Source organism: Nocardiopsis metallicus (genome assembly GCF_014201115.1).
Taxonomy (GTDB): Bacteria; Actinomycetota; Actinomycetes; order Streptosporangiales; family Streptosporangiaceae; genus Nocardiopsis; species Nocardiopsis metallicus.
This window is the reverse complement of sequence record NZ_JACHDO010000001.1, coordinates 5152183-5209190: the sequence shown is the minus strand read 5'-3', so window position 1 is coordinate 5209190 and position 57008 is coordinate 5152183. Positions and strand designations below refer to the sequence as shown.

Below are 57008 nucleotides of genomic sequence, written 5' to 3'. Positions count from 1 at the left end.
GCAGCGGGCGAGGCTCCGAAGAAGGAGAACGCGGCGATGGCGGCGGCAGCGGTGAGGGCCAGGCGGGGGATGTTCATCTCTGCTCCTGCGGTCTGTTCAGCCTGTCGTTCTCTGATGTCTCCAAGGTAGGAAGAGAGCCGTTCCCCGCCTTATCTCCGGGCTATTTTCTTCTTGTTCCAGCAGTTCAGGGGTGTTTTTTCAGAACTGGGCCGACCCCGAGGAGACGGATCTCCCCGGGGCCCCGCGGTGTTCGCGGTCCTCAGGGAAGCGGGTGCGGCCGCTCCGGTGAAGCCCCCGCGTACCGGGCGGTCAGGCCGGTGCGCTCCGGGGCCGACTCCAGGCGCGGACGGTTCCAGCTCCACGTGGGACGTTCGTCCATCCGGAGGTGCTGATAGCCCACCGGTATCACCTTCGTCGCGTGCCAGCCCATGTTCTGGAGCTGCTCGGGCAGCCTCGGCGTCAGGTTCACGGACACCGGGTCCCCGCCGTCAGCCAGGATGCCGGTGAGTAGGTCCTCACTGGTCACAGGGGTGGGAGGGGCAGGCCGTTCCCCGGGGACGAACCCTTCCACCCAGTCCCGGGTCGAATCGAAACCCTCGGGCGTTAGCATGTGTCGGATGCGGTCGTCCTCGTCGGTGATGGCGCCCTCCAGAGGTGTCGCGCCCAGCCCCTCACGGGAGAGCTCCAACGCGGTCCGCACCTGCCACGCCTCCTGGAAGGCACCCAACAGGGCCTCCCACGGACGGTCCGAGGCCTTCAGGCCCACCGAGGCCAGTGCACCCGGGCGCACGGGGTCCACGAGAGCGGCCACGAAGCACCACACCTGCGGGACCGCGGTGGGCAGCCTCGCCAGCTTCGGAGCCAGGCCCTCGCCTCGCGCCAGGGACCACAGTGACTTCAGCGCGGAGCGTACCGCCCCCGCCCCGGCCGTCTCGGGTGCCACCTGCCCGGGGTCGGTGTAGGAGGGGAGCCGCAGTCCGCGCTCCCAGGCCACGATGACCGCGTCGCGCTCCAGGACCTCCAGGAGCGCGGACCTCAGGGCCATCTCCGCCGAGTTCCCAGCCGCGGCCCCGGACGGCCCGGGGTCGAAGTAACGGGATTCCACGGGGTCAGCGGGCCAGTCCACCAACGGAGCCGGGATCATGACCGGTGCGGAGTCACGCAGGCGCCGACCTTCGTACCAGTGCAGTTCCGCGTTGGCGGCGGCCGGGTCGCCCAGGGCCACATCCGGATCGCGGAACCCCAGCGCGGGGTGGGGGAGGTCGGCGGCCCGGCCCCGCACGGCGCGCACACCCGGCAAGGGGTGTAGGGCGAAGCGTTCCACCGCCTCACCGCTCCCGCGTAGGAGGGCGTCGGAACGGGAGTGGCCGTGCGCGCCCACCATACGGGCGGACAGCGGGGTCTCCTCGGCGGACAGCCCAGGCGGGGCGTTGAGTTCCACCCCCGCGCACCACAGCGGGTTGTGCGGCCGGCGGGGCGGCGCTAGCGACAGCACTCGTGAGATTCCGCCGTCCGGGCTGAGCGTGCGTGTCACGTCGATCATGCCGGGTGCCCGTTCCGCTCCGGAACCAGGACGCGGTGCGCGGTCCGGTCCGCCCGCTCGACTGAGGTCGCGGACACAGCCGGGCCCGGTTGGAGGAAGGGGAGCGGATTCAGCCGTCCGCGCGCCGTCGCGTCCAGAGCCAGTAGGACCCCGGCCGACCCCGTGGCGAGGTCGGTGGAGAGGCGGTGGCTGTGGTCACCGATGAAGTCCACCCGGCCCTCCTCGACGGAGACCGCCTCCCAACCGAAGGCGGAGAGGTGGTCGTGCAACCGCGTCACTGGGACGCCGCCGAGGTTCAGGTGGTTCAGCGCCACGACCGCCCCGGAACGGCCGTTGAACAGCCCGTTCGAGATGACGAGTTGGGACTCCGTGCTGCTGCGCAGTGAGTTGAGCGCTGATTCCAGCCGCGGGTCCGCGCGGTGTCGGAGGAGCTCGTGGGCGACGATCGCCATACCGGCACCGCCCGCCAGACCGTTGGGGAAGGTGGTTCGGGGACCGCTGTCCGGGTTGGCCTTGACCAGGGTGTCGAAGTCGGCCTGGAACTCGTGGACGGCCGCCTCCAGCAGAGCCGCGTCCGCTGTGCGCTCGTACAGGCGGAGCAGGAACAGCGCGTGGCCCGAGCGACCGTGGAGGAGCCCGGGACGTTTGACTCCGGAGCCGTTCCGGCTGGTGATCACGTCGGCGATGTCCAGCGCCCTGGCCAGGCCGCTCGCGGCTCCGCCCGCTTCGGCGAAGTGGGTCAGGGTCAGACCGAGCCCGGACAGGCCCTCCAGGAGGTTGCCGCTGACACCGTCGTAGGGACCGGTCAGGGCCGATTCCAGGAACTCCTCGCCTTCGGGGCGGAAGCCGATCCGCTCCAGCGTGTACGCCACACCACTGAGCCCGGTGTAGAAACCCGGACCGACTTCGGCCAGCTGCCGTGCCCGCTCCATCAGCCAGGAGACGTGTTCCACGGGTACGGCCTGGCCGGTTTCGGAGAGGGCCCACAGGACGCCCGCGGCCCCGTAGGCGAAGGTGACCCCACCGTCCTGGTTGAGGAACTGGAAGGCGTCACCGGGGTAGAGGCGGTCCTGCCGGTCCGGGGTGGCCGCGTCCACGACGCTGGAGGCGATCCGCGCGCGCAGGCCGGGGTCGAACGGGTCGTCGGGCCACACCGGGGTGTACTCACCCGCGGGGAGGACGTGCTCTCCCATGCCGCTCTCGACGCTCCCGACGAAGTCGTCGGGGAGATCGAAGTGTCCCACCGCGAGGTCGAGGAGCTCACGGATCTTACCGGTTCCCCACGGGATGACCTGCGGTACCGGAGCGAACATCGAGAGCCTCAGGCAGGCCAGCCCGAACAGGTCCACCTCCGGACCCCGCAGATGGTCGGGCGCGTAGAAGCCCAACGCCCCCATCGACTGCCGGTAGCCCGCCTCGACGGGGGTGGCCGTCTCCATGTCGATGAAGGCGATGCTGCCGTCCTCCTTCACCAGCACGTTGCCCGGGTGGACGTCGCCGAAGACGACCCCTCGCGCGTGCATCGCGGCGATACCCGCCTCGACCTGGTCGATGATCCCCAGGGCCCATTCGGTGTAGGCGGTGCGCTCCTCGGCGGTGTTATCCCCGCCCATGAAGGGGTGCCGGGGGAAGATCGCCTGGTTGAGCGGTACCCCCTCGACGAACTCCCGGGTGAGGAAGTGGTGTTCGTGCCCGACCCGATAGTCGTACAGGGTGGGGACGCTGTCCAGGTCGGCCAGCTGTTCCAGGGCCCAGCGCTCCTGCTGCATCCGCTGCGTGGCGTCGGTGCCGGAGGTGTCCAGCCCGGCGAGCGGGCGCGCCTCCTTGAGCAGTACCTCCTCGCCGTTGCGGTTGTCACGTGCCAGGTAGACGCCGCCGCCGTTGGAGAAGTGCAGGGCCTTGTGAGCCCGGTACGGGAAGTCGCGGAGGGTTCCGGAGCTGCGCGCGGCCACGGCCTCCGCCAGGAACTCCGGCAGCTTCACCCAGGACGGCGGCCGGAACCCGGGGCGGCGCTCGTCAGGGACCAGTTTTCCCTCGGGGTCCTCGATCCCCGGAACCAGGGCACCGTGCTTGTCCCGGGCCATGCGCAGGGCGAAGCCGCCGTAGCGCACGTACAGCGGGCCGGAGCGCCAGCGCAGGTCGCTCAGGATGTACGGGCCCGCGCTACCGCCGATCCTGTCGTCCAGGTCGAGGAGTGTGCGGTGGAGCTGGTCCTCGTCGGACGGGTAGATGGTGATGAACTTCCCGCTCGCCGTCCGGTCGCCGTACTTGCTGCTGCGTCGGGAGAGCACGGCGGGCCCGTTCAGGTACTTGAACGACAGCCGGTGCTCGACGCAGTACGGCAGGACGGCGTCCAGCAGTTCGGCGGCGTTCTCCGGGGTGGCCGACACGTGGATCTTCCACCCCTGGAGGGGGAGGTCGGCGTCCGGTGGAGTGCACATGGTCCACTCGCGTCCGCGTTCAGCGGACCAGTTCGCCGCGGGCGGGGTCTCCGGAGGGCGAAAGTCGTCGGTGGTGCTCTCGGGCGCGGGCTTGTCGTAGAAGTGTGTTCCCTCGGGGCAGAAGTTGAGGTACCGGAAGTCCTGCACGGTGTTGGTCCTTGTCAGCTCGGGGTGGCAGGGGGCAGCGGAGCCGGGGCGGGGGCGACCGCGCTTCCTGCGGACGGGACGCTCAGACCGGCCGGCTAGGGCGGGGAGGGGCGTTCAGGGAAGGAAGGGTGCGAGGTAGTTGACGTAGGCGTACTCCCAGAGGGGGATGGTGCCCGCGTCCACCCGTGCGGCGCCGACCGGCTGCTCAGGGGTGCCGTCGACCGTGATGGGGTACCCCTCGGCGGGGAGCTCGGGATCCTCGGCGAAGACGACGGGGGCGAAAGCGGACAGGGGCGCCTGGACCTCCTCCGGGGCGGCGGTGTCCACCGTCGCCGAACCCGTCCGGGGCTGGAGTACGAGGCCGCCGCTGACGAGTTCCACGTCCTGGCCGGGCTCGACGGACGAGGTGTCGCTCCCCGGGAGGAAGACCAGGAGGACCTGGTCGCCGTGGGTGACATATCCACCCGAGAGACTGTGGGAGACCGGGGTGAAGAGCGCGGCCGCGCAGGCACCGGTGAAGAGCGCCGTGGCGGTGACGACCCGCAGACGGGAGGCGCCGGAGCGGCGGACTTCGCCGGCCAGTCTGTGGACCCCGCGCAACAGCAGGTACAGCATGTACACGACGGCGAGCGCCATCAGGACGAACCCGAAGAGGCCGCTGCGCTGGAGCAGATCCGTCCACAGTGCCAGGGCCGTGATGATCAGGTACACCGGGAATCCGATGCAGGCGAGGCCGAACGGTACCGACCACGGACGCGGGATCTCCCGCTCGTAGCGGCCTCCGAAGAGCGTCCTGGCGAACCAGCGCCTGGCATCGCTCATCGCGCGGTCGCGCAGGAAGGGCCGGTCCAGGTGGCTCATCAGCGCGATGTAGCCGTCCAGCTTGACGAAGGGCAGGAAGTTCAGGATCCCGGCGACGTAGCTGACCAACGCGAAGACCAGGACGCCGTTCTGGACGCCGGGCGAGGTGACGAACAGCGCCGCGATGGAGGCGCCGCCCGCGATGATCATCTGGGTCGCCACTCCGGCCATCGCCACCCGTACCCGTTGGTACCTGTGGTTGAGCCGCCAGCCGTCGGACACGTCGCAGAAGAAGGCGGGCGTCAGGTAGAAGAGCATGACCCCCATACGGCTGGGGCGACCGCCGTAATAGTTCAGGGTGGCGGCGTGCCCCATCTCGTGGAGCGAGGTCGAGATGAGGAACGCCGCGATGACACTGGCGTAGACGGCCGGGGGGAGCGGGGAGCTCAGCGCCCGGCCCAGGTCGGCTGACTGGGCGGCCAGGGCGAGCAGGCCGCCCACCGAGACCAGGAGTGCCAGGGCCGCGGTATAGCGGTTGGCCGACACCCGGATCAGCGGGTGGAGCCGGTCCATCAGGGCCGCCGGCCGAACCAGGGTGAACTGGATGGTGAGGGGCGGCACGAAGTTGATCAGGGGGGCGGCGGAGGGGGCCGCGGCGGTGCCGTCGTCGATCAGGTTCAACTTGTCGAACCGGGAGACCCCCTCGGTCACGGCGACCTCGGGCCAGCCCAGGTGGGAGGCGAGCGCGGTACTGTCACGGCTTCCGTCGAGGGCCTTGGCGAGTCGGGCGGCGTCCGCTCCCACCCGGTAGTAGTGCTTGCCCCGCTGGAGCACCCACTGGCCGCCTTCCTCAGCGGGTTCGTGGACGGTGACCCCGGGAGAGACGCGCGGCTTCTCGAGGTGGTGGGCGGACGCCGGCTCGGGGGCGATGGCCGTCATGCCACGTCCCGGGCGGCCAGGAGGCGGTTGCTCGCCAGACCGGTGACGGCCAGCCAACCGGCGATCACGGCCAGGGCGGCGGGCACAGCCAGGAGTTCGGGCTTGCCGTCGAGGTAGACCGAGCTCATCGCGATGGACATCGTGTACTTCGCCACCTCGGGGATGGCTCTGAGCAGGTAGGGCTCCAGGCCTACGGTGACCAGTGCCAACACCAGAACGGCGGCGACCTGGTTGCGGATCAGCAGCCCGAGGAAGACACCGAAGGGGGCGGCCAGTGCGGTCACTGCGAAGACGCCGAGGGCGGTCTGGTAGGCGGCGGTGGTCATCTCCGGGGTCATGCCGTTCAGCGGCATGAACAGGAAGGGCGAGGCCAGGGCCACACCTGCGGTGGCGGCACCGAGCACGACGCCCGCACCCGTTCCGACGATGGCCTTGGCCGCGAAGAGGCGGTTGCGGCCTCCGCTGAGCAGGACCGAACGGCTGATGGTTCCGCTGTTGTACTCCCGGGTGATCATCACGGCGCCCAGGATGGAGGCGAACAGATGCATCATCATCCAGGCGCGGATGACGGACTCGGTGACGGTGGCGGTCGCCTCGGCCGGCAGCGCCGAGCCGTTCTCGACCTCGGCGGAGAAGCCGTAGCTCGCACTCACCCCGAGCGCCAGGCCGCCCAGGATCACGTAGATCCAGGTCGGAGTACCGGTGAGTTTGCGCGCCTCGGCGGCGATCACGTTAAGCACTGACCTTCTCCTTCGCGTTCTCGGAACCGACGAGGGAGAAGAACTGCTCTTCCAGCCGTTCGCCCTCACCGCTGACCAGCTCGTCCAGCGGCCCCGCGTACCGGAGTGACTTCTGGATGACCACGACGTCGTCGACGGTCTGCTCGACCTCGGCCAGCAGGTGGCTGGAGATCAGGATGGTTCTGCCCTCGCCGGCCAGGCCGCGCAGGAAGTTGCGCAGCCAGAGGATGCCGTCGGGGTCCAGGCCGTTGACGGGTTCGTCCAGGACCAGGAACTCGGGGTCGGCTAGCAGGGCGCCCGCGATCGTGTGGCGCTGACGCATGCCCGTGGAGTAGTCCTTGACCCTGCGGTCGGAACGGTCGGCCAGACCCACCAGCTCCAGCACCTCGTCCACACGCCGCTTGGGCAGTCCGAGCATCTTCGCCCAGACCAGGAGCTCCTTGCGGCCGCGCATCTCGGGGATGGAGTTCACTCCGTCCATGCCCACACCCACGCGGTGCGCGGCCCGGGGGAGCTGGTCGTAGGGAAGGCCGAAGACGGTGGCGGCGCCCTCGGTCGGCTTCGCCAGACCGAGCAGCATCTTCAGGGAGGTGGTCTTGCCGGCGCCGTTGCGCCCCAGGAGACCGGTGATTTTCCCCGGGCGTACGTCGAAGCTGATGTCGTCGACGGCCGTGTTGGAGCCGAACCGTTTGCTCACGGATCGGAAACTGGCCGGGAGCGTGTTGCTCATCGGTTCACCGCCTGGTGGTCGAAGTGGACGGTCATCGTGTCTCCTTTGGAGGGGGAGGGTCGGCCCGACCGGCCCCTCGGGCCCCGGCTGAGCCGGGGGTGCGAGGGGACCGGGCGGGCGGAATCACATGCTGGGCATGGGGGACGGCTGTGACCGTCCTTGGTGTGCTGTCGGGGTCAGGTGATGGCGACGGAGGTGGCCACGCTGGCGCTGATGGCGACGCCGACGGACACGCCGGTCCAGAAGCCGGGGGCCTCCATGGCCTCCAGTTCCTGCATCTCCAGCTCCAGCTCGGGGTTGACGGCCGACTGCGCGGTGGTGCTCTGCTCGTTCGTCATGCGCTTCCTCTTTCTGTGTGGGGTTGTTTCTGCGTGCGGACTCTGCGCGGTCGGGGTCAGGTGATGGCGACGGAGGTGGCCACGCTGGCGCTGATGGCGACGCCGACGGACACGCCGGTCCAGAAGCCGGGGGCCTCCATGGCTTCCAGTTCCTGCATCTCCAGCTCCAGCTCGGGGTTGACGGCCGACTGCGCGGTGGTGCTCTGCTCGTTCGTCATGCGCTTCCTCTTTCCTGTTTCCTGCCGAGTGGTGAAGTGGGGGGTGAGGGGGTGCGGGATCAGGTGATGCTCCAGGCGACGGAGACGATGCTGATGCCGACGCTGACACCGCTGACCGTGGCCCAACCGGGGGCCTCCATGGCCTCCAGCTCCTGCATCTCCAGCTCCAGGGCCGGGGCCAGTTCGGTGGACTTGGTCTCGTTCTCGAAGGACTCGCTCATGGTGTTCTCGTTTCTCTTGGGTGATCGGTTGTTTTCCCTACCGCTTCGCCAGGCTCGGGGCCGGGGAAGCGGAAGTCATGGGGGGGCACGGGCCGACCGGGCGGGGACTTTTCGTCCGAGACCGCCTCGGTGAGCAGTTCGCGCACCTCGTGGGTGTACAGGCCGCCGAGCATCGGGAGCCCGGCTCCCCAGGCGCGCATCACACGGGTGACGGTGGCGTCCACCTGGGCGGGTGTGGCGTTGATCCGCCGGTCGACCCGCCAGGAGTCGACCAGCTCCGCGATCCCGCGCACCGGGTCGGAGGGCAGCCGGGGGGCCTGGCCGCGCATGTACCCCCAGATCCGGTCCAACCGCCGGGCATCGCCCAGTCGGCTGTCACCGTCGGCGATCCGGCGCCACAAAGCGGGCCAGATCGCCGCGATTGAGTGCATCTTGGACAGGCCGAGCTCTGACGAGAGCTCGTTGCCGAGCAGCCAACCCTTGACGGAGTAGGGGTCGCGCCCCAGGTTGGTCGGACCGGCCTGGGACTGCCCGCTCAGTTCGGCCACCCGTATCCGGGTGGAGGGGTCGATAGGCAGGCCGTCGGCGCGCATCCGGCTGATTCGGTCGCCCGCGCGGACCAGCCTGGCGGCCAGGTCCTCCGTGAGGGCGTCCGGCCCGGGCCGGACGGTGAGGTCCCCTACGTAGGGGCTCACCGTGCGGAAGAGCGCTTCGAGCACGCCTTCCGATACCAGGCGCGGGGGCAGCGTCCGTGTGGCTTCGGGGTCCAGGATCGCGGCCACCGGGCGGAGGCACGGACCGGTGACGAGCCGCTTCCCCCCCGCGTGGGCCACACAGGCCACCGTGCTCAGCTCGCTTCCGGTTCCCAGCGTGGTCGGTACGGCGATGACCCGTACGGACGCGCCCATGTGTGGAGGCAGGGCCACCATGCCGCTGCGTTGGGGAGCCGATACCCGGGCCAGGGCCTCGGGAGAGGACCTGAACAGCACCGCCAGCTTGGCCTGGTCCAGGACCGAACCGCCGCCTACGCCGACGATCAGTTCTTCCTCGTCCAGCCCTTCGGCCAGGGCCAGGATCGAGTCCCGGCTTCCCGGGCCGGACAGGGACAGAGCCTTCTGCCTCTTGCCCGCGGCTTCGATCTGGGCGAGTACGGCGGCCAGGATCGGCTGGCCGGACACGGCCGGGTCGTGGAGCACGGTCACTCGGTGCGCGGCGTCGCGGCGCAACCAGGCGGCTAGGTGGCCGACACCGGGCATCGGGGCCGGCGGGGCCGTGAACTCGGCGCTCATACCGTCACCGACTCGAAGGCGTTGGAGACCAGGGCCTCGTGGTGGGTGATGATCCCGCGCCGAACGCAGTGCAGGAGTTCGGCCAGGTCCGCCTCGTCGTAGGTCAGAGCGGGGATGAGCTGGACCCCGCCCGGACCCGGGTGCACGATGGCTCCCGCAGTACGGATCGCCGCGACCAGGGACGCGACCTGATCGGGAGCGAGCGCGCATCCGTCAGGTCCGACGACCTCGACCGTGCGGAAGCAACCCACTCCGGTGACACCTGTCGCCTGGGGGACCTCCGCGACCAGTGCGTCCAGCCCGGCCGCCAGGGATTCACCCAGCGCCTGACCTGCCGCGACCGCGTCCAGCCGACGCATTTCACCGATGGTCGCCGAGATCGCCGCGCAGGGGACAGGGCTCCCGCCCTGGGTCTCCGCGTGTCCCAGCACGGCGTCGTGCTCGGCGAAGGTGTCCGCCACACGACGGGAGGCGATCACGGCCGAGGCCGGGCAGGTGCCGTTGGTCAGGCCCTTGGAGGTGAGGAGCAGATCTGGCTGTTCGGGCCAGCGCTGGGAGGCGAAGAAGGTCCCGGTCCGACCGAAACCCGTGGCCACCTCGTCCGCTATGAGGAGGAAGCCGTGCTCGGCACGCAGACGCAGCAGTTCGGCGACGTACTCCTCGCTGAGCGGGACCGTTCCCGTCCCCAGAACCGGCTCGACCACGACGGCGGCGATCTGACTGGCGCTGCGGGACATCAGAGTGTTCAGCTCGGTGATCTCGTTGGGTGACACGTGCCTGATCAGCCGCTGGTCCACGCCGTAGACACGTTGTCCCAGGTCCTCTCCGGTGAGGGCGAAACCCCCGAAGGTCAGGCCGTGGAAGCTGCCGCGCATACTGACCACCAGATTGCGGCGGGGACGGCCGATCAGGACGTGGTAGTGGCGGGCCACCTTCAGGGCCACGTCGTTGGCCGCGCCTCCGGAAGAGGAGAACAGCACTCGGGAGTAGTGGTCGGGACCGGTGACCTCGACCAGGTCTTCGGCGGCCCGGCGGGCATAGGAGTTTTCGTATCGAAAGGCACTGAGGTAGGAGGCGTCTCGGGCCGCCTCGGCGATCGCGTCCGCGATGGCGGTGTTGCCGTAGCCGAGGTTGGTGTTCCACAGACCGCTCGAACCGTCGAGCAGTTCACGTCCGTCCGCGAACCGGATCCGGTGTCCGCCGGCCGAGACGGAGCACAGTTTGTCGTCGCCGTGCGCGCTCGGCGGCATCAGGTAGGGCCAGAGCGCCTGGGGGGTCTCGCTCATCGCGTGGTCTCCGCTTCGATCAGGGTGACTCGGTGCCTTTGTCCGGGCTCTGTCAGCAGGTGGCGTTCCAGGACGGTGAAGCCCGCGGAGGTGAGTTCGGTGGTCAAGAGTTCGGCTCCCACCACACCCACGCGTCCCGTGCACACCTGGACCGGGCCCTGGGGCAGTTCAGCGGGCATGATGGTCACGGTGCGGTGGTCGGCGCCCACGGGCCAGTGGTCGTGTACGCGGTAGCGGATTCCGCTGGCGCCTATCGCCTCCGTCACGGCCTCGTCGGGTCCCTCACCGCGATCCAGGCAGGAGACCAGCAGCCGCCCGCCGGGTGCGAGGTGTTCGGCCACGCTTCGGTAGAGGCCGGTACGTGAACCCGGGGTGAGCAGCGAGACCGATGTGGTGCCCAGTACCACCGAGGTGAACTCGGTTCCGAGACGGAAGTCGGCCATGTCCCCGTGGACCACCGAGCACCGTTCCCGCAGTCGGGCGGGTGCCTGTGCGAGCCGGTCGGTGAGCAGGAGGAGCATGTCCTGGGACAGGTCCAGGGCGGTGACGCTGCGGCCCAGGGCCAGCAGCGGCAGGGTGATGCGTCCCGAACCCGCGGCCAGGTCCAGTACGGGTCCAGGACGGTTCCGGACCAGGCGGACCAGCTCGCGCACCTCACCGGTATCCCCGGCTGACAGGTCGTGGTAGACATCGGCGCCGTCGGGGCCGTAGATGTCGCTGAGGCGGGCGCGTTCTCCCAGCTCGGCGATAGTGCGTCCGGCCAGGCCCGGTGACGGCGGGACTGAGGGGGCAAGGGCGGCGGTCATCGGGTCACACCCCCGCCAGGACGCCGCGGGAAACCAGGGGCGCTCCCGCGTCGGTGAAGAAACGCTCGACCTGGGACAGCGCCTCGGGGCGCGCGTACTCGGCGGCGTCGCGGACCGAACCGGTGGCCAGGATCAGCTCGGCGGCCGAGGCCGCGATGTGCTCGACGGCGAAGACGCGGTCGCTCGCGAGGTCGTAGACGTAACCGCGCTCGTCATCCCACATCACGACCGGGGTCGAGGGTTCGCGCAGGTCATGGTCGTGACCGGTCTCCGCGAAACCCTGGGTGATCCGTCCGCCGAACCCCGAGACCCGTAGTCCGCCGACGTTGTTGACGGTCATGGTGCGCAGGGCCGGGAGGACGTCCAGGTAGCGGCCCAGCCAGGGGCGTTCGAGTAGTTCCCGGCTCCGCTCCGCCTCGGGGACGGTGGCCCCGAGACAGACCGAGCACGGGAGGGGGCTCTCCGTGTTGGCCCGGTCCCAACTCGCCTGGAGTGCGCTGAGCGGGTCCCCTACCCGGCCGAGGACGCTGCCAGCGGGAGAGGTGGAGATGTCGCCCTCGGTGTTGACGTACAGGCGCGTCCTCGGACCGTCCCCGTCCGGGGACGCTCCCAGCCCCGGGAGGTCGGCGATCCGCACCGCCGGGGCGGTGGCGAACTCGGGAAAGACCCCCTCTGCGTAGGCCCGGTCGGCGTCGGACAGGAAGTGACGGAAGTCCGCGGCGTCACTGACCCGGACGAGGGTGGGTCCGATGATCGACATGAACTCGCTGGTCGCGTAGTCCTGGGTCTGGAGGAAGAAGTCGTCACCGATGGAGATCTCGGTGCCCGGCTCGTCCAGGGCACCGTCGAAGCCCACCGCGCCGGGTGTGTCCGGGCCGGGAGCCAGAACCACGGTTCCGGGGCCGATCAGGCCGCTCTGAGCCAGACCCGCGATGTGTGCCGGATCCGCGGTGACGATCGTCGCCACGCTTGCGGGTGCCGGGCTGCCTGGTACGGCCTGCCCGGTGCCCCAGGACATCAGGTGCTGCTTGACCCGTCTCAACTCGGCTCTGTCCATGGTTCCGTTTCCCGTCGGTGTCGTCTGTGCGCTGTTCTGGGTCCCTGTCACGGCGCCACCGCCGCGAGGATCGTCTTCAGGTCGTTCACGGCCTCCAGTTCTCCGCACCGCTTCCGTACTCCGGTGGCGTTGAGGACGATCTCGTCCACACCGGCTCGCCGGTACTGGTCCAGGAGGGCGGCGACCTCTTCCGGGGCACCGCTGACGAAGGCGTTGGCCTCGACCAGGGCGCGGGCGGTTTCCCCCGGGTCCTCACCCGAGACCTGGACCCCGGCCCGGCGGAGCATGTCGATGTAATGGGGTGCCTGGATGTGGCCGGCGTTACTGGCCAGGGCCAGCTCCGATGCGCTCACCTGCGCTCTTTCTAGGGCGACCGGCACCATCGCCGTGATTCGCGGGCAGGGGCGCCCGGCCTCCTCGGCGCTCTTGCGGATGGCCGGGACGAGGATGTCCCTGAGGTAGTCGGGCGGGGTCAGCCAGGTGATCGCCACGTCGGCGAACTCCCCCGCGACCCCCGCCATGCCCGGTCGCAGGACTCCGAGACCGACGTCCACCCGGGGGGCCGCCGCGGGGGGCAGTTGCGCGGAGATGTTGAAGTACCGGCCCTCGTTCTGGACCACCTCACCGTCGAGGAGCCCGCGGACCGCGGCCAGGTACTCACGTGCCGCGGTGAGAGGGCTGGCGTAGGGGGCGCCCAGCAAACCGGCCTGGAAGGCGCGGGATCCGGGGCCGAAGCCCGCGACCACCGAGTGCCCGGTCGTCATCGCCACGGAACGGGCTTGCAGGGCCGCCTCGTAGGGGTGGCGCAGCGGCATCAGGGTGACGCCCAGTCCGACCGGCACCCGAAACCCCGAGGCGGCGGCGCTCACGAACCCCTGGTGGGGCTCCATCAACAGCGCCTGTCCCTGCCAGAGCCGCTCGGCGTGCGTCCACTTCACCATTGCGGCGAGCGGAAGAATCTGCTCCGGCCGGCGTGGAAGAAAGGGAACGAGTACCGAGTAGGCGGTCATTCGGGGCTCCTTTGGTCGATTGTTCTCTTGGCCCGCTTTCGGGGCCGGGTTTTCATCTCCGTTCCCTTCGGACAATCAGTAATATGCCGGACGTTTTTCTCTTGGCCTTCACGCGAGAGTCACATCGGGAAATTTCTTCTGGGTTTTTCCATCCATGCAGTTCAGGGGGTGTGGATGTCTTTTCGGGGAGCAAAGAGGACCGGGGCCGGCGGGAGAGATCCCGTCGGCCCCGGTCCTGGAGGCGGTGGACTGGTGTCCTGTGCGGTTCCTTCTTCGGTGGTAGTCGGTAAGAGGTTCAAGGACCTCCTCGGTCGTCCTGTGGGGGATGGGGCGGCCCGCTCGGAGGTGGTCTTCGTTCCTCCGCGCGGGGCCGCGCTGGTCCGGGCCGCGCGGCTCCCCTAACGGGACCCGTGCGCCGCCCGCCGGTTCTGGCTGATCTTCGCGGCCAGGAAGAGGATGCCCGCCACGCCCACCCCGGTCAGGGCGATCTGAGCCGCGCCCCCCAGAGTGAGGAGGAAGACGACGGTGAGGACGGCCAGGACGCCGAGGGCGGCACCCAGAATCGAGTTCGAGCGGAGCCAGTTGTTGCTGTCCGGCATGCTGTTCCCTTCTGCTGTGGACATTCAGTCCGGTGTTCGCGGGATGCGACCCTGGCAGGGGCCGTGGGATTTCGTGTCGGTGTCTCCGCGGCCCCGCGCACTGAGGTTTTCTCAGCGAAGATCATTTCCACTGCCTGTTGAGGACAAGAGCCGCACGGGCGATGTCTCCGATCCGGCTCGGGCTAAGCGTGACGTACTTCAGCGTCCGCCAGCGCTCCTTGAGTTCGGCGGCGGTGCGCTCACCGAGCGCACGCACGTGCCGCAACAGCGCGTTATACATCCGTGTGTCCACGTGCAGAGCCCCTTCGCCCTGGCCCGTAGGGCGCTTGATGGGGGTGTGCACGCCGATACCGGCGCCTTGGTAGCCCTTGTCAGCCAGGGTGGGCAGGCCCTCGGCCGCTGCCTTGTACAGGGCGGGCAGGGCGTGGAGGCGGGCGGCGGTGATGTCGGGGGTGGATCCGGGCTCGACTGCGGAGACCCACAGCGGGGTGCCGTCCGGTGCGGATAGGAACTGGATGTTGCCGCCGAAGGCCTTGTGTTTTTGGCTGAACCACAGGTCGTTGCCGTTCTCGCGGACGCCCGCGAGGCGGTCGGAGGCGATCAGCGTGCCGTCCAAGACTACGCGCGCTATCCCTTCGTTGTGGCAGTTGGCCAAGACTTCGTGCAGGTCGGGGGCCTGGTCGGCGAGGACGTCGATGCCTTCGTGTAGGTAGCGGTAGCTGGTGGCCTGGGAGATTCCGGCGTCACGGGCCAGGCAGTGCACACAGCCGCGCTCACGGAACCAGCGCAGCACCAGCACCGCTTGGCGGAACGGCCCGAGTGCCCGTGAGCCCTTCGGAGTGGCGATGCTTCGGCGGTGGGCGGCCAGGTGTCGGGCGAGGAACTCGACGATGTGGCGTGGGACGTCGAGGGTGGCAGAATAGGTGACCAACGTGAAGCCTCTGGTGGTTACGGACATGATCTTGTGGTGAGACCTGTCCTACCAGGGGCTTTACGTCTGCTCGCATCCAGGTGCCACTCGTCCGGCCCGGCGGGGATCCGAAAATCACCCTGCTCCGCAGAGATCATTTCGCTGAGAAAACCTCACGTGCGCCACGAGGCGCTGTTCAAACACATATCCGAGTGGAGGTGAAAGCAACTCCGCCGCCTTCTCGTCGTAGCGAGAAGGTGAAGCAAGGGGCAGTCTGAAGCGGAGATCGCCGCCAAGGACGGGAAGCAGCCCTGACAATGCCTGGATGGCCCAGTACTACCGGATGGGTCATGCCGCGGTTAGCGAGATGGGACGGTATACGAAAGGAACCGGTGCCATAAAACCCCCTAATTTTTCGCCAGCTCTAACCCGGTGGATCCGGGCTGGAAAGCAGTGCGCATCCACCAACGGAGAGGACCATAGTTCTCTCTCGTGGTGGAAAACTCCCGAGCCGGTATGTGAGATCTGGCAGGGAGGCCCTGGTGAAGGTCTACGGCGTAACCAGGGCGATACTGCGGGGGTAAAGCCGGGTACCTCGCCCGTCGATCGGAGAACAGCGAACGTGGGAACCACCGGTCCTCACTCCCTTCCCTTCTCGATGCCATCGAGAAAGGAAAGGATAGGTGCGATGCTCACCGAAGAAGGCCAGTGGGGCGGAGACGCCGTAGTAGTCCGAGACCGGGAAAGCCGGTCACATGGCGAAGGGCGGCAGCGATTCCAAGGAGAACACAGGTGAATGCAAGATCCGAAGACGCACCGGTGAACACCGGAGCTTCGATCGTATGGCCGGATTCCGATACCGCCTACTTTCGGGTACGGAAGATGCAGACCAAACTCCATCAATGGGCGAAGGAGGATTCTTCACGCAGGTTCGATGACGTATTCAACCTGGTCTATGATCCGGCGTTCCTGGTCGATGCGTTCGAACGCACCGCCCGGAACAAAGGTGCCAGGACAGCAGGAGTCGACGGGGTCACCGTGCACATGGTCCGATCCCGTATCGGAAGGGATGCGTTCCTCCAACAGGTGCGCGACCTGCTCAAAAGCGGGGAATTCCGACCCAGTGAAGTACGTCGGGTGGCGATCCCCAAAGCGGGCGGGAAGCTGCGCAAGCTGGGGATCCCCACCGTGATCGACAGAGTGGTTCAGGCATCACTGAAAGCGGTGCTGGAACCGGTCTTCGAGGCGGACTTCCTTCCCTGCTCCTATGGTTTTCGGCCCAACCGGCGCGCTCAGGACGCGATCGCCGAGATCCACAGCCTCGCCTCACCGGTGAAGAACCACCACTGGGTTCTGGAAGCCGACATCAAAGCGTGCTTCGACGAGATCGATCACACCTCTTTGATGGATAGGGTGAGAGGACGGGTCAAGGACAAGCGGACCAACGCGCTGGTGAAATCGTTCTTGAAATCCGGCGTGATGACACAGTCCGGGAATCGAGAGGAGACCATCACCGGGACGCCGCAAGGCGGAATCCTGTCACCGTTGCTGGCCAACATCGCGTTGTCAGCACTGGACGAATACATCGCAGCGCAATGGGAAACCAGTGCATACCGTAGACGTGTTCGTCGCCAGAAGGGAATCGGTAACTGGAAACTGGTTCGTTACGCTGATGACTTCGTCATCATGGTGCAAGGGAGCCGTGACCGGGCCGAGGTCTTGAAAGAAGAGGTGAGCCAGGTACTGACCCCGTTAGGGCTGCGCTTGGCCGAGGAGAAAACCGGGGTTGTCCATATCGACCAGGGGTTCGATTTCCTCGGGTTTCATATTCGCCGCAGGGTGAAGAGAGGGACCCGACGTCGGTACGTCTACACCATCCCGTCTAAGAAATCCGTTCAGGCGATCAAGGACGGGGTGCGGCGGGCAACGAACAGACCCACCCGGAACACGGCCACCGAACGCAAGATCGCGGAGGTGGACACGATGGTTCGGGGGTGGGCGAACTACTTCCGTCATGGTGTGTCCAAGAAGATGTTCTCCACTGTGGATTCCTTTTCCTGGTGGAGGTTGTCTTCTTGGATCCGCCGCAAGCACTCCAATATTGGTCTGCGTGAGTTGAGGCGGCGGTTCACCGATCGTGGGTGGCGGCTCGCCTATCAGGGATCTGTTTTCCGTGGCGCATCCAACGTCACGGTGTCCCGGTATCGGTTCAGGGGGTATTCGATTCCCACCCCGTGGACCACACGACCTGCAACCTGTTGAGGAACCGTGGAGAGCCCGTTGCGTTGAAAGGCGCACGGCGGGTTCGGAGGGCGGGCCGTGGAAACCTGTCGTGAGTGATCACGGTAAGGCGCCACGGTCCGACCCTACTGGGCGCGTGAACAGTGTGGCCTCGGTTTTTCACACGGGCATCGCACGGAATCCCTGCGGGGGCGGTCTTTCCGGTACTGCAGTCGTACTTTCGATTTGCCCTGACCTGATGGCCTCTGGGGTGTTGTGTCCAGGTGAAAGTACGCTGATCTGGGCTTTTGTCGCGCACGCAAACGGCCACCGCCCGATCATCGATGGTTGTGAGGACAAAGAGTTCTGTTTCGTGCCGGGTGTGATGGAGGCTCTCAAACCTGGGAAGGATGAGAGACATGCCAGCACCGAGGAAATACCCCGATGAGCTGAGGCAACGTGCCACCCGCATGGCCGTGGACGCTCGCCGGGACCCGGCCAGCCGCAGCGGTGCCATCGCCCGTATCGCCGACCAGCTGGGCATCAACCGCGAGACCCTGCGCAACTGGGTCACCCAGGCCGAGGTCGACGCCGGAGACCGCCCCGGCACCACCACCGACCAGGCCCAACGCCTGGCCGAACTTGAACGCGAAGTGCACGAGTTGCGGCGAGCCAACGCCATCCTCAAGTCCGCGTCGGCTTTTTTCGCGGCGGAGCTCGACCGCCCACACATCAGATAGTCGCGTTCATCGACATCCACCAGCAGGAGTTCGGGGTCGAGCCGATCTGCCGCGTCTTGCAGGTCGCCCCGTCCACCTACTACGCCGCCAAGAACCGGGCCCCGTCACTGCGCTCACGCACCGATGAGGTCACCACCGCCAAGATCCACCAGGTACACGCCGACAACTACGCCGTGTACGGGGCCCGCAAGGTCCACGCAGAGCTGAACCGCCAAGGCCACCGGGTAGCCCGCTGCACGGTCCAACGCCTGATGAAACGGGCCGGGCTACGCGGCATCTCCCGCACCAAGGGACCCCGCACCACGGTCGGGACTACAGCCTCGGACACCCGCCCTGACCTGGTGGAACGCGCGTTCACCGCTGATGCTCCCAACCAGCTGTGGGTTGCCGACATCACCTACATCCGCACCTTCGCGGGCTGGGTCTACGCCGCGTTCGTCATCGACGTGCACTCGCGCCGGGTGGTGGGCTGGCAGGTGGCGAGGTCGCTGCACACCAGCCTGGCCCTGGACGCGTTGGAAATGGCCGTGTGGAACCGGTCCCATGTCGGTCGGCGCATCGACGGTCTGGTCCACCACTCCGACCGCGGCGTGCAATATCTCGCGGTGCGCTACACCCAACGCCTGGCCGAGGCGGGGGCGGTGGCCTCGGTCGGTACCACCGGCGATTCCTACGACAACGCTCTGGCCGAGGCGTTCCACTCGCTGTTCAAGGCCGAGTTGATCCGTAACCGCGGGCCCTGGAAGGGGTTGGACGAGGTCGAGATCGCGGTGGCCGAGTACATCGACTGGTTCAACCACCGCCGTCTGCACGGCGAGATCGGGCTGGTGCCGCCAGCGGAGTTCGAGGACCACTTCTACCGGCAGGAATCGGTGTCAGCACACGACGAAGCGTTGGTTCCGAGCCTCTAAAGAACCCGGCACGAAACATTCCGAGGCGGGGACCGTGGACAGCACCGTAGCGGCCAGGCGCTGGCCTCACCGGTTGCGCGAACTCACCGACGCGGTCCTCGCCCCCACCTGGCCCGTCCTGGGACTCGAGCCACCACCAAAGACCTCATCACGCCCTGCTCCGCTCGCTCGCCCGCAAGAACCGCTGGCCCCTGGCGGTCCAGGAGCTGGCCGTCCTGTTCCCGGAACAGGGCTGGAAAAGTACTCGGCCGGGTCTCTCCGCCGGGGCCAAGGGGAAGTGGTTCCGCCGCTGGGTACTCATCGACGATGAGTACCGACACCCGCGGGGTGCGCTGGGTGCTGTTGCGCTGTAACCGCGCCAGCGGTGGTCTGGCGTTCTTCCACCGCTACGCCCAGGGCGGTGCCGCTGTCGCGTCTGGCGGCGGTGGCCGGACGCTGCCGGCGGCTTCGGTCCGCCCGGTTCCAGCAGGCTCGAACCCGCAGGTCCGGAGCCCGCTGACAGCGACGATAAGTCGTAGATAGGTCGTGGATACCGTGCTGGCCGATGCTCAGGGTGGAGACGGAAGCAAACACCGCCTCCAAGAAGCAGAACTTCTTACCATCCCCCTGAGTGTGGAGTGACGATGAACTCTGAACACGAGGTTCAGACCCTTGGTGGTTGCCGCGTGGACGGCGTGCCCGTCCGCTACGGACGGGCCCTGGAACTGGTCGCGGTCCTGGTGCTCTCCCACGGCGCTGCGCCCCGGGACTGGCTGCTCTCCACCCTCTTCGAGGGCGATCCCGCTCCCTCCAGTCTCCCCACGCTGGCGCTGCGGGCCCGCAAACTCGGACTGGACGTGCGGTATGACCGCGACCGGCGCTTTTACCACCTCGAGGGCCGGGTCCGTTGTGATGTCGCCGAGCTTCTGTCGAGGCTCGAGGAGGGGCGTCTCGAGGAGGCGTTGGAGCTGTACCGGGGTCCCTTCCTCACCAAGAGCCACAGCCCGTTCGCGGCGCAGACCCGGGACCACGTGGACCAGAGGATCGTCCGCGCGGCCATTGACAGCGGCGACATGGCGTTGATGGAGGCGGCCGACCGGGTCGTCAAGCACCCGGAGCTGAGTCAGGAACTGGTACGGAGGGGCGGCGACCAGGTCAGCGCCTCGCTGGGCCGCTCCTGGCTGATGGGGTTGGAGACAGCGATGTGAGATCTCCACACTTTGTGAACGGCCACACGTGCGGAATGTCGCCCTGTGTGGCCGTTCGCGATCGGGCGGAGTTCCTTCCACTCCCCGCTGGTACGGCAGGGGTGCGGAAAGCAATGGTGTCGTGACCCGTAGTAGGCCATTTCTCGGGAGCCTGTGGTTGGCCATGCCGACCGAATCTTTGCGAAAGGGGCACCTCCCAAGTGAACAGTGCACCCCCCGACCGGGCGAACCCCAGGAAGAAAGCGAAAACACCGCTGGGCCGGGACTTCAACTAATCAGCGGCCAGACCATCACCGAGGACTTCGGCGGCGCCCCGCTGGCCGGTTTCCTGTTCGTGGTGGCCGCCTCGCTGCCGCTGGCAGTCAACGCGGGCGCCTACCTGGTGGGCACGCTGGTCCTGCTCGGCGGTATCGCGACCGCCTGAGACACCGTGATGGTCAGTGCCATCCAGGTGGTGGTGCCCGGCACCATGCTCGGTCGGATGATGTCCTGCGCACGGTTCCTCGGCTACGGGCTCACACCGGTGGGGTCCCTGCTCGGCGGGCTGATCGGCCGGATCGACCTGCGTTTCCCCGCGGTCTTCGCCGGGGTGCTCGTCCTGGTCGCACTGGCGACGGTGCTGCCCGCGCCGCGGAACTCCTCGCGCAGGGCCTAGGCGGCCGAGCAAGCCGCCAAGGGCCGGGAAATAGAACCTGACCTGGGTGAACCGGGGGACGATCCGGGGCAGGGGAGGGGCGCGGGAAATCGTAGAAAAAACTTCGGGAAGGGTGTCGATCCGTCGTCGGCCCGTTCGACGTACGGGTGAGAGCGGGGAGGAGCCCCGCCGCGCACTCGGAAGAGGGAAGACCATGCGCTACCTGATGTCGATCATGAGCACCCCCGAGACCGAGGCCCGGGACTGGGAGCCCGCAGCCGAGGTCTACGAGGCGATGGGCGCCTACAACGAGGAGATGGCCAGGGCCGGGGTCCTGCTCACCGGGGAGGGGCTGACGCCCACCGCCGAGGGCGCCGAGGTGATCTTCCGCGACGGTGAGGCCACCGTCGTCGACGGCCCCTTCACCGAGGCCAAGGAGTTCATCGCCGGGTACTGGGTCATCCAGGTGTCCTCGCACGCCGAGGCCGTGGAGTGGGCCAAGCGGTGCCCGCACCCGCCCAAGGGCGACCCGACCGAGATGAAGCTCCAGCTGCGCCGGATCGGTGAGCTGGAGGACATGGACGACATGCCCGAGGAGCTCAAGGAGCGCGAGCGGAACCTGCGCGCCCAGCAGGAGAACCTCAACAGCTGAGCCGTGGCCTTGAACCCTGTTGCGTGGTGTGGCCCGTGGTGCTGAGATGGTGCCGTGGGCCACACCGGTGTCGAAGGCGAGGTGGAGGCGGTCTGGCGCATCGAGTCGGCCCGCCTGGTCGCCGCGCTCACCAGGATGGTCGGCGACGTCGGACTCGCCGAGGAGTTCGCCCAGGACGCCCTGGTCAGCGCCCTGGAGAAGTGGCCCGAGGAGGGTGTCCCCCGTAAACCCGGTGCCTGGCTGACCACCGTCGCCCGGCGCCGCGTCCTCGACCGCTGGCGGCGCGACGAACGCTTCCGGCTGCGCATGGTGGAGCTGGGGCGCGAGGTCGCCGAGCGTGACGGGCAGGCCGAGTTCGACGCCGTCCTGGAGGAGGACTACGGCGACGACCTGCTCAAACTCATGTTCGTCTGCTGCCACCCGGTCCTGCCCACCCGGGCGCGGGTGGCGCTCACCCTGCGACTGCTCGGCGGGTTGACCACCGACGAGATCGCCCGCGCCTTCCTCGTGCCCGAGCCCACCGTGGCCCAGCGCGTGGTGCGGGCCAAACGCAAGCTCGCCGACGCGGGCGTCCGCTTCGAGGTCCCCACCGGACCGGACCGCGACGCCCGCCTCTGTGACGTCCTCGAAGTCCTCTACCTGGTGTTCAACGAGGGGTACACGGCGACCTCGGGGGAGCGCTGGCTGCGCCCCGAACTCAGTGAGGAGGCCATGCGCCTGGGGCGGATCCTCGCCGAACTGCTGCCCAAGGAACCCGAGGTGCACGGGCTGCTCGCCCTGATGGAACTCCAGGCCTCCCGCTTCCGCGCCCGGACCGGGCCCGACGGCGAACCGATCCCCCTCGCCGAACAGGACCGCTCCCGCTGGGACCGGCTGCTCATCAACCGGGGCCTCGCCGGACTGCGCAGCTCCCTGCCCTCCGATCCCGCCCAACCACGCGGCGTCTACTCCCTCCAGGCCGGAATCGCCGCCAAGCACGCGGTGGCCGTCCGGCCCGAGGACACCGACTGGCACGGGATCGCCGCACTCTACGAGGCCCTGGTCCGGCGGACCGGTTCACCCGTGATCGAACTCAACCGGGCGGTGGCCGTCTCCATGGCACTCGGCCCGGGGGCGGCCCTGGGCATCGTCGATGCTTTGCGCGGAGCCAAGGCCCTGGCCGACTACCACCTGCTCCCGGCGGTCCGCGCCGACCTGCTCGAACGCCTCGGCCGCCCCGAGGAGGCCCGGGCCGAGTACGAGCGCGCCGCCGAACTCACCCGCAACGAACGCGAACGCGCCCTCCTGCTGGAGCGGGCCCGGCGCTGAGTTCTGCTGTCAGCAGTCAGCTCTGGTGCCCTGTGGCTGCTGCCCACCAGACTGACCGCATGACAAGACTTCTGGTTCTGGGCGGTACCGAGTTCGTTGGGCGAGCGGTCGTGGAGGAGGCTCTCTCCCGGGGGTGGGACGTCACCGTCTTCCATCGCGGGAAGCACGAGGCCCCCGCCGGTGCGCATGCCCTGTACGGCGACCGCACTGAACCCGGGGGCCTCGCCGCGCTGGCGGCGGGGGAGTGGGACTACGCCGTCGACACCTGGTCGGACGCGCCCTCAGCGGTGCACGATGCCGCCCGCCTGCTCTCCGGCCGGGTCGGTCACTACGCCTACGTCTCCAGCCGATCCGTCCACGGCGTGCCCAGTGCGCCCGGTGCGGACGAGGACGCCCCGGTGGTGGAGTCGTCCATCGATCACGACGGCACCGACTACGCGCGGGCCAAGCGCGGCGGAGAGCTGGCTGCCGAGGCGGTGTTCGGCGACCGGGCGCTGTTCGTGCGGGCGGGGCTCATCCTGGGGCCCTACGAGAACGTGGGGCGGTTGCCCTGGTGGCTGAACCGCATCGCCCGGGGCGGCCCGGTGCTGGCCCCGGGGCCGCGTGACCTGCCGTTGCAGTACGTCGACGCCCGCGACCTGGCCGCCTGGACCCTCGACGCCGCCCAGAAGGGTTTGAGCGGCCCCTACAACATGGTCAGCCCGAGCGGCCACGCCACGATGGAGAGCTTCCTGACGGCGTGCAGGGAGGCCACCGGTTCCGACGCCGAGTTCCGCTGGACACCTCCCGAAGCGATCGAGGAAGCCGGGATCGCCCCGTGGCGGGAGCTGCCGGTCTGGCTGCCGCCGGGTGAGCTGCACGGGACCCTGCACCAGGGAAACGTCGAGCGCGCCCTCGCCACCGGACTGCGGTGCCGCCCGGTGGCGGAGACCGTCACCGACACCTGGGCCTGGCTCGTCTCGATCGGTGGGGAGCCGGACCAGCGCCCGGACCGCCCCCGCGTCGGCCTGGATCCGGAGACCGAGGCCCGAGTCCTGGGCCTGTAAGACGGCCCCTCTGACCTGGCTTTATCGGCCGCCCTGAGCGATCTTCGCAAGGGCGGCCCACTCCGAGGAGGGGAAGGTCAGCGCACCGAGGCTCCGGTTCTGGGTGTCCCGGACAGCAGCCCCGGTGGGCAGCTCAGCGACCTTCACGCAGTCCTGAGTCTGTCCACCGCTGTAGCTGGACTTGTGGAAGGTGAGTTCTTCGGTGGGGAGGCGCATGTCTGAGTCCTTCTCTGGGGGTAGGGGTGCTCAGTTACTCATGTACAGCTCTGCCCGCTGCTACATCCCAAGTTCAGAGGAAAACGTCCCGAACCCTTGACCAGCTACGGCCACCGGAACTTACTCCCTGCCCCAAACGGCCCCGGGTACAGTGTTCGTTGGATGAATGCGGAAGAGGCCCTGACCATCACGGTCGGGGCCTCTTTTTGATCTCCAGGCCTATCGCCCAGCGGAACGGGCTACGGCCAGAAGGGCCTGCCACTCGTAGCTGTCCCCGAAAGTGATATGCCCGAGGTTGCGGTTCTGGGTGTCGCGCACAGCCGCACCAACAGGAAGGTCCGCAACCTCGACGCAGTTGTCGCCACGGCCGCTGTAAGACGACTTTCGGAAGTGCAGGTCGGTGGATGAAGGCATGGGAGTCCTTGCTAGATGAGTGATTCCAAGTACCGGACCGAGGCTTCGGGTGACTCTGCCGAGCTGCAAATGTGGCCGAAGATGCCGACGTAGTTCTGGATGGCCTCAGGCTGTTCCAGGTACAGGTCCTCGGTCGCGGCCTCTATGTACACCAGGGGCAAGTCTGCTGGGTCGGGGAAGTCCAAGATCATGAAGGCTCCTTCCATCGCGGCGTGGGAGCCAGCTTCGTCTCGGAGCACCTGAATATCGATGTTTGGGCGCTCAGCGATGGCGATGAGATGTCGGATCTGGTCCGCCATCACCTTGGACCCGCCGACTCGCTTGCGTAGCGCCGCCTCATCGATCACCGCCCACACACTCGGAGCGGCCTCCGCAGCGAGGATCTCCTGCCTCTTGAGACGACCCGCTACCTTGCGCTCGATGTCGTCATCGCTCAGCACTCGGCTTCCCCGCAGTACCGCAGCAGCGTATTCGGGGGTCTGGAGTAGCCCAGGGATCAGCAAGGCTTCGTAGGTGCGGATCATCGAGGCGCCGGTTTCGAAGTCAGCCAGGCCGCCTCTGAGAACGTCCTTGAAATCGATCCACCAGCCCCGCAGGCGCGACTCGCTCGCCAAGGACACGATGGCGTCGCGCATTTCGTCGGGCAGCTTGTAGACCTCGGCAAGGTCCTTCATGTCGCGGACGCTCGGGAGCTTCCACTCGTTGCGTTCCATGCGCGAAAGCTTGCCGCTGGACCAGCCCAGCTGCTTGTTCACGCTCTCGATCTTGAGGTTGCGATCCTCGCGCATGCGTCGGAGCAGAGCGGACAGTCGGCGCCTTCTGGCGCTGGGGCTGTACCGGCTGTCGGCCACCATGTGTCACCTCCTGGCCTGCCTGATCATAGGCCAGGCAACGGGAATCAGACATATCACCCAGATGTGAATCACATCTTGCGAAAATCATCGCACGTATCGCATGATGGTTATCCGCCTTCGTCTATGTCGCCCTCATCCAGCGGCATTCGAGTCCCAGGAGCCGCGCTATGCCGCGATACCTGAACCTGTCTGAGCTGGCGCATGTGCGCTGGTTGGCTTCCGAAGCGATGCGTCGCCGTCGCCCCCATCGCCCCCGTCGGGCCCGGCGTGTGCGTGCCTATGCCCCTGCTCCTCGGACTCTGGCTTTGGGTGAGTCTTCACGCTCGCCCCTCCCGCCCCGGATCCCAGCACCCCGGCGGCCGTTGGACTCCGCGCCTATGGATGTGCTCCAGGCCGTGCTCGCCGGGCTGCGGCGGTTGGGGGTGGCGGCCTGATGCGCGATATCTACAGCAGGGACCTGCTCACCGTCATCGACGAGGCCCTGCAGCCTCCCGCGCACCTGCCCCCGCCCGAACTGGCCGCGTGGCACTCCCACACCCTGCGCCACCGGCTGCCCCTGATCCGGCAGGCGCTGCGGATCGCTCACGAAGTAGGTGACGCCGAGCTGGCAACCCAGCTGATCGACCAGGCCATCGCCGAGCACCCCAACCCACCCCGCACGCTCCGGGCGGTCGGTGGTGACGGCCCCCGCCTGCCGGTGCGCTTGCAGGCCAACCCGCCCGATGGCGGTGAGCTCCCCGTCCCCGAGCACGTGTTGTGCCCGCTGCTCTACAAGCAATGGAACCTGACCATCGAGGGCCAGCCACCCCACGAGGTCTACGTGGCCCGACGCCCGATCGGCTGGACGGGTGAAGGCGACGCCTTCGAGCGGATCACCGCCCCCACCCGCTACGAGCTCCTGCGCCTACTCGGCCACCGCCTCCTGGGCCCCAGCTCCTCGCCCGACTCCTAGACCCTGTGCCCCTGCTGAGGTCCCGGAAGCCTCAGCGCTCACGAAAAAGCTCTGGCGGGTGGACCAACACCCCCAGAGCAGGCCGACAACCAACACCCGTTTCAGCAGAAAGCGAGTTGCCGACATGGCCATTGTGTCAAACATCCACGCCCCCACACCCCCGTTCGCGGGACGCCGCTGGCCCTCCCGCACCTACCCCGGCCAGCTGGCCCAGACCGGTCAGTTGCGTGCGGACCTGGCCGCCGACCTGCTCCAGTTGGCCGAAGTCTCCGCTGAGACGGCTGAGGACCTGCTGCTTTGCGCCAGCGAGATGTTCGCCAACGCCTGCGACCACTCCCGCTCGGGCCAGGACACCGAGGGCCGGGTGATCCGTACCCTGCACACGCCCACCGCCCACACTCTCCAGGTCGCGATCGTCGACGACGGCCAGCGCACCGACACCGCTGAGTTCCAGGCCCCGCATACCCCGCAGCACACCATCGAGGAGTGGGAGCAGGCCGAGCGCGGCCGGGGCCTGCTGCTCATCGGCCACCTCGCCACCCGGTGGGGCACCCGCTCGGTGGTGGACTTCCCATTCTGCGAAGGGTTGGGCACCGTGACCTGGGCCGAGTTCACCCTCCCCGCGCACACCACCACGGGCGAGGCCAACCGGTGACCGGCTCCCGTCAGGTGAGCTCCGGGGTGCGCCAACGGCTGTCCGCACCCCGGGGCCACCGCTTCTCCCGCCCCGGCGCCAACCGCCCGCTGGCCGCCCCGCCCCCACCCCGGGAGCACCGCCACTCCGGCCCCTACTTCAGCACGCCGGAAACCCACTCCGAACGCCAGGCACGCCTGCTGCGGCAGATGGAAGGCAACCCCCGGGTGGCCCACATGCTCCAGCACGGACCCACCCCGCACTGGTTCGAGGTCGACCGGCAGCGTCGCGCACAGGAAGAACGCGAAGCCAGGCGGCTGGAAGAGGCGTTGGCCGCCCTGACCGACGACGCCCCCGCGACCCCCGCCCGGGGCCGCCATCGGGCCCCGCGCCGCTGGCGGGGCTGGCCCGCCGTGGCCGTCAGCACCACCCTGCTCCTGGCCCAGACCACCGCGCAGGCGCTGGGACAGGCACTCTTCCAGACCGGGCCACCGCCGCTCTGACCACCGATATCCGCGAACCCCGCGCGCCCGCTGACGCCCCGGCTCTGGTGATTTCGGCGGGCGCGCGGCACACTCGCTCATCCCGTACGGGACGGCCGCCCCGGTGACTTCTGCGTCACCGCCATCGCCTCAGCACGAAAGGTCGCCGACAGTGGATCGGCGGCTGAGGGGGCGCGGATCCTCCTGGGGAGGGTTCCGGCCTCCTCTTCGAAGATGATCTTGCTACCAGGAGCAAGTTCGGCGCCCTCGGGTTTCGTGGTTTTTGCAGAGGTGTCCGGTTCGGGTGGGCCCGGCTCACGCTGCGATGTCGAACCAGTCCCTGACGATCTCTCGGATTAACCCACCCAACCCCAGATCAGGCACCCTGCACGATATTCGGTGTTCGATCACCTGCCTTCTGAGCGCGGCGATCATGTCTGAGAAGGCCAGGTCGGTCTTGGACCGATACCAGGGCTGGTGATAGCGGCGGGCAGCCACGTCCGCTTGCCCCTGGCCGTGCCACCGATACCAGACCACCACCAGGCTGTAGGCCAGCAGCTGGAAGGGGACCGTGCGCTCTACCGCGGCGCGGGTTCGGTTTTGGGCCTGCTCCAACCCCAGATGGGCACGACTGTCCTGGAAACACACCTCGATCGGCCACCGATCCGTATAGCGCGCAACGACCTGCTCAGCGGGGCTGGTGGTGTCGGTGCTCAACAACGCCACCTCGTAGGGTTGGGGGCTGTGCGGGTTGCGCACCAAAATCAGGCGCAGGGGTGTGGGACCCAGGGAGCGCACCCACCGGCAGTCGATGACGGCCATCTCCTGGCCGGTGTCGTTGCCCAAAGCGACGAAGTGGGCGGTGGCGGCGATCTGTTCGGGGGTGCCCAACCGGGGGCCCGCGTAGCGGGGACGGCCGGGCCGGGTGGGGGTGCCCGCCGGTGCGGGTGGGGGGACCTGGTGCAGGACCGCGGTGGCCGCCAGACGAAAAGTCCAGGTCAGGTTGGGTGGCAAAACGCGCAGGGCCGGGCTGTGGTAGGCCGAATCGGCCACCACGTGGATGGTGCGGTCGGGGAACTGGTGGGCTTGGCGGGTGGCCAGAGCGATCGCGGTCTCGGTCTTGGTGGGCCGCTGGCCGGTCTCGGCCTGGCTGGTCTCGTCCTGGCCGGTGGGGCCACCGGTAGAGCCGCCGGTGGTGGGGGTGGTGGCCTGCAGCACCCGGTCCAGGGCCTGCTCATGGGCGGCCTGGGCGGCGGCTAGTTCTTGGGCGCACCGGTTCAGGCGCTCTTTGAGGGCGGGTGTGGGGTCGGGGCCGGGCAGGCGGTGCCCGGCCGGTAGGGCGGCTTCCTTGGCTTGGCGCAGCTGCAGGCCATGGTGGGCCTGAGCGTGGCGGGTGCGGGCGCTGTCCAGGACGCGGGCGGTGGCGGCGGTGGGTGAGGTGTGTGCGGTCTGGGGGTGGGGCACGGGGCCGTTGTGGCCTGCTGTGCCGGGGCTTGGTTTGGTGGGGCGGGGTCGCCAGCACGCGGTCAGGGTGGGCAGGGCCAGGGCTGTGGTGCGGCCGGGCAGGCGGATGGCCAGGGCGGTGACCACGAAGCACACACCCCAGGCCAGGGGGTGGTTTTTGGGTCGGGTGCCGTCGTGTTGGCGGTAGCGGCCCCAGACGCGGCGGCCCGACCGTTTGATCAGGGTGTCATCGATGGCCAGGGTCAGGTCCTGGCCGGGGTGGGTGAAGGCCTGGGTGATGAGGTGGGCCATGGTCTGGCCCAGGTGGTGGGGGTTCCATTTGCGGCGGGAGAAGAAGGCGTGGGCGCGGTCGTGGTGCCAGTGGCGGGCCAGGCCGGAGCCGGTGAGTATGCCGCACACGGTGCGGGGTCCGGTGTGGGTGATCAGGCCGGTGATCAGGGCGGTGAAGGTGGTGAAGGTGGGTCGGGTGAAGTGGGGCCAAAAGTGGGTGAGCAGGCGTTGCAGGGTCGGGGGTAGGGTGGGGTGTGGGAGCATCAGCGAGCCTCTTTGCGGTGACTGGTTGATGCTCCCTTTGTCGTGTCCGGGGCGGGTTGTTGTCCAGGTTCACACCAAAGCACTCAGAAGTGGACACTTCTCCGAGAACCACGAAACCCGAGGGCGCCGAACTTGCTCCTGGTAGCAAGATCATCGGGGATGAGAGGGTTTCGGAAGCACAGGACAGGCCACCGGTCGGGTTTCGGTCTGCGGGGTAGTCGCCCGTCGGCACGGGCGCAGGAGCTCCAGAAAGCTCCCATCAACGATCTAGCGCCCGTACCGCTTGAGGCCGCCTGTGCTCAGGGTGACCCCGACCCCGGGGATCTCGACGGTGTGCCCGTAGCCGAGCTCGGCGATGTCGCGGTACCTGCCGCCCCCGGGCTCGCTGTGGACCGTGACGCTGTCGTCGTCGCGGTCCACCAGCAGGTAGACGCCGATGTCACAGGCGGCGTAGGCGCGGGCCTTCTCGACCCGGCCACGGGTGCTGGTGTCGGAGTCCCACGAGGTGACCTCGACGACTACCAGAACCCCGGCGGGATCCGCCCACTCACCCTGTCCGGCGAAGTGGTCGACCGGCGCGAGGATGCCGTCCGATCGTGCGCCCCCTTCCGGTGTGAACACAGGTCCCAGAACGCAGCGTGGACTCCTGGTACCAGGTTACAAGGGCGGACCTCTCAGCACCGGGGTCCGTGTACACAGCGAGGGACCGCTCCCTCGGCGGGTGCGGTCCCTCGGTCAGTAGCGGCCGGGTCAGGCTTCCAGGGCCGGTTCCTCGGCCTTGCGGGTGGTCACGTTCAGCTTGTCCCGGTCGCCGCTCACGTCCACCAGGACGGTGTCGCCCTCGGTGAGTTCGCCGGAGAGCAGCTCGCGGGCGAGCGGGTCGCCGATCGAGGACTGCACCAGGCGGCGCAGCGGCCGGGCGCCGTAGTTGGGGTCGTAGCCGGTCAGCGCCAGCCATTCGCGGGCGCCCTCGGTGACGTCCAGGTCGAGCTGGCGGTCGGCCAGGCGCGCGGCCAGCTTGTCGACCTGCAGGTCCACGATCCGGGTCAGGTCCTCGGTGGACAGCGCGTCGAACATGATCACGTCGTCCAGGCGGTTGAGGAACTCCGGCTTGAACGTGGCGCGCACCACGTCCATCACCCGTTCCCTGCGGACGGCCTCCTCCAGGGACTGGTCCACCAGGAACTGCGAGCCCAGGTTGGAGGTGAGGATGAGGATGGTGTTGCGGAAGTCCACCTGGCGGCCCTGGCCGTCGGTCAGGCGACCGTCGTCCAGCACCTGCAGGAGGGTGTCGAACACCTCCAGGTGGGCCTTCTCCACCTCGTCCAGCAGCACCACCGTGTACGGGCGCCGCCGCACCGCCTCGGTGAGCTGGCCGCCCTCCTCGTAGCCCACGTACCCGGGAGGCGCACCCACCAGGCGGGACACCGAGTGCTTCTCGGAGTACTCGCTCATGTCGATGCGCACGATCGCGCGCTCGTCGTCGAACAGGAACTCGGCCAGCGCCTTGGCCAGCTCCGTCTTGCCCACACCCGTGGGCCCCAGGAACAGGAACGAACCCGTGGGCCGGTCCGGGTCGGAGATCCCAGCCCGGGCCCGGCGCACCGCGTCCGACACCGCCTGGACGGCGTCCTTCTGGCCGATCAGCCGCTGCCCCAGCTCGGCCTCCATCCGCAGTAGCTTGGAGGTCTCGCCCTCCATCAGCCGTCCCACCGGGATGCCGGTCCAGGAGGAGACGACGTCGGCGATCTCGTCGGCGCCCACCTCGTCCTTGACCATGCTGTTCCCGGCGGAGGCCTCGGCGCTCTCCTCGGCCTTGGACGCCTCCTCGACCTGCTTCTCCAGCTGCGGGATGTCCCCGTACATCAGCCGGGAGGCCTCCTCGAAGCGGCCCTCGCGCTCGGCCAGTTCCGCCTTGGTGCGCAGTTCGTCCAGCTGCCCCTTGAGGTCACCGACCCGGTTCAGCCCCGCCTTCTCCTGCTCCCAGCGGGCCACCAGCCCGGTGAGCTTCTCCTGGTGGTCGGCGAGGTCGGCGCGCAGCCGCTCCAGCCGCTGCTGGCTCGCGGGGTCGGACTCCTTGTCGAGCGCCATCTCCTCCATCTTGAGGCGGTCGACGGTCCGGCGCAGCTCGTCGATCTCCACCGGGCTGGAGTCGATCTCCATCCGCAGCCGGGACGCCGCCTCGTCGATGAGGTCGATCGCCTTGTCCGGCAGGAACCGCGCGGTGATGTAGCGGTCCGACAGCGTCGCGGCCGCCACCAGCGCCGAGTCCGAGATCTGCACCTTGTGGTGCGCCTCGTAGCGGCCCTTGAGGCCGCGCAGGATCGCGATGGTGTCGGTGGCCGACGGCTCGCCGACGAACACCTGCTGGAAGCGGCGCTCCAGCGCGGGGTCCTTCTCGATCTTCTCCCGGTACTCGTCCAGCGTGGTCGCGCCGACCATGCGCAGCTCACCGCGGGCCAGCATCGGCTTGAGCATGTTGCCCGCGTCCATGGCGCCCTCGGCCGCGCCCGCGCCCACCATGGTGTGGAGTTCGTCGATGAACGTGATGATCTGGCCCTCGGACTCCTTGATCTCCGAGAGCACCGCCTTGAGCCGTTCCTCGAACTCGCCGCGGTACTTGGCGCCCGCGACCATCGCGGACAGGTCGAGGCTGATCAGGCGCTTGCCGAGCAGCGACTGCGGCACGTCCCCGGCCACGATGCGCTGGGCGAGCCCCTCGACCACGGCGGTCTTGCCCACGCCCGGCTCACCGATGAGCACGGGGTTGTTCTTGGTCCGGCGGCTGAGCACCTGGATGACCCGGCGGATCTCCCCGTCCCGGCCGATGACCGGGTCCACCTTGCCCTCGCGGGCGCGTTCGGTGAGGTCCACACCGAACTTCTCCAACGACTGGTAGGTGTCCTCGGGGTTCTCCGAGGTGACCTTGCCGGTACCGCGCACCCGTTCGAAGGCCTCCAGGAGGGTGTCCGGGGTGGCCCCGGCATCGTTGAGCAACCGAGCGGCCTCGCCGCCGTCGGTGGCCAGCCCGACCAGCAGGTGCTCGGTCGAGACGTACTCGTCCTCCATCTGCTGGGCGCGCTGGGCCGCGGTGTTGATGGAGACGATGAGCTGGCGGGAGGAGCTCGGCGAGCTGACCGTGGAACCGGCCGCCTTGGGCAGGCTGCCGATCGCCACCTCGACCTTGTCCTTGAGCTGGTCGGGGTTGGCGCCGACCTCCTTGAGCAGTGGCCTGGTGATGCCCTCGGCCTGGTCCAGGAGGGCGTACAGCAGGTGCAGCGGCTCGGTCTGCGGGCTGCCGTCGGTGGTGGCCTGACGGATCGCGGCGGCCAGAGCCTCCTGGCTCTTCTGCGTGAGCTTGTAGTTCATGTCCGGTTACTCCTTCCACAAGAAGTGTTGCTCAGAGTGATGATTCCTGGCCGCGCGTGCCAGTGTCGGCGGGTGAGAACCCCTGCCAGCCCGGGTCAACCCCGGGCTGACCCGCCCGACTCCGGACCGTCCTGGTGGCCGCTCTGGCCGGACGGGCCGGAGGGGCCGGAGGGGCCACTCTGGCCACCCGGACCACTCTGGCCGCCCTGGTCGTTTCGGCTGTCGCTCCGGTCGGGGTGTTCGCCCTCGGCTTCGGCGGTGTTGAAGATCGTGACGCGGGTGCGGCGCACCAGCTCCCCGCGCACCGGCCCGCCCTCGGGGCGGGCCATCGGGCGGCCCCGCCGGGACACCGCCCGGCGGGCCGCCTCGAGTTCGTTGGCCAGGTGGAACACCTGTTCACGCAGCTGCTCCACCTCGTGCTGCAGTTCCAGGATCCGCTTGATCCCGGCGAGGTTGATGCCTTCCTCCTGCGACAGGCGCTGCACCTCGCGCAGCGTCCGTACGTCGCGCATGGAGTACCGGCGACCCCGGCCGGAGGTGCGCCCCGGAGACACGATCCCCAGCCGGTCGTACTGCCGCAGCGTCTGCGGGTGCATACCGGCCAGCTCAGCGGCCACCGAGATCACGTAGACCGGTGCGTCGGCGCCGAAGGCAGGATCGTTCACGTTGTTCACGCGCCCTTCGCCCGCGCTTCGAGCCCGGCGCGCGGGTCGTAGTCGGAGGTCGCCGCGCGGAACTTCTCCAGAGCCTCGCGGGCGTCGCCGTTGAGTGTCTTGGGTACGTCCACCTCGAAGGTGACCAGCATGTTCCCGATGGTGCCGTCCTTGCGGGTGGCGCCCTTGCCGCGGACCCGCAGGGTGTGCCCGTTCTGGGTGCCCGGCGGCACCTTCACTGTCACCGGGAACCCGCTCAGGGTCGGAACCCTGACCTCGGCGCCCAGGGCCGCCTCGGGGAAGGTCACCGGCACCGTGATGGTGACGTTGTCGCCGCTCCTGCCGAACACCGGGTGTCCCTTCACGTGGACGACGACGTACAGGTCACCGTTGGGGCCGCCGTTCTCGCCGGGCGCGCCCTTGCCCTTGATGCGGATGCGCTGGCCGTCGCTCACTCCGGCCGGGATGCGCGTCTGTATGGTGCGGGTGCTCTTGCCGCGTCCGCTTCCGCTGCAGGTGGGGCAGGGGTCGTCGACCACGAGGCCGCGTCCCTTGCACTCGCTGCACGGGTCGGACAGCGAGAAGCCGCCCAGGTTGGTGCTCTCGTGCCCGGTGCCGCTGCACTTGGGGCACATACGCGGGGCCGTGCCGGCGCGCGCTCCGGTGCCCTTGCAGGTGTTGCACGGGGCCTCACTGCTCAGCTGGAACGAACGGGTGACCCCGTCCGCGGCCTCGCGGAAGCTCAGTGTCGTCTCGGTCTCGACGTCGGCGCCGCGCCTGCTGCGGGTGGCCGTGCCCCCACGCCCGCGGTTGCCGAACAGCCCGCCGAAGAGGTCGCTCAGGCGCTCGCCGCCAGGCGCGCCGCCACCGCCGCCGGAGCCCTGGCCGAAGATGTCGCTCATGTCGAACCCGCCGGGACCGGCCCCGCCGGGACGGTACGAGCCGCCGAACATGGAGCGCGCCTCGTCGTACTCCTTACGGCGCTTCTCGTCCGAGAGGACGTTGTACGCCTCGGAGATCTCCTTGAAGCGGTCCTCGGCCTTGGGGTCGCCGGTGTTGGCGTCCGGGTGGTTCTCCCGGGCCAGCTTGCGGTAGGACGACTTGATCTCGTCCTTGGAGGCGGTCTTTGAGACTCCCAGGACCTTGTAGTAGTCCTTCTCCAGGTAGTCCTTGGTGCTCATCGACTGATGCCTTCTCCCGCTGGTGCCGGTTGCGTCCGATGTTTCCACGTTGCCCCGAACCGCGTGGGGCCGGGGGCGACCCGGGGCCGCGACCGACGCTCTCACGTCGGCCACGGCCGGGTCTACGGGCGTATCCGATGGGCGCGTGCACCGTCCGCGACGGACAGCGCCCACCGAACACGTCCTACGGGCGTACCCGCTCCTACTTCTTGTCCTCGCCGCTCTCGCCGTTCCCGGCGGTCTCAGCGCCCTCGGCGGTTTCGGTGGAGTCCGCGGAGCCGTCGGAGGACTCCTCGTCCGCCGCGCCCTCCATGGGCTCGCCGACCACCACGCGGGCGGGGCGGAGAACGCGCTCACCCATCCGGTACCCGGGCTGGAACACCTCGATCACCGTCTGGACGGAGATGTTCGGAACGGGGACCAGGGTGAGGGCCTCGTGGACGTTCGGATCGAACTCGTCGCCCTGCTCGGCGTACTTCTCCAGGCCCAGCTTGGTCGCCGTGGCCTCCAGGGCCTCACCCACCGCCTTGAACCCGCCGTTGAGCTCGTCGTGCTCACGGGCCCGACCGATGTCGTCCAGGACCGGCAGCAGTTCGCCGACGACCTGGGCGGTGGCCGCCTCGCGGACGGCCGCCCGGTCGCGCTCGACACGCTTGCGGTAGTTGGCGTACTCCGCCTGCACCCGCTTGATGTCGTTGGTGAGCTCGATGACCCGCTCGTCCGCGTTGATCGCCTCGGTCACCACGGATTCCGGGGTGTCCGGGATCTCGATCTCGCTCTCGACGACCTCGGGCTCTTCCCCGGTGGACTCACCCTTGGGGTCGCGGACCTCACCGGTCTCGGGGTCGACCTTGCGGTTGTCGCGGATCACCGGACCCTGGTTCTCGTCACCGTCACCGGTGTCAGGGTTGTTGTTGTCCGACAACGCCATGTCCGACGTTCCCTCCTTCCTCGGCTCTCACGGAACTCTCGGGTCAGGAACCCTGGTTGCCCTTGCCGTTGTCCTCGTCGACGATCTCGGCGTCGACCACGTCCGCGTCCTCGGCGGAGGCACCGTTGCCGGCGTCGGCGTTCCCGGCGCCGGGCTGGGCGGCGCCCTCACCCTGCTGGCCCTGGCTGTAGATCGCGGAACCGATCTTCTGGCTGGCCAGCGCGACCTTCTCGCTCGCGGAGCGGATGGCCTCGACGTCGGTGCCCTCGAGAGCGGTCTTCAGCTCGGCGACGGCGGCCTCGGTCTCGGAGCGCACGTCCGCCGGGACCTTGTCCTCGTTGTCCTTGATGACCTTCTCGGTCTGGTAGACGAGGGACTCGGCGTTGTTGCGGACCTCGGCCTCCTCGCGGCGCTTGCGGTCCTCCTCGGCGTACTGCTCGGCGTCGCGGACCATCTGGTCGATGTCGTCCTTGGACATCGCCGAACCACCGGAGATGGTGACGGTCTGCTCCTTGCCGGTGCCCAGGTCCTTCGCGGTGACGTTGACGATGCCGTTGGCGTCGATGTCGAAGGCGACCTCGATCTGCGGGACGCCGCGCGGCGCCGGGGGCAGACCGGTCAGGTCGAAGACGCCCAGCTTCTTGTTGTACTGGGCGATGTCGCGCTCGCCCTGGTACACCTGGATCTGCACGGACGGCTGGTTGTCGTCGGCCGTCGTGAAGATCTCGGAGCGCTTGGTCGGGATGGTGGTGTTGCGCTCGATGAGCTTGGTGAACACGCCGCCCTTGGTCTCGATGCCCAGGGAGAGCGGGGTGACGTCCAGCAGCAGGACGTCCTTGACCTCGCCCTTGAGCACACCGGCCTGGAGCGCGGCACCGATGGCCACGACCTCGTCCGGGTTGACGCCCTTGTTGGGCTCCTTGCCGCCGGTCATCTCCTTGACGAGCTCGGCGATGGCGGGCATACGGGTCGAGCCGCCGACCAGAACCACGTGGTGGATCTCGTCCAGGCTGATCCCGGCGTCCTTGATGACCTGCTGGAACGGGGTCTTGGTCCGCTCGACCAGGTCGGCGGTCAGACGCTGGAACTCGGCGCGGGTGAGCTTCTCGTCCAGGTGCAGCGGGCCCTCGGCCGAGGCCGTGATGTAGGGCAGGTTGATCTGCGTCTCGCTGGAGCTGGAGAGCTCGATCTTGGCCTTCTCGGCGGCCTCGCGCAGACGCTGGAGCGCCATCTTGTCCTTGGACAGGTCGACGCCGTTGGAGTTCTTGAACTTGTCCACCAGCCAGTTGACGATCGCCTGGTCCCAGTCGTCGCCGCCGAGGTGGTTGTCGCCGTTGGTCGCCTTGACCTCCACGACGCCGTCGCCGACCTCGAGGAGGGAGACGTCGAAGGTGCCGCCGCCGAGGTCGTAGACGAGGATCGTCGCCTCGTCCTCCTTCTCCAGGTGGTAGGCGAGCGCGGCCGAGGTGGGCTCGTTGATGATGCGCAGGACGTTGAGGCCCGCGATCGTGCCGGCCTCCTTGGTGGCCTGGCGCTGCGAGTCGCTGAAGTAGGCCGGGACGGTGATGACCGCGTCGGTCACGTCCTCGCCCAGGTAGGCCTCTGCGTCGCGCTTGAGCTTCTGCAGGATGAAGGCGCTGATCTGCTGCGGGTTGAAGGTCTTGTCGTCGATCTGCACCGACCAGTCGGTGCCGATGTGACGCTTCACCGAGCGGATGGTCCGGTCGACGTTGGTGACGGCCTGACGCTTGGCCACCTCACCGACGAGCACCTCACCGTTCTTGGCGAAGGCCACGACCGAAGGGGTGGTGCGGGAGCCCTCGGCGTTCGTGATGACCGTCGGCTCGCCACCCTCAAGGACCGCGACACACGAGTTCGTCGTACCGAGGTCGATTCCGACCGCACGTGCCATGGTTGTTTCCTCCGTCAAAGTTGAGTCGTTCAGGCGTAAGTTTGCTTCGTCGGGTGGGGGCTGTCAAGTCAGTTGAGTCGACCAGACTCAATCTGCTTCCTACGACCTGACAACGGGTGGCCACGCGGGGATGTTCCCGACCTGGGGTGATTTCACCTGGAGGATGGCTGAACCCCGGGACAACTCGGGGACATCCTTGACCTGAAAACCAGGGGAGCCGGGGGTGTCTCGGGGTGGGGCGGGGTGCTGGAGGCCGGGGCGGCGGCGGTGGCGCGGGGGCGGTGTTCGTTCCCCGGGGCAGGCGTGTTCGGTCCGGCGGAACACGACCGGTGGTCCCACCGATGCCCGGGCGTCCCCTGTTCGCTCCGGTGTCCGCTTACATAGAGGTGTGCGGCGCGTCCGGGGTGACTCGGGCGCACCCGAGTGAGGGAAGTGGCGACATGGCTGGCTACGGTTGGTACTCACTCGCACCCGCGCGCACGAGGTCCCGCAACCCGGGCGTGAGGGCGGTAGGGGGTGTGGGGCGTCCCCGGTGGCCGGGCCGCTGGGGCCGAGGGTCGGTGGCGGCCGCGCTATTACTCGCTAGTAACATCAATATGGACCACCGGTGTGTGGCGCACCGGATGACGAAAGCAGGATGGGAGGCCACGGACGATGCATCCTCTGTACTTGACACTGGGCATCATCACCTCGGTCTTCGCCGTGGTCGCGCTTGCCACGTTCGCTCTGGGTGGTTACCAGATCTGGCGAACCGTGAGTGTGGGCCGAGCGGTGGAGCCGGAGCGCACGGAGTCGCTGAGCAAGCGACTCACGATGACGTTGATCGAGATCCTCGCGCACACGAGGATGCTCAAGCGGCCGTGGGTCGGCGTGGCCCACTGGTTCGTGATGGTCTCGTTCCCGCTGCTGTTCTTCACGGTCGTCGAGGCCCAGGGCGAGGTCTTCAACCCGCACTTCAAGCTGCCGGTGATCTACGACTGGACCGTCTACGGGCTGGCCATCGAGGTCATCGCCGCGGCCAGCCTCGCGGGCATCATCGGCCTGACGATCTACCGCTTGCTCAACGGCCCGCACCGCAAGGGCAGGCAGTCCCGCTTCTTCAACTCCAAGACGTGGACCGCGTACTACGTCGAGGCCTACCTGTGGGCCCTGCTGATCTCGATCTTCGTGATCCGCGGCCTCAAGGTCGCCATCGAGGACTTCCCGTTCCCGGTCTGGGCGACCCCGGTCTCGCACGCCTTCGGCGCGATCATGCCGGCCGACGCCGCCGTGGCCGAGCCCGCCATCGCGCTCGTCGCCGCGTTCAAGCTGGTCATCAGCTACGCGTTCTTCGTGGTGCTGTACTTCAACCTCACCATGGGTATCGGCTGGCACCGCTTCGTGGCGCCGTTCAACATCTTCTTCAAGCGCAACGCCGACGGCACTCCGACGCTCGGTGGCGCCAAGCAGATGATGGACAAGTCCGGCAAGAAGCCCCTGGACTTCGAGGAGGCCGACCCGGACGAGGACCCGTTCGGCGCGGGCAAGCTCGAGGACTTCACCTGGAAGGGCCTCCTCGACTTCACCAGCTGCACCGAGTGCGGCCGCTGCCAGTCGCAGTGCCCCGCCTGGAACACCGGTAAGCCGCTCTCGCCGAAGAAGGTCATCCTCGACCTCCAGAAGCACACCTACGAGAAGGCCCCGTACCTGCTCAAGGGCATCACCGAGGAGACCCTCGCCGAGGCTCCCGACAACAGCCACGCGGGCGTCGACGTCCTCGCCCTCCTCAACAAGCCGCTGGTCGGCACCGAGGAGGAGGGTGGCGTCATCCACCCCGACGAGCTGTGGGCCTGCACCAACTGCGGTGCGTGCGTGGAACAGTGCCCGGTCGACATCGAGCACATCGACCACATCCTGGACATGCGCCGCTACCAGGTCATGGTCGAGTCCAACTTCCCGTCCGAGGCCAACACCCTGCTCAAGAACCTTGAGAACAAGGGCAACCCGTGGGGCATGGCCGAGGACCGCCGCATGGAGTGGATCGAGGAGCTCGCCTCCCAGGAGAACCCGGTCGAGGTCCCGGTCGTCGAGGACAAGCTGCCCGAGGGCACCGAGTACCTCTTCTGGGTCGGTTGCGCCGGTGCCCTGGAGGACCGCGCCAAGAAGACCACGAAGGCCATCGCCGAGCTGCTGGACATCGCGGGCGTCAAGTTCGCCGTCCTGGGCGGCATGGAGGCCTGCACCGGTGACCCGGCGCGCCGCCTTGGCATGGAGTACGTCTTCCAGATGCTGGCCCAGCAGAACGTGGAGACGCTCAACGACGCGGGCGTCACCAAGATCGTGGCCAGCTGCCCGCACTGCTTCAACACGCTGGCCAAGGAGTACCCGCAGCTGGGTGGCACCTACGAGGTCATCCACCACAGCCAGCTGCTGGCCAAGCTGGTCGAGGAGGGCCAGCTGACCCCGGTGAGCTCGATCGACGAGAACATCACCTACCACGACCCCTGCTTCCTGGGCCGCCACAACAAGGTGTACACGCCGCCGCGCGACATCATGGCGCAGGTGCCGGGCATCAAGACGCAGGAGATGCACCGTCACAAGGAGCGCGGCTTCTGCTGTGGCGCCGGCGGTGCCCGCATGTGGATGGAGGAGCGGATCGGCAAGCGCATCAACACCGAGCGTGTCGACGAGGCGCTGACCACCAACCCCGACACCGTCTCCACCGCGTGCCCGTTCTGCCAGGTCATGCTGGGTGACGCGATCAACGAGAAGAAGTCCGCGGGCGAGGCCAAGGAGTCGCTGGAGGTCGTCGACGTCTCCCAGCTGCTGCTCCGTTCGGTCAAGGGTGAGAACCCGGCCGAGGGCGACGAGCAGAAGGAGACCGCCGAGGCCTGACCACCCGGTGCCCGGGTGGGTTCCGGCTGACATCGGAAATCCGCGCGCGAAGGGGCGGGACGCCAGGGATGGTGTCCCGCCCCTTCGTGTCGCCCGTGCTTCTCAGTGGTGTTCGCGGAGGAAGCCGTCGATGGAGTGCCGGGTGATCTGACTCGCCAGGCCGCCCCAGTTGAGGTCGTACATGTGCTCCGCCCACGGCAGCTCGACGTGGTGGTGCGGGACGCCCGCCCCGGCGAGCGCGGCGGCCATCCGCCGGTTGTCCTGCGGGCCGAGGAAGAGGTCGTGCCCAGCGGTGAGCAGGAGGGTCGGCGGGGTGTCCGGGCCGACCAGCCGGATCGGGGACATCGCGGCGTACTCCTGCGGGACCTCCTCGGGGGAGCCGCCCATCATCCGCTCCTCCAGCTCGGTGAGCTCGTCGTTCACAGGGGACCGGAGCAGCCGCCAGGGGAGGTCGGCGGCGTCGGCGGTCACGTCGGTGCCGGAGTACCAGGCGATCACCGCCGCCACCTCGGGGACCTCGGTGTCACAGCTGGGCGGGTGGTCGTCGCCGTAGGTCGCGAGCAGGGCCAGCAGGGCGCCGGCCGACTGCCCGCTGACGGCGATGCGCCCGGGGTCGCCGCCGTACTCCGCGGCGTTCTCGTGCACCCATCCGAGGGCACAGCGGACGTCGCGCACCGGAGCGGCCCAGTCCTCGTCGGGGAAGAAGCGGTAGTCGGCGTCGAAGACCACGCGCCGCTGCGGGTCCGAGCCGGTGGCTCCGGTGGCGGGGTCCTCGCCGTCGGCCAGCCAGGTGTCCCAGCGGGGGAGCAGGCTCTGCGGCAGGTCGTCCGCCCCGCCACCCCGGCTCCTGCTCCTGGACGTCCTGCGAGGCGTGGCCATCCTCGGCACCCTGGCCGCCAACATCTGGGTCTTCGCCATGTCCTCGGACGGAACCGGACCCCTCAAGACGGTCCTCGACCCCCTGACCAACGGCAAGTTCTTCGCGATGCTCGCGATGATGTTCGGCGTGGGCCTCGCGGTCCAGTACCGGACCGCCGCCGCGTACGGGCGGCGCTGGCCCGGCCGGTACCGGTGGCGCCAGGTCCTGTTGTTGGCGGAGGGCGCTCTGCACACCCTGCTGCTGTTCGCCTGGGACGTCCTCATGGGATACGCGGTCACCGGGTTGGTGGTGATCTGGCTGCTGCGGCGGTCGGAGCGGGTCCGGACAGCGGTGATGTGGTCGGCCCTGGCGGTGAACACACTGCTCTTCGGCGGGATGACGCTGGTGTACGTCGCGCTGACCCCGCAGCGGTCCGGGTCCGGCGGCCACGAGGAGTGGAAGGCGCTCTTCCTCAACGGCGGCTACCTCGAACAGGTGGCCATGCGCTGGGAGGACTTCCTCGGCACCCGTTCGGAGGCCATCGCCTCGTTCCCGATGCTCCTCTTCCTGTTCCTGCTGGGGGTGAGGCTCTACCGCGCGGGCGTCTTCGACGACGACCAGCGCGGACAGCGGTACCGGAAGCTCATGACGCGCTGCGGGCTCGGCCTGGGACTGCCGCTCTGCGTGCTGGGATCCCACATCTCCTATCTCGGCGAACTCCACCGGTACGGGTTCTCGATCGTGCTGATGCTGGGCTACGTCGGGCTGGCCGGGTGGCTGCTGGACCGTACCCGAAGCCGCGGGCAGGTGCCCCGGTCACTGAGCGCGGTGGGGCGGACCGCACTGACCTGTTACGTACTCCAGAACCTGCTGGGCTCGGTGATCTTCTACGGCTGGGGGTTCGGCCTCGCCTCCTACCTGGACACCGGGGACGTCGGCGGCCTGGCCCTGGAGGGATGGGTGCTCGGAGCCGCGCTGGTGATCGCCCTCGCGCTGGTGATCGGGGCGCGATCGTGGCTGCGCCGGTTCGACCGCGGTCCGCTGGAGGCGGCCGGAGCACGATTGGTGTCCTTGGTCCCGGAACACTTTCCCCGGAGGGTCGGCCGAGGGTAACTGTGCTTTGCTCGACTCCCGGAGAAAAGGCCCCATTCCCGGGTGCGGGTGAAAGCCTTTGCCGGTCGCCGTGCCCCTGGCGTGTGAGAGTCGTTTTGCTTTGTGTAATGCCTGTTCACGGTGTGTCTCTCGGGAGTGTGGGGGCTTGGGGCCCGCTGCACGGGTAGCTCTCGGGGTTGGCCCGCCCCGGAGGCACCACCCGTAGGACGATGTTTCCCAAGAAGAAAACAGCCAATCCGGTGGACTGCGGATTCGCGACAACGAAGAATGTCGCATTCCCCCAACGCGCCCGCGGTAATTCATGTAGAACGGTGGATAACCGCCAAGGGGCCGCGCCCGACGTGAGTTGTGAGGGGACGGGCGCGACCCCGCCGGCGGCGGCGACCGCGCTCGCACGTGAGGTGACGAAGGGGCACGTGCGGGCGTGGTCGCACCACCGCGCGCACCGAGGCCACCCCGGCCCGGGCTGATGACATTTGTCAGTGTCGGTGCAGGGTGAAGTGCCACCGGGGACTGGTGACAGCGGCGTCTGTCGGCGGACACCCGGTTCGCGGGAGTCTTGGGACATGACGACGACAGCGAACACCGAACCGGCCGCCGCGACCCAGGACTCCACGTCGAGTGCGGGGGCGTCGGTGGTCGTCCGCGACCTGCACCAGCGCTACGGGGACTTCGAGGCGGTCAAGGGCGTCTCCTTCGAGATCCGCCCCGGTGAGCTCTTCGCGCTCCTGGGCACCAACGGCGCCGGGAAGACCACCACCATCGAGACCCTGGAGGGGTTCCGGCGCCCCAGCTCCGGTACCGTCCGGGTCTTCGGCCAGGACCCCTTCGGTCAGCCCGCCGGGATCCGTGAGCGGGTCAACGCGGTGCTCCAGGGCAGTGGGCTGCTGGAGGACCTCAGCGTGGAGGAGAGCCTCGGCCTCACCAGCGACCTGGCCGCGGATCCGCGCGGGATCGACGAGATCCTCCAGCTGATCAACCTCACGGACAAGCGCAAGCTCCGCATTCGCCAGCTCTCCGGAGGCCAGAAGCGCCGCCTCGACCTGGGCTCGGCCCTGATGACCCGGCCCGAGGTCCTCTACCTCGACGAGCCCACCACCGGCATGGACCCGGAAGCGCGGCACGAGACCTGGAAGATCATCAACGAGCTCAAGGAGAGCGGCGTCGCGGTCCTGCTCACCACGCACTACCTGGAGGAGGCCGAGCGCCTCGCCGACCGGCTCGCCATCATGCACCGCGGCGAGATCCGCGTGGAGGGCACCCTGGCCGGCGTCCTCGCCGGCTGGGGCGACCGGGTGAGCTTCCTGCTCCCCAGCGACGTGCGCACCGCCGACCTGCCCGACGTGGCCGGGGCCGGGATCGAGGTGGAGACCCGCGACCAGGAGCTGTGGGCCACCTACACGGTCAGCGACGGCGACGTCGCCGAGCGGGCCCACCACGCCGTCGCCGCGCTGATGGGCTGGGCCGCGGAGCGGGGCACCGTCCTCCAGCACCTCCAGGTGCGCGGCGCCTCGCTGGAGGACGTGTTCCTCCAGGTCGCCGACGGCGCCGCCGACCTGCTCGCGGAGTGAGGCGGGGGCGGCGCGCACGGTGCCCCGCCCCCGAGCAACAGGCCCCTTGATCTTCGCCGAGCACGCGCCGTACCGCGTGACCCCGGCCCCAGAAACCCAGGAGACACACGATGACCACGACCACCACCCGGTCCCCGGACCCGAAGACCGCGACCCGGACCTCTCCCGGCATGGTGAAGCAGACCCTGCGCCTGGCCCGCACCGAGTTCACCCTCTTCGTGCGGTACAAGACCGCGCTGATGTACCTGGTGCTCCCGCTGATCCTCTTCATGCCTCTGATGTCGATGCCCAGCGTCCCGGTCTTCGGTGACTTCACCAACCGGGACCTCTCCTTCGCCGCGGCCCTCATCGGTATCGGTCTGATGCTGGGGATCGGGCACCCCTCCAACGTGTTCGCCGCGCGCCGCGAGTCACTGGTCCTCAAGCGGCTCCGGGTGAGCGGGGTCCCGCAGGCGGCGATCTTCGGCGGGGTGGTCCTGGTCGTCGTGCTGTTCTCCCTGGGGCTCTCGGTGCTGATCGTCGGCGCGCTCCTCGCGATGGGCGGCGCGATGCCCAAGGACCCGGCCCTGCTGCTGGTCGCGGTGCTGCTCAGCGCCGTGGCCATGAGCCTGGTGGGTCTGCTGATCACTCCGCTGGTGCGCAGCGCCGAGTCCGCGCAGATGTTCTCGGTCGTGCCGATGATGGCGCTGCTGCTCACCGGCGGGGTCTTCTTCCCGCTGGACCTGATGCCCGACGCGGTCCGTTCGGTCGTGCAGTTCCTGCCGGTCGCCCCGGCCGCCGAACTGGCCCAGGCCGCCTACACCGGCTACGACGTCTTCGGTGGCTTCGAGGGCGCCGAGGCGCTGGGCGCCGCTGCCCTGTGGACCAACGCACTTCCGGCCATCGGCGTGATGCTCGCCTGGATCGTGGTGCTGTCGCTGCTGGTTCGCCGCTACTTCAAGTGGGACCCCCGCCAGCCCTAGTAGTACTTTGTTAACTCGTGTCGGGTGGGTGCTGCTGTGCGAGTGGCCGTTGGCAGGTGGAACACACGCCGGTCCAGCACAGCAGCACCCCCTGGAGCGCCTCCAGGACCTGGTACAGACTCAGACCGACGTCTGCGTTTTTGGGTCGAGTCTTCGCAGGGTGAGGAAGGCCTGAGCAGCGGTGACCAGGGTGACGTGGTGGTGCCAGCCCCGCCAGGTCCGCCCCTCGTAGTGATCCAACCCCAAACCGTGCTTGAGCTCGCGGTAGTCGTGCTCGATGCGCCACCGGATCTTGGCCAGACGCACCAGGTGCCGCAACACGGTGTCCGCGGGCAGACTGGACAACCAGTAATCAGTCGGGGCTTCGTGATGGGGCGGCCATTCAGCGATCAGCGTCTCGGGCGGCAACACCCCGTCCCACCCCGACCGGCCGCCCGCTTTCTCCAGTGCGGCCTTGTGAGCTGCGGCCCCAGCGGGACGCACCGCCATGACCAGGAACCGGCCCCGCATCGATCCACGAGACCCCTGCCGCCAAGTGCACCGCCGCAACGCACCACGCCCCTGTTCCAGAGCCAGCTCCTTAAGCGAGCGGGCCGGGGTGCGGTAGCGCGGCTGAGGCGGGCATCCCCTGCCTTTGCGCCGTTCAGGGAGGTGGGGAACCGCCTGGCCGGGGTGGGCGTTGACGTCTTCACGCACCGCGACCACGTAGTCCAAACCACGCTCGGCCAGCCCCTCGCGGAAAGCGTGGTTTTGCCCGTATCCCGCGTCGGCCACTACTACCTGGTCCTGGAGCCCCCAGGAGCGGGCCTGGTCGATCATGTCCAGGGCCAGACGCCATTTCTCCCGATGCCCCACTCCGTCGGGGATGCCGGTCTTGGCTCGGCGGGCATCGGCCGGATCAGCCCACTCCTTGGGCAGGAACAACCGCCAGTCCAAGGGGACCGAGGCGGCGTCGGTGACCGCGTGCAGGCTCACCCCCACCTGGCACAACGACTTCTTGCCCAAAGCACCGCACCACTGGCGCACCGCCCCCGCTGAGTGGTTCCCGGCCTTGGGAAAGGAGGTGTCGTCGATCACCCACGCATCGGGGTTGATGGCCTGGCTCACCTTGGTGGCGATCCGACGCCGGACCGGGGTGTGCTCCCAGGGGGAGGAGGCCACGAACTGCTGCAATGCCTGCATATTGCCGTCAGGGAGCCGTTCGGCCATGGGTTGGATGGACTTACGGCGTCCGTCCAGCATCAGTCCACGCAGGTAACACCCGCCCCACTGACGGCTATCACGGCGAGGGATGGAGGCGAAGACCTCGGCGCAGAAAGCGTCGAGGTCTTCGCGGAGTTCTTCCACAGCGTCCAGGTCCACCCGTCCATCATGGCGGAGCCACGCTGGAAAATCAGGTACTTAACAAAGTACTACTAGAACGTGCCCGGTGGAACGGTGGAGCCGGGAGGTCCCGGGACGGGAGCCTCCCGGCACCGCTGTGTCCGGGCCTCCGGGCGCACGATTCCAGGATCGGCGCAGAACCGGGCCTGTGGACAACGTCCGGAAGCAGGGCTCGGCGGCCTAGGTTGGAGTTCGGTGGTCAAGGCGGGGGAGGCGGACGTGGTGGAGCACGGGGCGCGGTCGGCGGTCGCGGCGCCGACGGTGCCCGGGCCCGGTGCGGACGGCGGTGCGGGGGCAACGGAGGCGCTCACCCCGTCGGCGATGAGCGCGGGGCTGGCCCGACGGATCCGCCGGGCCAGGCGGTTCTGCCTGTGGACCATGGCGTTCTTCGCGTTGCTGGTGCCCTTCTTCGGCTGCCTGGGGGTCCTGATGGACCTGGCCTTCGCCATAAGCGTCCTGGACCGACAACCGGCCTACGTCCTGGTGCTGGCGGTGGTCCGCTGCCTGGCCCTGATCGCCGCGTCGATCCTGTGCGGGCTGGCCCTGGCCCGGATGGTCCGGGAACGGATGGACGGGAGACAGATCCCGGACCAGCGGCTCTACCGGGTTGCGTCGGCGCTGTTCCTGGTGCTGTGCCTCTTCCTCTGGTACACCCCCCATGTCTTCTCCATATGCGCCATCGTGTGGGTTCTGGCCACCTTCCTGGCCCCGAGGAGGCAGCTCCTGTGGGTCACCCTCGTCCTGCTGGCACTGCCCTGGCTGAGCGCCCTGATCAGCCCGATGCGCTCACCCCTGCTCCCCGCGTGGGGAGACGGTGTCCACGATCCCCTGTTCGTGCCCAACATGGTGGGAAACGCGGCGATCATGTTCTTCTGGGCGTTGATCCTGTGGACGAGCTGCCTGTACACCGTCTGGCTGTGGGACGCGATCCGGCAGGTGACCGACGGCCAGCAGGCCCGCGCCCAGCTGGCCGTGGACGGGGAGCGGCTCCGGTTCACCAACGACATGCGAGAGCTGCTGGGGCACAGGCTCGACGCCCTCAGGCTCGGGGCCGGGCGGGCCGGAGGACTCGTGCGGGACGACCCCGAGGCGGCCAGGGCCGAGATCGACCAGGTGCACGAACTGGCCCGGACCACGCTGCGCCAGGTGCGCTCCGTGGTTCGGGGCTACCGGGACATCGACCTGGGGGCGGAGGTGAGTGCGGTCCGCGCGGTCCTGGAGGCCAACGGGACCGCCACCTCCGTGACCGGTCTGGCCGGGTTCGACCCGCCGGCGGAAACGGCCGCCCTGGCGGCCTGGGTGGTGCGCGAGGGCGGTACCAACGTCCTGCGGCACAGCCGCGCCCACAGGTGCCGGATCTCCTTCTCGGTGGCGGTCGACCCTGGTACCGAGCGGCGGGAACTGGTCGTGGAGGTTGCCAACGACAGAGCCCGGGAGGGCGAGCGGGGCGGGACGGAGTCCAGCAGCGGACTGGCCGGGCTGGCCGAACGGATCTCCGGAGGGGGTGGCACACTGGCGGCGGCCCGCACCGACGACGGCGGCTTCCTGCTCCGAGCCGCACTACCCCTGCCCGGCGGTCCCTATCCCCCAGGAGACAGAGTGAACGAGAGCGGCTCGGCCCCGCTGGCCGTGTCGGGACCGAGCGGTGGCGGCGCACCGGTGCCCGACGTCCCCGCAGCGATCCCCGAGCCTCCCCCCGAGGAGGTTCCGGGTGCGGCGGGCGACCCCGGTCTGGCCGCCGACCTGACCGGGGACCGCCGGGTCCGGATCGCTCGCCGCATCATCATGGGTCTGATCGGTTTCACCGGCCTGATACTGGCCCTGCTGGCCCTCACGGACACCTTCTACAGCGCTGACCTGGGCATGCCGCTGTGGCGTTCGGCGGTCGGTACGGCCCTCGCCGTGGTGGTCGCCGTCCTGCTCGTCCGCCTGCTCCGGGAACGCATGGACGGCAACCGGGAGCCGAGCCCGAGACTGCTCTGGGCCTCCGTGGCGCTGCTGCTGTCGAGCGCGGTGTTCCTCAACACTCCCGTCGCGGCGCTGATGATGATCGGTTCCTGGTGGGGGACCGGGATCCTCTTCACCTCGCGCCGGAGTGGCACCCTCATCAGCGCCCTGTTGCTGTTGGCCCCCCTGCCGCTGCTCCCGACCTTCCACATCCAGGACCCGGTCGAGTTCAGTCCCCTCGCCTACGGCCTGCTCTGGCTGTCCGCCGTGTTCGTCGCCCTGCTCTTCGTCTTCAGCACCTTCGGCACGATCTGGTTGTGGGACATCAGCCGGGAGGCGGTCGCCGGTCAGCGGGCCCGCGCCCAGCTGGCGGTGACCCAGGAGCGGCTCCGCTTCGCCCGGGACATGCACGACCTGCTCGGGCACAGCCTCTCGGCGCTGGCGGTCAAGTCCCAGCTGGCCGGGCGGCTGGTGGAGCGGGCGCCGGACCGGGCGGTGGCCGAGATCGCCGAGGTCCAGGCCCTGGCCCGGCAGGCGCTCCAACAGGTGCGTTCCGCTGTCAGCGGCTACCGGGAGGTGGACCTCGAGGGAGAGGTGGAGGCGATCACCGCGGTGCTCGACTCGGGCGGCACCAGAACCGTGGTCACCGGCCTCGACGGCCTGGAACTGCCGCCGAAGGTCGCGGCCCTGGCTGCCTGGGTGGTGCGTGAGGGCGGTACGAACGTGATGCGGCACAGTGACGCCGACGAGTGCCAGATCAGCTTCACCCTGACCCGGCAGGGCGGCGAGCGGCGAAGACAGCTGGTGGTGGAGGTCCACAACGACGGCGCGCGTGAGGAAAGGCCCGGGGGAGGCAGCGACGGCAACGGGCTGGCCGGGCTGGCCGAGCGCGTCGCCATGAGCGACGGCACCCTCTCCAGGGCCCGGACCAAGGACGGCGGCTTCCTGCTCCGGGCGATCATCCCGCTCTGAGCCCCGCCGCCGGCCTGTGCCCGGCCCCGCCCCTGTCCCGCGGCGCCCTGGACCGGAGCACCGCGGGACGTCCGGGGGGCTGGATTCCCCAGAGCTCGGGTCTTTCGGAGATGGGGCGCCCGGAACACACCGGACCCGGATCTACTGGAGGGTGCCGACCGACTCGAAGGCGGCGTCGATACCGGCCGTGGCCTCGGCACCGCCGCCGGTGTTGAGGCCGAGCATGAACGCGCCGGTGTCGTCGTTGAGCTCGACCACCAGGAAACGGCCGTAGCCGCCCTCGCCGTCGGCGGTGTCGCTGCCCATGGTCGCGCCGAAGGCGGGCAGGCCGTCCAGCGAGGTCTGCCCCGAGGGCTCGACCCGCACGTCCCCGCCGCCGGTGATCAGGTCGCCGACCATGTCCGCCGCCAGACGCACCCCGGAGACCGCGATGGGCTCCAGAGGGCCGAGGTCCTCGGTTCCGGTGACGATGATCGCGTCCGGGTCGTCGGCAGATCCGTACACCACGTACGAGGAGTAGCCCGCCGGGACCTGGTCGTCGCCGAGCCGGGTCCACCCATCGCCGGGCATGTCGTAGGCGAGCCCCGAGTGCGAGTCGGAGACCGTTCCCTCCCCTCCCCGGTCCGCCGGGGCCGCATCCGTCTCCGCGGTGTCGTCCGCGCCTGTGCCGTCGTCCGCGCCTGTGTCGGCGGCGGTGCCCTCCCCGGAGGATGGTAGGCCGCCTGCGATGAACCAGCCGATCCCACCAGCTGTGAGCAGGAGGAAGACGGAGGTCACCACGATGGCGATAGTGAAGGTGACACGGCGGGCGTTGTCCGGCTCGCCGTCGTCGGGGCGGGGGTGACCGGGGCGGCGGGCGGCGGGGGCGCGCTCTACCTCGCGTTCCGGTCTGTCGGATCCTGCGTGCATCTCGACTCCTGAGGGGCTACTGGCCGTTCTGTGGGCTGAGGGCCCAGAAGGGGCAATACCCGGTGCGAGAACACACGGAGCGGGTCGAAAGTGGCCGGATCAGGCCGATTCCGGTCAGGGCGCGGCGGAACTCACAGCTGCCAGGCACGCCAGGGGACGAACGGGCCGCACAGCGGGTGTGCCGTTCGGCTGCCGCCGGGGAGTGAATCGTGCAGCAGAGGGAGGAGGGGAGTCGGGGAGCGGCCGTCACGCGCCAGGGGTACGGGGGCGATGATCCTGCTGTCGGAACCCGGCTCCGAGCCGGTGGTTCCGTAGACGAGGGGAGCGCCGCCGCGGCCCGGTCCGGCAGTGTCGGCCGGGCGTTCGGCCGCCGCGGGCCTGCGGGGCCGCGGAGCCGCGGCGGCCTGGCGGGCTTCGATGGGGTCCGCCTCTGGGGTGTCCGGCGCGCCCGGGGCAGTGGTGTCGGTCCCGGGCGCCGTGCTGTGCGTGAGGGGTTCGGGAGTATCGCGGCGCTCGGGGCCGGGGTCCGGCTCATGGCCGAGGCCGAGGACGCGGTCGATCTCGGCGGGGCTGAGCGGGTGGTCGGCGCCGGCGACGGCTATGAGGACCTCAGCGTAGAGCTCGATCTCGTCCAGGGCGACGTGGTCGTGGAGCTGGTCGCGCATACCGAGGCCGTGTGCCACCGCTCACCTCCCGGGACAACGGTGTCGCAGGACAGGACGGGTGACCCGCGGCGGCGGGGCGGTGTGGGCGCGGGCGCGACGGAACCGATCCCACAGGGAGAGAGGACTTCCAGGCTACGTCCGGGGCGGCCCGAGCACATGACTCTTGTGGGCCAGTGGCCCGCTCACCCGGGTTAGTCAGAGGGTTGACTACCCGTCCGAGGGGGTGGCGGGGGAGGGGCGCAGGCCCTCCCCCGGGCGGATCACCCCGCGTGGGGCACCCGGCGCGGACCGTCGGCGCAGGTCGTCGCCGCGCGCTGTCATCGGTCGCCGCCGGGGCCGGGGGTCCGGGTCAGTGCCAGGCGACGTCCTGGTGCTGGACGGCGTAGGCAGAGTAGGCGGTGGGGGTGTGCTCCAGTACGAGGCGGTCGTCGTCGTTCAGTTCCCGGACGACCTTGCCCGGTACCCCGGCCCACAGGGTGTTCGGCGGGACGACCTTGCCCGGCGCGACCAGCGAACCGGCGGCGACCAGCGCACCCTTGCCGACCCGGGCGCCGCCCAGGACGATGGCGCCGATGCCGATGAGGGCGCCCTCCTCCACGATGGCGCCGTGCACCATCGCCTTGTGGCCCAGGCTCACGTTGTCGTGCAGGATCGCGGGCTGCCCGGGATCGGAGTGCAGACCGCACTGGTCCTGAATGTTGACCTTCTCACCGACCACGATGTCCTCGGTGTCGGCGCGCAGGACCGATCCGTACCACACGCTGCTCTCGGCGCCCAGCCGGACGCGGCCGACCACCACCGCTCCGGGGGCGATCCAGGCGGTGGGGTGGATCTCCGGCTCACCGAAGGGAGCCCCGCCGATCCACGGCCTGGGGGTTGGTCCGGTCGGTCCGTCCGTCGCGCTGACCATGTCAAGGTCCTCCCAAACGTAGGTCCCCTGGGACAGAGGGGCAGGAAGTTGACCGCTCGGCCCCCGTGCGGGGATGATCGCGCATACCTTAGTAAGAACGTGACCAGGGGCCGCACAGCGATGTACCCGTCAGGGCTCTTGACGCCGCGGCGCAGCGCGTGTCTACCTTGGTCGTTTGGACGGTGTCCACGGCGTTACGCTCCGCTCTCGGCCAGCACCCCTCACCGCGCCGAGCCGGAGCACGAGAACGGACACCTGAGGGCGAACCGCACTGGACGGGCCCAACGGGTGTTCTGGTGGCAAATGGGTACGGGGCAACTCTCACCATCTGTGATGTGCAGTCAACGGTGTTAAGGACATGAAAGGCACATGAGCAATATGTTGCCGGGTGGCGGACTTCAGCATGAACGGTTCCCGACAGTGCGCAAGAACGGCTACGACAAGGCGCACGTCGACGACTACTACGTCCGAATGGACAACCAGTTCAAGGACCTCCGCGAGCGTCTCCAACGGATGGACGACGAACTGGAGCAGTACAAGCGCGACCTCGCGATCGCGCGCGAGAAGGCTCAGGTCAAGCCTGAGCACGAGCAGATCAGCGAGCGCATGGCGGAGATCCTCCGCATCGCCGAGGAAGAGGCCAAGGAGCGTCGCTCCCGGGTCGAGACCGAGGTGAAGGAGGCCCAGAAGAAGGCCGGGGAGGAGGTCGCCAAGCACCGCAAGGACGCCGAGGAGCACGCCGAGCGCATCGTCTCCTCCGCGCGCACCGAGGCCAACGAGATGGTCGCCGGGGCCAAGAAGGAGGCGGACCAGCTCCGCGAGCAGGCCAAGCAGGAGGGCGACCGCCGCCTGAGCGAGGCCGAGGGCCGGGCCAAGAAGATCCACGACACGGCCGACCGTCGTCTGGCCACGCTGACGGCCACGCACGCCGAGGCACTGCGCCGTCTGAAGGACATGCATTCCACGCTGGCCGACCTGGTCGTGGCCGAGGACAAGGCCGGGGCCCTGGAGACTGGTCTGTCCCGCGAGGACACCACGACCGCTTCGGCCGAGGCTCCGCAGGGTCAGAAGCCCCAGGGGCAGAAGCCCCAGGGGCAGCAGAACCCGGGCCAGCCCAAGCCCGCGGCCAAGGCCCCGGAGAACAAGGCGCCCGAGAACAAGGCACCCGAGGCGGCCAAGCCCGCCGCGCAGCCGGTGAAGGAGGAGGCCACCGCCAAGCTTCCCCCGATCCAGCAGGAGCCGGACGAGGCGACGGTGCGCATCAAGCCGCTCCAGCGGCCCGAGGCGGCCAAGCCCGAGCAGGGCCCCGCGAAACCGGGCGACGGCAAGGGCGGCGACCCCAAGCCCGCCGGGCCGCAGCCCCCGCAGGGCGCCCGTTTCACCGGACCGGTCCCGGGCGGACAGCCCCAGGGCCACCAGCAGCCGAGCGGGCCGCAGCAGCCGCCGACGGCACCGCCGGAGAGCGACGCGGGGGACCCGGGCATCACCGGTGTCTACCGCCGTCCCGAGGCCGGTCAGCAGCCGCCGACGGGCGACGAGGGCGTGCGGGTCATCCGCAAGCCCTGACGGGCGCCGAACCGGCTTTCACCCCGGGGTCCCTGACGGAGCCCGGGCCGGTACGACCCGGTGCGGTACGAGGGCGGGACCACCCGGTCCCGCCCTCGGCGTTCCCTAGGTGTTTTGTGGCCAGTTGTAGGGTGACGTCCGCCTTGTCGCAGGCTGTCGGCTACGATGCCGACAGCCATGATTATCCGCGCGGCCATACGGTCCGACCTCGGTGCGATCCTGCGACTCCTGCGCGACCTCGGTGACACCACCCACACGCAGAGCGCGCACGTTCGCATGTCCTCCGCCGCTGTACGCGCCTGGACCCGTATGGAGAACGACCCCGACCGCACCGTCCTCGTGGCGGAGCGCCGGAACCAGATCATCGGGACCCTGGACCTGCTGGTGGTGGCCAACCTGACCCACGACGCCCAGCCCTGGGCGGTGGTCGACAACCTCGTCGTCGACCCCGACACCAGGTTCCAGGGCATCGGCAGGGCGCTCATGGAGGACGCCCTGGACCGCGCCACGCGCGCGGGCTGCTACAAGGTCGAGCTGCTTTCCCACGAGAGCCGCCAGGGGGCGCACGCCTTCTATGCCACCCTGGGCTTCGACAACTCGGCCGAGGGGTTCCGCCGCTACCTCTGAGCCGCGGCTCCGGCCCCGGACCCCCCGGACCCCCCGGACCCCCCGGACTCCTCGGCCCGCTCCGCCTTCGCGTTCTTCTTCCCGGGGCCGCCGCCGCGCAGCGGCACGCCCTTCATGAAGGACACCGCGACCAGCCCCAGCACCGCGATGGGAATACCGGCCACGAACACGCCCTGCATCGCGTGGTCGAAGGCGCCCACGACAACCTCGCGCACGGGTTCGGGCAGCGAGTGCACCAGCTCCGGTGACCCCTGCGCGGACTCGGCCGCCTCCTCAAGCCCGAGGGCCAGTTCCTCGGCGCCCGAGTCGGTACCGTCCGGTCCGGCCGGGGGCCGCACGGCCAGGGCCTCCTGAGCGGCGGCCGCCGCGGCGGCGATCTCGGCGTTCAACCGGCTCACCATCACCGCCCCGAAGGCCGCGACACCCATGGCCCCGCCCAGGTTGCGGAAGAAGGTGACCGAGGCGGTCCCGGCGGCCATGTCCTTGACGGGCAGTGCGCTCTGCGTGGCCAGCAGCAGGATCTGCATGTTGAGCCCGAAGCCCAGGCCCACCAGCATCTGCCCGACGACCACCGTGGTCAGACCGGGGTCGACCTGGGCCAGGCTCAGCACGGTGAACCCGACCACGCACAGCACCATGCCGATGACGGGGTAGGCCTTCCAGCGGCCGCTGCCGCTGATCGCGAACCCGGAGCCGATCGAGGTGACCAGGAACGAGGCGACCAGCGGCAGGGTCATCAGCCCGGAGACGGTCGGGCTCATGCTGTGCACGAACTGCAGGTACTGCGGCATGTAGATGATCAGGCCGAACATCATCATGCCCACGGCCACCGAGCCCGCGGAGGCCAGCACGAAGGTGCGGTCGCGGAACAGGCGGGTGGGGATGATCGGTTCCTTGGCCCGACGCTCGACCAGGACGGCGGCGACGGTCAAAAGCACCGAGGCGGCGCCCATGGCGTACGCGGCCGGGGAGTTCCACGGGATCTGGGTGCCGCCCAGGCTGAGCAGGACGATCACCGTGCTGGCGGCGCTGAAGATCAGCCCGGCGCCCAGCCAGTCCACGGACGGTTTGTGGCGGGGGGTGAACGGCATCTTGAACATGAACTGGATGACGCAGAACGCCACCACGGCGAGCGGGACGGTGATCAGGAAGCACCAGCGCCAGCCGAGCGGGCTGTCCACGAGAAAACCGCCGACCAGCGGGCCGAGGACGGTGGAGACGCCGAAGACCATGCCGATCAGCCCGCTGTAGCGGCCGCGCTGACGGGGTGAGACGACGTCGCCGAGGATGATGTTGGGCAGCGTGGCCAGCCCGCCGACCCCCAGGCCCTGGAGTGCGTGGGCGGCGATCAGCCAGTTGATGTCCTGGGCGAAGCCCGCCGCGAGCGAGGCGACGATGAAGATGGCCAGGGCGATCTGGAAGAGGAGCTTGCGGCCCCAGATGTCCGAGAGCTTGCCCCACACGGGGGTGGAGGCGGTCATGGTCAGCAGGGCGGCGGTGGCCACCCAGGCCAGCCGGTCCTGCCCGCCGAGCTCGCCCATGATGGTCGGCAGCGCGGTGCCGATGATGGAGTTGGTGAGCATCGAGGTGAGCATCGCCAGGACGAGGCCGACCATGATCCGGCGCACGACCCGCCGCGAGGGGTACTCGGGTGCGGGTTCGGCCGGTGCGGCGGTGGTCGGGTGGTCCTCGACGGCGGGGGAACCGGGCCCGGGGGAGGAGCCCCGTTCCGTGGACGTCCCGCGTACCGACTGTTTCATGAGGCCCCCGATTCCGGACGCACGAAAGCCCCGCGGCACACACACCGGGGGCAAGCATCCACGTTAGGTATATGTAAACGGTGTTGACCTGTCAAATCGGTATCTCTCCGCCCCTGTCGGTAGGCGTGGGGTGCACAGAGGTGTCAACCTGGAGTCGAGAAAGCCAGATCACGGCCACCAAGGGGTGTGCAGATGGAGCGTCCGGACGAGACCGGAGGCGGTACGCGGGTGCCCGCCCGTGGCCGTGAGGTGACCCGGGAGCGCATCCTCGCCAGCGCCAAGGCGCTGTTCACCAACGAGGGGTACGGCTCGGTCTCCTCGCGCAAGATCGCCTCGCACGCCGGGGTGAACGTCGCGCTGATCAACAGGTACTTCGGTTCCAAGGCCGGACTGCTCACCGAGATCCTCCGCGAGGACGGAGTCTTCCCCAGGCTCATCGAGGACGGTGCCCCCAAGGACCTGACGCAGCGGCTGGCCGAGCACTCGGTCGGGCGTCTGCACGGTGAGGGCACCCCGCTGCAGCTCTCCCTGGACGACTCCGCGGGCGACCCCGACCTCCAGGCGGTCTACCAGGGTCGCCTCAAGAGCGCGCTGATCGATCCCCTCGCCGTCTACCTGGGCGGACCGGACGCGCGCGTGCACGCCTCGCTGGTCGCCGCCGTCCTGCTGGGTGTGGGCCGGGTCCGGCGGGTGGAGGGAGCCACCGCCCTGCGCGCGCACGACCGCGACCAGCTCCAGGAGCGGGTACTGGCCCTGCTGGAGCTGTGCCTCAAGGACTTCGACGCCCCCTAGGCGCCGGCCCGCGGACGGCCGCGGCTGCCTGCCGTGAGGTGCCCGGGCCGGGGCGGGCGGCGTCAGGTGGCCGCGCAGCGTAATCATCGTGCGGGGGTCGGACATCGGCGCGGAGCTCTCGGATGAGGGGTTCGCTGGTTGATAAACCTCTCTAGGGATGATTTAGAGCACAAATAGAGTGGGCCGTGGCCGGTGTATCGGTTGGGTGGTCAGGCATGGTCGCTGGTCAACGGCTCTTCCGGCTGCCGGTGGGCGCCGGAAGGGCTGGGTCGGCCGCGGCCTGGGCCGAAGGTTCGGCGGCGCCGCAGCTCAGAGCTGATTCACTGGGGTGCCTGGCTGCTGGGCGGGCCGGTCCAGCCATGGGGGAACGAGGGGTCTTTCGAACCTTCTGTGCCCTAAAGTGCCTGTCCAGAAGTAGTGGCCTTTATGGGATAATTATGTCCAAAAAAGGCAGAGGCCTTGTGTTCACTGTCGACCCTAATTCACCATGATCCCGCTGGTTCGGCCAGGTGGATCCACCAGCGATCCGCCCCTTGAAGCCGGGTCGAGCCAAGCATGAAAATGTGAAGGGATCCGCATGACCGACTCTTTCGTCACAGAGCGTCACGAACGTCTTCGGGCCGATGTTCGGGCCTTCGCCGACAACGAAGTCCGCCCTCTGGTACCGGCCATGGAAGAGTCCCGCTCCGTCCAACACGAACTGTCCCGCCTGATCGCCCGTCAGGGATG

At 68.9% G+C, this 57008-nt stretch carries 50 protein-coding genes, 2 pseudogenes and 1 other annotated feature (2 of these 53 only partly in view); of the genes and pseudogenes, 20 read left to right on the top strand and 32 right to left on the bottom strand.

Annotated features, from left to right (window positions below; genetic code table 11):
* The 16 genes from HNR07_RS22845 to HNR07_RS22770 all read right to left on the bottom strand — a co-directional run.
* Window positions 1-77, bottom strand: the 5' portion of a protein-coding gene (locus HNR07_RS22845; RefSeq protein WP_184366729.1) for a hypothetical protein. Its footprint begins 169 nt before the window's first position; 77 of the gene's 246 nt are visible here — the first part of the coding sequence; the start codon lies at window positions 75-77; its stop codon lies beyond the left edge, outside the window.
* A 182-nt stretch (window positions 78-259) separates the two neighbouring features.
* Window positions 260-1543 carry a YcaO-like family protein gene (locus tag HNR07_RS22840; RefSeq protein WP_184366728.1) on the bottom strand — a complete coding sequence of 428 codons (1284 nt, stop codon included), beginning with the start codon at window positions 1541-1543 and terminating at the stop codon, window positions 260-262.
* Window positions 1540-4131, bottom strand: a complete 2592-nt coding sequence (lanKC, locus tag HNR07_RS22835) for a class III lanthionine synthetase LanKC (RefSeq protein ID WP_184366727.1) — start codon at window positions 4129-4131, stop codon at window positions 1540-1542. Before lanKC ends, HNR07_RS22840 begins: the two co-directional genes overlap by 4 nt.
* Before the next feature lie 114 nt (window positions 4132-4245).
* Window positions 4246-5871: a daptide biosynthesis intramembrane metalloprotease gene (mpaP, locus tag HNR07_RS22830; RefSeq protein ID WP_184366726.1), complete on the bottom strand. Its 1626-nt coding sequence runs from the start codon at window positions 5869-5871 to the stop codon at window positions 4246-4248.
* Window positions 5868-6611 (bottom strand): ABC transporter permease, encoded by a 744-nt coding sequence (locus tag HNR07_RS22825; RefSeq protein ID WP_184366725.1) that lies wholly within the window; start codon window positions 6609-6611, stop codon window positions 5868-5870. Before HNR07_RS22825 ends, mpaP begins: the two co-directional genes overlap by 4 nt.
* Window positions 6604-7341, bottom strand: coding sequence for an ABC transporter ATP-binding protein (locus tag HNR07_RS22820; RefSeq protein ID WP_184366724.1), 738 nt, complete (start codon window positions 7339-7341; stop codon window positions 6604-6606). The genes HNR07_RS22825 and HNR07_RS22820 overlap by 8 nt, the downstream gene beginning before the upstream one ends.
* A gap of 176 nt (window positions 7342-7517) precedes the next feature.
* A complete protein-coding gene (locus HNR07_RS22815) occupies window positions 7518-7679 on the bottom strand; it encodes a daptide-type RiPP (protein WP_184366723.1) in 162 nt (53 codons plus the stop codon).
* Window positions 7680-7735: 56 nt separating this feature from the next.
* The gene (locus HNR07_RS22810) at window positions 7736-7897 is read right to left on the bottom strand and encodes a daptide-type RiPP (RefSeq protein WP_184366723.1); all 162 of its coding nucleotides are present in this window, start codon (window positions 7895-7897) and stop codon (window positions 7736-7738) included.
* Window positions 7898-7956: 59 nt separating this feature from the next.
* Window positions 7957-8118 carry a daptide-type RiPP gene (locus HNR07_RS22805; protein WP_184366722.1) on the bottom strand — a complete coding sequence of 54 codons (162 nt, stop codon included), beginning with the start codon at window positions 8116-8118 and terminating at the stop codon, window positions 7957-7959.
* Window positions 8115-9407 carry a daptide-type RiPP biosynthesis dehydogenase gene (mpaC, locus tag HNR07_RS22800; protein WP_184366721.1) on the bottom strand — a complete coding sequence of 431 codons (1293 nt, stop codon included), beginning with the start codon at window positions 9405-9407 and terminating at the stop codon, window positions 8115-8117. The genes HNR07_RS22805 and mpaC overlap by 4 nt, the downstream gene beginning before the upstream one ends.
* Window positions 9404-10693: a daptide-type RiPP biosynthesis aminotransferase gene (gene mpaD, locus HNR07_RS22795; RefSeq protein WP_184366720.1), complete on the bottom strand. Its 1290-nt coding sequence runs from the start codon at window positions 10691-10693 to the stop codon at window positions 9404-9406. Before mpaD ends, mpaC begins: the two co-directional genes overlap by 4 nt.
* The gene (gene mpaM, locus HNR07_RS22790; protein WP_184366719.1) at window positions 10690-11499 is read right to left on the bottom strand and encodes a daptide-type RiPP biosynthesis methyltransferase; all 810 of its coding nucleotides are present in this window, start codon (window positions 11497-11499) and stop codon (window positions 10690-10692) included. Before mpaM ends, mpaD begins: the two co-directional genes overlap by 4 nt.
* 4 nt (window positions 11500-11503) lie before the next feature.
* On the bottom strand, window positions 11504-12556 hold the full coding sequence (gene mpaB, locus HNR07_RS22785) for a daptide biosynthesis RiPP recognition protein (protein ID WP_184366718.1): 1053 nt from the start codon (window positions 12554-12556) through the stop codon (window positions 11504-11506).
* 47 nt (window positions 12557-12603) lie between these two features.
* Complete coding sequence (locus tag HNR07_RS22780; RefSeq protein ID WP_246420457.1) at window positions 12604-13497, bottom strand: LLM class flavin-dependent oxidoreductase; 894 nt, start codon at window positions 13495-13497, stop codon at window positions 12604-12606.
* 467 nt (window positions 13498-13964) lie between these two features.
* Entirely contained in the window at window positions 13965-14165 is a 201-nt protein-coding gene (locus tag HNR07_RS22775; protein ID WP_184366716.1) for a hypothetical protein, read from the bottom strand.
* 121 nt (window positions 14166-14286) lie between these two features.
* Complete coding sequence (locus tag HNR07_RS22770; protein ID WP_184372057.1) at window positions 14287-15096, bottom strand: transposase family protein; 810 nt, start codon at window positions 15094-15096, stop codon at window positions 14287-14289.
* A gap of 771 nt (window positions 15097-15867) precedes the next feature.
* On the opposite strand from HNR07_RS22770, the gene ltrA reads away from it, so the two are divergent.
* The 8 genes from ltrA (at window position 15868) to HNR07_RS22730 (ending at window position 23773) form a co-directional block, all read left to right on the top strand.
* Complete coding sequence (gene ltrA / locus HNR07_RS22765; RefSeq protein ID WP_221318691.1) at window positions 15868-17337, top strand: group II intron reverse transcriptase/maturase; 1470 nt, start codon at window positions 15868-15870, stop codon at window positions 17335-17337.
* Between the two features lie 377 nt (window positions 17338-17714).
* Window positions 17715-18946 (top strand): IS3 family transposase gene (locus HNR07_RS22760; protein ID WP_246420228.1). Its coding sequence is split into 2 segments (ribosomal slippage): window positions 17715-18000 and window positions 18000-18946, totalling 1233 coding nucleotides; the frame shifts between segments, so codons are not numbered across the junction.
* Window positions 17993-18106: a sequence feature (AL1L pseudoknot), on the top strand. It overlaps the preceding gene by 114 nt.
* A 623-nt stretch (window positions 18947-19569) precedes the next feature.
* The gene (locus tag HNR07_RS22755) at window positions 19570-20133 is read left to right on the top strand and encodes a hypothetical protein (RefSeq protein WP_184366715.1); all 564 of its coding nucleotides are present in this window, start codon (window positions 19570-19572) and stop codon (window positions 20131-20133) included.
* 163 nt (window positions 20134-20296) lie between these two features.
* Window positions 20297-20557 carry a hypothetical protein gene (locus HNR07_RS22750; RefSeq protein WP_184366714.1) on the top strand — a complete coding sequence of 87 codons (261 nt, stop codon included), beginning with the start codon at window positions 20297-20299 and terminating at the stop codon, window positions 20555-20557.
* A gap of 9 nt (window positions 20558-20566) precedes the next feature.
* Window positions 20567-20788 (top strand): hypothetical protein, encoded by a 222-nt coding sequence (locus HNR07_RS22745; protein ID WP_184366713.1) that lies wholly within the window; start codon window positions 20567-20569, stop codon window positions 20786-20788.
* Window positions 20789-20981: 193 nt separating this feature from the next.
* Window positions 20982-21419: a YciI family protein gene (locus HNR07_RS22740; protein WP_184366712.1), complete on the top strand. Its 438-nt coding sequence runs from the start codon at window positions 20982-20984 to the stop codon at window positions 21417-21419.
* 54 nt (window positions 21420-21473) lie between these two features.
* Window positions 21474-22727, top strand: a complete 1254-nt coding sequence (locus HNR07_RS22735; RefSeq protein WP_184366711.1) for an RNA polymerase sigma factor — start codon at window positions 21474-21476, stop codon at window positions 22725-22727.
* A gap of 59 nt (window positions 22728-22786) precedes the next feature.
* Window positions 22787-23773, top strand: a complete 987-nt coding sequence (locus HNR07_RS22730) for an NAD-dependent epimerase/dehydratase family protein (RefSeq protein WP_184366710.1) — start codon at window positions 22787-22789, stop codon at window positions 23771-23773.
* A gap of 21 nt (window positions 23774-23794) precedes the next feature.
* Here HNR07_RS22730 and HNR07_RS22725 read toward each other — a convergent pair whose 3' ends face one another.
* From HNR07_RS22725 to HNR07_RS22715, 3 genes are all read right to left on the bottom strand, one after another.
* Window positions 23795-23989, bottom strand: a complete 195-nt coding sequence (locus HNR07_RS22725) for a DUF397 domain-containing protein (RefSeq protein ID WP_184366709.1) — start codon at window positions 23987-23989, stop codon at window positions 23795-23797.
* 219 nt (window positions 23990-24208) lie between these two features.
* The gene (locus tag HNR07_RS22720) at window positions 24209-24403 is read right to left on the bottom strand and encodes a DUF397 domain-containing protein (protein ID WP_184366708.1); all 195 of its coding nucleotides are present in this window, start codon (window positions 24401-24403) and stop codon (window positions 24209-24211) included.
* Window positions 24404-24414: 11 nt separating this feature from the next.
* Complete coding sequence (locus HNR07_RS22715) at window positions 24415-25257, bottom strand: helix-turn-helix domain-containing protein (RefSeq protein ID WP_184366707.1); 843 nt, start codon at window positions 25255-25257, stop codon at window positions 24415-24417.
* 433 nt (window positions 25258-25690) lie between these two features.
* On the opposite strand from HNR07_RS22715, the gene HNR07_RS22710 reads away from it, so the two are divergent.
* From HNR07_RS22710 to HNR07_RS34445, 3 genes are all read left to right on the top strand, one after another.
* On the top strand, window positions 25691-26209 hold the full coding sequence (locus HNR07_RS22710) for a hypothetical protein (protein ID WP_184366706.1): 519 nt from the start codon (window positions 25691-25693) through the stop codon (window positions 26207-26209).
* A gap of 124 nt (window positions 26210-26333) precedes the next feature.
* Window positions 26334-26864: an ATP-binding protein gene (locus HNR07_RS22705; protein WP_184366705.1), complete on the top strand. Its 531-nt coding sequence runs from the start codon at window positions 26334-26336 to the stop codon at window positions 26862-26864.
* The gene (locus tag HNR07_RS34445; RefSeq protein WP_184366704.1) at window positions 26861-27346 is read left to right on the top strand and encodes a hypothetical protein; all 486 of its coding nucleotides are present in this window, start codon (window positions 26861-26863) and stop codon (window positions 27344-27346) included. Before HNR07_RS22705 ends, HNR07_RS34445 begins: the two co-directional genes overlap by 4 nt.
* A 294-nt stretch (window positions 27347-27640) precedes the next feature.
* On the opposite strand, the gene HNR07_RS22695 is transcribed toward HNR07_RS34445, so the two are convergent.
* From HNR07_RS22695 to dnaK, 7 genes and pseudogenes are all read right to left on the bottom strand, one after another.
* A complete protein-coding gene (locus HNR07_RS22695; protein ID WP_184366703.1) occupies window positions 27641-29323 on the bottom strand; it encodes a transposase in 1683 nt (560 codons plus the stop codon).
* A 267-nt stretch (window positions 29324-29590) separates the two neighbouring features.
* A pseudogene (locus HNR07_RS22690) lies at window positions 29591-29932 on the bottom strand (Uma2 family endonuclease); the annotation flags it as partial.
* Window positions 29933-30073: 141 nt separating this feature from the next.
* Window positions 30074-32692, bottom strand: coding sequence for an ATP-dependent chaperone ClpB (clpB, locus tag HNR07_RS22685; RefSeq protein ID WP_184366702.1), 2619 nt, complete (start codon window positions 32690-32692; stop codon window positions 30074-30076).
* 95 nt (window positions 32693-32787) lie between these two features.
* Entirely contained in the window at window positions 32788-33366 is a 579-nt protein-coding gene (locus HNR07_RS22680) for a heat shock protein transcriptional repressor HspR (protein ID WP_184366701.1), read from the bottom strand.
* Entirely contained in the window at window positions 33363-34526 is a 1164-nt protein-coding gene (gene dnaJ, locus HNR07_RS22675; protein WP_184366700.1) for a molecular chaperone DnaJ, read from the bottom strand. Before dnaJ ends, HNR07_RS22680 begins: the two co-directional genes overlap by 4 nt.
* 202 nt (window positions 34527-34728) lie before the next feature.
* Complete coding sequence (gene grpE / locus HNR07_RS22670) at window positions 34729-35457, bottom strand: nucleotide exchange factor GrpE (protein ID WP_184366699.1); 729 nt, start codon at window positions 35455-35457, stop codon at window positions 34729-34731.
* Between the two features lie 43 nt (window positions 35458-35500).
* Window positions 35501-37369 carry a molecular chaperone DnaK gene (dnaK, locus tag HNR07_RS22665; RefSeq protein WP_184366698.1) on the bottom strand — a complete coding sequence of 623 codons (1869 nt, stop codon included), beginning with the start codon at window positions 37367-37369 and terminating at the stop codon, window positions 35501-35503.
* A gap of 654 nt (window positions 37370-38023) precedes the next feature.
* Here dnaK and HNR07_RS22660 point away from each other — a divergent pair.
* A complete protein-coding gene (locus tag HNR07_RS22660) occupies window positions 38024-40243 on the top strand; it encodes a (Fe-S)-binding protein (protein ID WP_184366697.1) in 2220 nt (739 codons plus the stop codon).
* A gap of 102 nt (window positions 40244-40345) precedes the next feature.
* On the opposite strand, the pseudogene HNR07_RS22655 reads toward HNR07_RS22660, so the two are convergent.
* A pseudogene (locus HNR07_RS22655) lies at window positions 40346-41080 on the bottom strand (alpha/beta hydrolase); the annotation flags it as partial.
* Window positions 41081-41114: 34 nt separating this feature from the next.
* Here HNR07_RS22655 and HNR07_RS22650 point away from each other — a divergent pair.
* The 3 genes from HNR07_RS22650 (at window position 41115) to HNR07_RS22640 (ending at window position 44748) form a co-directional block, all read left to right on the top strand.
* A complete protein-coding gene (locus HNR07_RS22650) occupies window positions 41115-42215 on the top strand; it encodes a DUF418 domain-containing protein (protein ID WP_184366696.1) in 1101 nt (366 codons plus the stop codon).
* A gap of 566 nt (window positions 42216-42781) precedes the next feature.
* On the top strand, window positions 42782-43786 hold the full coding sequence (locus HNR07_RS22645) for an ABC transporter ATP-binding protein (RefSeq protein ID WP_184366695.1): 1005 nt from the start codon (window positions 42782-42784) through the stop codon (window positions 43784-43786).
* Between the two features lie 110 nt (window positions 43787-43896).
* On the top strand, window positions 43897-44748 hold the full coding sequence (locus tag HNR07_RS22640; RefSeq protein ID WP_184366694.1) for an ABC transporter permease: 852 nt from the start codon (window positions 43897-43899) through the stop codon (window positions 44746-44748).
* A gap of 120 nt (window positions 44749-44868) precedes the next feature.
* Here HNR07_RS22640 and HNR07_RS22635 read toward each other — a convergent pair whose 3' ends face one another.
* The gene (locus tag HNR07_RS22635; RefSeq protein WP_184364603.1) at window positions 44869-46110 is read right to left on the bottom strand and encodes an IS701 family transposase; all 1242 of its coding nucleotides are present in this window, start codon (window positions 46108-46110) and stop codon (window positions 44869-44871) included.
* A 216-nt stretch (window positions 46111-46326) separates the two neighbouring features.
* Between HNR07_RS22635 and HNR07_RS22630 the strand changes: the two genes are divergently transcribed.
* Window positions 46327-49050 carry a sensor histidine kinase gene (locus HNR07_RS22630; RefSeq protein WP_312893941.1) on the top strand — a complete coding sequence of 908 codons (2724 nt, stop codon included), beginning with the start codon at window positions 46327-46329 and terminating at the stop codon, window positions 49048-49050.
* A gap of 141 nt (window positions 49051-49191) precedes the next feature.
* Here the strand turns inward: HNR07_RS22630 and HNR07_RS22625 are convergent, their stop codons facing one another.
* The 3 genes from HNR07_RS22625 to HNR07_RS22615 form a co-directional block, all read right to left on the bottom strand.
* Window positions 49192-49959: a hypothetical protein gene (locus HNR07_RS22625; RefSeq protein ID WP_184366693.1), complete on the bottom strand. Its 768-nt coding sequence runs from the start codon at window positions 49957-49959 to the stop codon at window positions 49192-49194.
* Between the two features lie 131 nt (window positions 49960-50090).
* On the bottom strand, window positions 50091-50642 hold the full coding sequence (locus tag HNR07_RS22620) for a hypothetical protein (protein ID WP_184373111.1): 552 nt from the start codon (window positions 50640-50642) through the stop codon (window positions 50091-50093).
* Window positions 50643-50973: 331 nt separating this feature from the next.
* The gene (locus tag HNR07_RS22615; RefSeq protein WP_184366692.1) at window positions 50974-51534 is read right to left on the bottom strand and encodes a gamma carbonic anhydrase family protein; all 561 of its coding nucleotides are present in this window, start codon (window positions 51532-51534) and stop codon (window positions 50974-50976) included.
* Between the two features lie 378 nt (window positions 51535-51912).
* Here HNR07_RS22615 and HNR07_RS22610 point away from each other — a divergent pair, with 378 nt between their 5' ends.
* Together HNR07_RS22610 and HNR07_RS22605 are read left to right on the top strand one after the other, a co-directional pair.
* Window positions 51913-53100 carry an ATP synthase F0 subunit B gene (locus tag HNR07_RS22610; RefSeq protein WP_184372496.1) on the top strand — a complete coding sequence of 396 codons (1188 nt, stop codon included), beginning with the start codon at window positions 51913-51915 and terminating at the stop codon, window positions 53098-53100.
* A 177-nt stretch (window positions 53101-53277) separates the two neighbouring features.
* Window positions 53278-53727, top strand: a complete 450-nt coding sequence (locus HNR07_RS22605) for a GNAT family N-acetyltransferase (RefSeq protein WP_184366691.1) — start codon at window positions 53278-53280, stop codon at window positions 53725-53727.
* Here the strand turns inward: HNR07_RS22605 and HNR07_RS22600 are convergent.
* Window positions 53718-55487 carry an MDR family MFS transporter gene (locus HNR07_RS22600; protein WP_184366690.1) on the bottom strand — a complete coding sequence of 590 codons (1770 nt, stop codon included), beginning with the start codon at window positions 55485-55487 and terminating at the stop codon, window positions 53718-53720. The genes HNR07_RS22605 and HNR07_RS22600 overlap by 10 nt on opposite strands.
* Window positions 55488-55679: 192 nt before the next feature.
* On the opposite strand from HNR07_RS22600, the gene HNR07_RS22595 reads away from it, so the two are divergent.
* Window positions 55680-56279 carry a TetR/AcrR family transcriptional regulator gene (locus HNR07_RS22595; RefSeq protein WP_184366689.1) on the top strand — a complete coding sequence of 200 codons (600 nt, stop codon included), beginning with the start codon at window positions 55680-55682 and terminating at the stop codon, window positions 56277-56279.
* A 577-nt stretch (window positions 56280-56856) separates the two neighbouring features.
* A protein-coding gene (locus HNR07_RS22590; protein ID WP_184366688.1) for an acyl-CoA dehydrogenase family protein crosses the window boundary here: on the top strand, window positions 56857-57008 show its start. 1048 nt of this gene lie beyond the right edge of the window; only the first 152 of its 1200 coding nucleotides appear in the window; it begins with the start codon at window positions 56857-56859; its stop codon lies beyond the right edge, outside the window.

Coding starts and splice junctions, on each gene's coding strand:
- HNR07_RS22840 (WP_184366728.1), bottom strand. CDS start 1,543: ATGATCGACGTGACACGCACGCTCAGCCCGGACGGCGGAATCTCACGA.
- mpaP (WP_184366726.1), bottom strand. CDS start 5,871: ATGACGGCCATCGCCCCCGAGCCGGCGTCCGCCCACCACCTCGAGAAG.
- HNR07_RS22820 (WP_184366724.1), bottom strand. CDS start 7,341: ATGAGCAACACGCTCCCGGCCAGTTTCCGATCCGTGAGCAAACGGTTC.
- HNR07_RS22815 (WP_184366723.1), bottom strand. CDS start 7,679: ATGACGAACGAGCAGAGCACCACCGCGCAGTCGGCCGTCAACCCCGAG.
- HNR07_RS22810 (WP_184366723.1), bottom strand. CDS start 7,897: ATGACGAACGAGCAGAGCACCACCGCGCAGTCGGCCGTCAACCCCGAG.
- HNR07_RS22805 (WP_184366722.1), bottom strand. CDS start 8,118: ATGAGCGAGTCCTTCGAGAACGAGACCAAGTCCACCGAACTGGCCCCG.
- mpaC (WP_184366721.1), bottom strand. CDS start 9,407: ATGAGCGCCGAGTTCACGGCCCCGCCGGCCCCGATGCCCGGTGTCGGC.
- mpaD (WP_184366720.1), bottom strand. CDS start 10,693: ATGAGCGAGACCCCCCAGGCGCTCTGGCCCTACCTGATGCCGCCGAGC.
- mpaM (WP_184366719.1), bottom strand. CDS start 11,499: ATGACCGCCGCCCTTGCCCCCTCAGTCCCGCCGTCACCGGGCCTGGCC.
- mpaB (WP_184366718.1), bottom strand. CDS start 12,556: ATGGACAGAGCCGAGTTGAGACGGGTCAAGCAGCACCTGATGTCCTGG.
- HNR07_RS22780 (WP_246420457.1), bottom strand. CDS start 13,497: ATGGTGAAGTGGACGCACGCCGAGCGGCTCTGGCAGGGACAGGCGCTG.
- HNR07_RS22775 (WP_184366716.1), bottom strand. CDS start 14,165: ATGCCGGACAGCAACAACTGGCTCCGCTCGAACTCGATTCTGGGTGCC.
- HNR07_RS22755 (WP_184366715.1), top strand. CDS start 19,570: ATGAACTCTGAACACGAGGTTCAGACCCTTGGTGGTTGCCGCGTGGAC.
- HNR07_RS22750 (WP_184366714.1), top strand. CDS start 20,297: ATGCCGACCGAATCTTTGCGAAAGGGGCACCTCCCAAGTGAACAGTGC.
- HNR07_RS22745 (WP_184366713.1), top strand. CDS start 20,567: ATGGTCAGTGCCATCCAGGTGGTGGTGCCCGGCACCATGCTCGGTCGG.
- HNR07_RS22740 (WP_184366712.1), top strand. CDS start 20,982: ATGCGCTACCTGATGTCGATCATGAGCACCCCCGAGACCGAGGCCCGG.
- HNR07_RS22730 (WP_184366710.1), top strand. CDS start 22,787: ATGACAAGACTTCTGGTTCTGGGCGGTACCGAGTTCGTTGGGCGAGCG.
- HNR07_RS22725 (WP_184366709.1), bottom strand. CDS start 23,989: ATGCGCCTCCCCACCGAAGAACTCACCTTCCACAAGTCCAGCTACAGC.
- HNR07_RS22720 (WP_184366708.1), bottom strand. CDS start 24,403: ATGCCTTCATCCACCGACCTGCACTTCCGAAAGTCGTCTTACAGCGGC.
- HNR07_RS22715 (WP_184366707.1), bottom strand. CDS start 25,257: ATGGTGGCCGACAGCCGGTACAGCCCCAGCGCCAGAAGGCGCCGACTG.
- HNR07_RS22710 (WP_184366706.1), top strand. CDS start 25,691: ATGCGCGATATCTACAGCAGGGACCTGCTCACCGTCATCGACGAGGCC.
- HNR07_RS22705 (WP_184366705.1), top strand. CDS start 26,334: ATGGCCATTGTGTCAAACATCCACGCCCCCACACCCCCGTTCGCGGGA.
- HNR07_RS22695 (WP_184366703.1), bottom strand. CDS start 29,323: ATGCTCCCACACCCCACCCTACCCCCGACCCTGCAACGCCTGCTCACC.
- clpB (WP_184366702.1), bottom strand. CDS start 32,692: ATGAACTACAAGCTCACGCAGAAGAGCCAGGAGGCTCTGGCCGCCGCG.
- dnaJ (WP_184366700.1), bottom strand. CDS start 34,526: ATGAGCACCAAGGACTACCTGGAGAAGGACTACTACAAGGTCCTGGGA.
- grpE (WP_184366699.1), bottom strand. CDS start 35,457: ATGGCGTTGTCGGACAACAACAACCCTGACACCGGTGACGGTGACGAG.
- dnaK (WP_184366698.1), bottom strand. CDS start 37,369: ATGGCACGTGCGGTCGGAATCGACCTCGGTACGACGAACTCGTGTGTC.
- HNR07_RS22660 (WP_184366697.1), top strand. CDS start 38,024: ATGCATCCTCTGTACTTGACACTGGGCATCATCACCTCGGTCTTCGCC.
- HNR07_RS22645 (WP_184366695.1), top strand. CDS start 42,782: ATGACGACGACAGCGAACACCGAACCGGCCGCCGCGACCCAGGACTCC.
- HNR07_RS22640 (WP_184366694.1), top strand. CDS start 43,897: ATGACCACGACCACCACCCGGTCCCCGGACCCGAAGACCGCGACCCGG.
- HNR07_RS22625 (WP_184366693.1), bottom strand. CDS start 49,959: ATGCACGCAGGATCCGACAGACCGGAACGCGAGGTAGAGCGCGCCCCC.
- HNR07_RS22615 (WP_184366692.1), bottom strand. CDS start 51,534: ATGGTCAGCGCGACGGACGGACCGACCGGACCAACCCCCAGGCCGTGG.
- HNR07_RS22610 (WP_184372496.1), top strand. CDS start 51,913: ATGTTGCCGGGTGGCGGACTTCAGCATGAACGGTTCCCGACAGTGCGC.
- HNR07_RS22605 (WP_184366691.1), top strand. CDS start 53,278: ATGATTATCCGCGCGGCCATACGGTCCGACCTCGGTGCGATCCTGCGA.
- HNR07_RS22600 (WP_184366690.1), bottom strand. CDS start 55,487: ATGAAACAGTCGGTACGCGGGACGTCCACGGAACGGGGCTCCTCCCCC.
- HNR07_RS22595 (WP_184366689.1), top strand. CDS start 55,680: ATGGAGCGTCCGGACGAGACCGGAGGCGGTACGCGGGTGCCCGCCCGT.